54 protein-coding genes (2 of these 54 only partly in view) are annotated in these 57,183 nt (G+C 56.1%); 32 read left to right on the top strand and 22 right to left on the bottom strand.

All coding sequences use genetic code 11. The annotated features are described in order from the left end of the window. From metG to ACR0CW_RS03690, 3 genes are all read left to right on the top strand, one after another. Positions 1–1,674: the 3' portion of a methionine--tRNA ligase gene (gene metG, locus ACR0CW_RS03700; RefSeq protein WP_480786854.1), read on the top strand. Its footprint begins 45 nt before the window's first position; 1,674 of the gene's 1,719 nt are visible here — the last part of the coding sequence; its start codon lies off the left edge, out of view; it ends in the stop codon at positions 1,672–1,674. A 269-nt stretch (positions 1,675–1,943) separates the two neighbouring features. Continuing rightward, entirely contained in the window at positions 1,944–3,122 is a 1,179-nt protein-coding gene (locus tag ACR0CW_RS03695; protein ID WP_480786853.1) for an efflux RND transporter periplasmic adaptor subunit, read from the top strand. A gap of 3 nt (positions 3,123–3,125) precedes the next feature. Further along, positions 3,126–6,263 carry an efflux RND transporter permease subunit gene (locus tag ACR0CW_RS03690; protein WP_480786852.1) on the top strand — a complete coding sequence of 1,046 codons (3,138 nt, stop codon included), beginning with the start codon at positions 3,126–3,128 and terminating at the stop codon, positions 6,261–6,263. 66 nt (positions 6,264–6,329) lie between these two features. Here ACR0CW_RS03690 and glpD read toward each other — a convergent pair whose 3' ends face one another. After that, complete coding sequence (gene glpD, locus ACR0CW_RS03685; RefSeq protein WP_480786851.1) at positions 6,330–7,925, bottom strand: glycerol-3-phosphate dehydrogenase; 1,596 nt, start codon at positions 7,923–7,925, stop codon at positions 6,330–6,332. Between the two features lie 253 nt (positions 7,926–8,178). Between glpD and ACR0CW_RS03680 the strand changes: the two genes are divergently transcribed. From ACR0CW_RS03680 to ACR0CW_RS03655, 6 genes are all read left to right on the top strand, one after another. Beyond that, on the top strand, positions 8,179–8,940 hold the full coding sequence (locus tag ACR0CW_RS03680) for a DeoR/GlpR family DNA-binding transcription regulator (protein ID WP_480786850.1): 762 nt from the start codon (positions 8,179–8,181) through the stop codon (positions 8,938–8,940). Positions 8,941–9,056: 116 nt separating this feature from the next. Beyond that, the gene (locus tag ACR0CW_RS03675) at positions 9,057–9,212 is read left to right on the top strand and encodes a DUF5993 family protein (RefSeq protein WP_302478280.1); all 156 of its coding nucleotides are present in this window, start codon (positions 9,057–9,059) and stop codon (positions 9,210–9,212) included. A 15-nt stretch (positions 9,213–9,227) separates the two neighbouring features. Next, positions 9,228–9,794 (top strand): disulfide bond formation protein B, encoded by a 567-nt coding sequence (locus tag ACR0CW_RS03670; protein ID WP_480786849.1) that lies wholly within the window; start codon positions 9,228–9,230, stop codon positions 9,792–9,794. A 35-nt stretch (positions 9,795–9,829) separates the two neighbouring features. Next, positions 9,830–10,192 (top strand): DUF3302 domain-containing protein, encoded by a 363-nt coding sequence (locus ACR0CW_RS03665; RefSeq protein WP_480786848.1) that lies wholly within the window; start codon positions 9,830–9,832, stop codon positions 10,190–10,192. A gap of 21 nt (positions 10,193–10,213) precedes the next feature. Then, positions 10,214–11,359, top strand: a complete 1,146-nt coding sequence (locus ACR0CW_RS03660; protein ID WP_170332928.1) for an HlyD family secretion protein — start codon at positions 10,214–10,216, stop codon at positions 11,357–11,359. An 11-nt stretch (positions 11,360–11,370) separates the two neighbouring features. Next, positions 11,371–12,948, top strand: a complete 1,578-nt coding sequence (locus ACR0CW_RS03655; protein ID WP_155138606.1) for an efflux transporter outer membrane subunit — start codon at positions 11,371–11,373, stop codon at positions 12,946–12,948. Positions 12,949–12,952: 4 nt separating this feature from the next. Here the strand turns inward: ACR0CW_RS03655 and mprF are convergent, their stop codons facing one another. Beyond that, a complete protein-coding gene (gene mprF / locus ACR0CW_RS03650; protein ID WP_480786847.1) occupies positions 12,953–15,562 on the bottom strand; it encodes a bifunctional lysylphosphatidylglycerol flippase/synthetase MprF in 2,610 nt (869 codons plus the stop codon). Between the two features lie 157 nt (positions 15,563–15,719). Continuing rightward, complete coding sequence (locus tag ACR0CW_RS03645; protein WP_155138610.1) at positions 15,720–16,148, bottom strand: Lrp/AsnC family transcriptional regulator; 429 nt, start codon at positions 16,146–16,148, stop codon at positions 15,720–15,722. An 86-nt stretch (positions 16,149–16,234) separates the two neighbouring features. On the opposite strand from ACR0CW_RS03645, the gene rocF reads away from it, so the two are divergent. Genes rocF through ACR0CW_RS03630 form a run of 3 tightly spaced genes read left to right on the top strand, consistent with a single transcriptional unit; the run spans position 16,235 to position 19,125 of the window. Then, positions 16,235–17,155, top strand: coding sequence for an arginase (gene rocF / locus ACR0CW_RS03640; protein ID WP_480786846.1), 921 nt, complete (start codon positions 16,235–16,237; stop codon positions 17,153–17,155). Further along, the gene (ctlX, locus tag ACR0CW_RS03635; protein ID WP_480786845.1) at positions 17,155–18,075 is read left to right on the top strand and encodes a citrulline utilization hydrolase CtlX; all 921 of its coding nucleotides are present in this window, start codon (positions 17,155–17,157) and stop codon (positions 18,073–18,075) included. The genes rocF and ctlX overlap by 1 nt, the downstream gene beginning before the upstream one ends. Before the next feature lie 6 nt (positions 18,076–18,081). After that, positions 18,082–19,125: an ornithine cyclodeaminase gene (locus ACR0CW_RS03630; protein WP_170332922.1), complete on the top strand. Its 1,044-nt coding sequence runs from the start codon at positions 18,082–18,084 to the stop codon at positions 19,123–19,125. Between the two features lie 50 nt (positions 19,126–19,175). Here the strand turns inward: ACR0CW_RS03630 and ACR0CW_RS03625 are convergent, their stop codons facing one another. The 3 genes from ACR0CW_RS03625 to dctP are packed head-to-tail and all read right to left on the bottom strand — an operon-like array spanning position 19,176 to position 22,288. Next, positions 19,176–20,579 carry a TRAP transporter large permease gene (locus ACR0CW_RS03625; RefSeq protein WP_480786844.1) on the bottom strand — a complete coding sequence of 468 codons (1,404 nt, stop codon included), beginning with the start codon at positions 20,577–20,579 and terminating at the stop codon, positions 19,176–19,178. A 3-nt stretch (positions 20,580–20,582) separates the two neighbouring features. Continuing rightward, complete coding sequence (locus tag ACR0CW_RS03620; RefSeq protein ID WP_480786843.1) at positions 20,583–21,212, bottom strand: TRAP transporter small permease; 630 nt, start codon at positions 21,210–21,212, stop codon at positions 20,583–20,585. Positions 21,213–21,271: 59 nt separating this feature from the next. After that, a complete protein-coding gene (gene dctP, locus ACR0CW_RS03615) occupies positions 21,272–22,288 on the bottom strand; it encodes a TRAP transporter substrate-binding protein DctP (RefSeq protein WP_155138622.1) in 1,017 nt (338 codons plus the stop codon). A 429-nt stretch (positions 22,289–22,717) separates the two neighbouring features. Between dctP and acs the strand changes: the two genes are divergently transcribed. The 8 genes from acs to ACR0CW_RS03575 all read left to right on the top strand — a co-directional run bounded on the left by acs (position 22,718) and on the right by ACR0CW_RS03575 (position 32,145). After that, complete coding sequence (gene acs / locus ACR0CW_RS03610; RefSeq protein WP_480786842.1) at positions 22,718–24,682, top strand: acetate--CoA ligase; 1,965 nt, start codon at positions 22,718–22,720, stop codon at positions 24,680–24,682. Positions 24,683–24,689: 7 nt separating this feature from the next. Continuing rightward, positions 24,690–25,373, top strand: a complete 684-nt coding sequence (locus ACR0CW_RS03605; RefSeq protein ID WP_480786928.1) for an adenylate kinase — start codon at positions 24,690–24,692, stop codon at positions 25,371–25,373. A 183-nt stretch (positions 25,374–25,556) separates the two neighbouring features. Next, on the top strand, positions 25,557–25,841 hold the full coding sequence (locus ACR0CW_RS03600) for a DUF4212 domain-containing protein (RefSeq protein ID WP_155138626.1): 285 nt from the start codon (positions 25,557–25,559) through the stop codon (positions 25,839–25,841). Positions 25,842–25,846: 5 nt separating this feature from the next. After that, complete coding sequence (locus tag ACR0CW_RS03595; RefSeq protein ID WP_480738700.1) at positions 25,847–27,631, top strand: sodium:solute symporter family protein; 1,785 nt, start codon at positions 25,847–25,849, stop codon at positions 27,629–27,631. Between the two features lie 106 nt (positions 27,632–27,737). Then, positions 27,738–29,561: a DUF294 nucleotidyltransferase-like domain-containing protein gene (locus ACR0CW_RS03590; protein WP_480786841.1), complete on the top strand. Its 1,824-nt coding sequence runs from the start codon at positions 27,738–27,740 to the stop codon at positions 29,559–29,561. A gap of 61 nt (positions 29,562–29,622) precedes the next feature. Then, a complete protein-coding gene (locus tag ACR0CW_RS03585) occupies positions 29,623–30,141 on the top strand; it encodes a hypothetical protein (RefSeq protein ID WP_480786840.1) in 519 nt (172 codons plus the stop codon). A gap of 2 nt (positions 30,142–30,143) precedes the next feature. Then, a complete protein-coding gene (locus ACR0CW_RS03580; protein ID WP_480786839.1) occupies positions 30,144–31,556 on the top strand; it encodes a 3'-5' exonuclease in 1,413 nt (470 codons plus the stop codon). Positions 31,557–31,644: 88 nt separating this feature from the next. After that, entirely contained in the window at positions 31,645–32,145 is a 501-nt protein-coding gene (locus ACR0CW_RS03575) for a flavin reductase family protein (protein ID WP_170332909.1), read from the top strand. Here ACR0CW_RS03575 and ACR0CW_RS03570 read toward each other — a convergent pair whose 3' ends face one another. From ACR0CW_RS03570 to ACR0CW_RS03555, 4 genes are read right to left on the bottom strand one after another with little or no spacing between them, the layout of a single operon-like run. Further along, positions 32,146–32,625 (bottom strand): DUF6505 family protein, encoded by a 480-nt coding sequence (locus tag ACR0CW_RS03570; RefSeq protein WP_480786838.1) that lies wholly within the window; start codon positions 32,623–32,625, stop codon positions 32,146–32,148. Then, positions 32,622–33,320, bottom strand: coding sequence for a biotin/lipoate--protein ligase family protein (locus ACR0CW_RS03565; RefSeq protein WP_480786837.1), 699 nt, complete (start codon positions 33,318–33,320; stop codon positions 32,622–32,624). Before ACR0CW_RS03565 ends, ACR0CW_RS03570 begins: the two co-directional genes overlap by 4 nt. Continuing rightward, positions 33,317–34,378, bottom strand: coding sequence for an Mrp/NBP35 family ATP-binding protein (locus ACR0CW_RS03560; protein ID WP_155143548.1), 1,062 nt, complete (start codon positions 34,376–34,378; stop codon positions 33,317–33,319). The genes ACR0CW_RS03565 and ACR0CW_RS03560 overlap by 4 nt, the downstream gene beginning before the upstream one ends. Further along, complete coding sequence (locus tag ACR0CW_RS03555; protein ID WP_155143546.1) at positions 34,375–34,572, bottom strand: DUF6494 family protein; 198 nt, start codon at positions 34,570–34,572, stop codon at positions 34,375–34,377. Before ACR0CW_RS03555 ends, ACR0CW_RS03560 begins: the two co-directional genes overlap by 4 nt. Before the next feature lie 64 nt (positions 34,573–34,636). Here ACR0CW_RS03555 and ACR0CW_RS03550 point away from each other — a divergent pair, with 64 nt between their 5' ends. Beyond that, positions 34,637–35,365 carry a c-type cytochrome gene (locus ACR0CW_RS03550; RefSeq protein ID WP_480786836.1) on the top strand — a complete coding sequence of 243 codons (729 nt, stop codon included), beginning with the start codon at positions 34,637–34,639 and terminating at the stop codon, positions 35,363–35,365. On the opposite strand, the gene ACR0CW_RS03545 is transcribed toward ACR0CW_RS03550, so the two are convergent. Then, the gene (locus tag ACR0CW_RS03545; protein ID WP_480786835.1) at positions 35,359–37,314 is read right to left on the bottom strand and encodes a 4Fe-4S binding protein; all 1,956 of its coding nucleotides are present in this window, start codon (positions 37,312–37,314) and stop codon (positions 35,359–35,361) included. The two genes, ACR0CW_RS03550 and ACR0CW_RS03545, sit on opposite strands and share 7 nt — an antisense overlap. A 261-nt stretch (positions 37,315–37,575) precedes the next feature. On the opposite strand from ACR0CW_RS03545, the gene ACR0CW_RS03540 reads away from it, so the two are divergent. The 10 genes from ACR0CW_RS03540 (at position 37,576) to ACR0CW_RS03495 (ending at position 46,732) form a co-directional block, all read left to right on the top strand. Continuing rightward, a complete protein-coding gene (locus tag ACR0CW_RS03540; RefSeq protein WP_480738727.1) occupies positions 37,576–38,130 on the top strand; it encodes a DUF3305 domain-containing protein in 555 nt (184 codons plus the stop codon). Next, the gene (locus tag ACR0CW_RS03535; protein ID WP_480786834.1) at positions 38,127–38,702 is read left to right on the top strand and encodes a DUF3306 domain-containing protein; all 576 of its coding nucleotides are present in this window, start codon (positions 38,127–38,129) and stop codon (positions 38,700–38,702) included. The genes ACR0CW_RS03540 and ACR0CW_RS03535 overlap by 4 nt, the downstream gene beginning before the upstream one ends. Positions 38,703–38,706: 4 nt before the next feature. Continuing rightward, on the top strand, positions 38,707–39,318 hold the full coding sequence (locus tag ACR0CW_RS03530; protein ID WP_155143540.1) for a TorD/DmsD family molecular chaperone: 612 nt from the start codon (positions 38,707–38,709) through the stop codon (positions 39,316–39,318). Between the two features lie 61 nt (positions 39,319–39,379). Continuing rightward, entirely contained in the window at positions 39,380–39,568 is a 189-nt protein-coding gene (locus tag ACR0CW_RS03525) for a ubiquinol-cytochrome c reductase iron-sulfur subunit N-terminal domain-containing protein (RefSeq protein WP_480786833.1), read from the top strand. A 103-nt stretch (positions 39,569–39,671) separates the two neighbouring features. Continuing rightward, a complete protein-coding gene (locus ACR0CW_RS03520; RefSeq protein WP_170332889.1) occupies positions 39,672–42,566 on the top strand; it encodes a formate dehydrogenase subunit alpha in 2,895 nt (964 codons plus the stop codon). 10 nt (positions 42,567–42,576) lie between these two features. Continuing rightward, entirely contained in the window at positions 42,577–43,170 is a 594-nt protein-coding gene (gene fdh3B / locus ACR0CW_RS03515; protein ID WP_155143534.1) for a formate dehydrogenase FDH3 subunit beta, read from the top strand. A 75-nt stretch (positions 43,171–43,245) separates the two neighbouring features. Next, positions 43,246–44,457, top strand: a complete 1,212-nt coding sequence (locus ACR0CW_RS03510; RefSeq protein ID WP_480786927.1) for a formate dehydrogenase subunit gamma — start codon at positions 43,246–43,248, stop codon at positions 44,455–44,457. After that, positions 44,458–45,720 carry a c-type cytochrome gene (locus ACR0CW_RS03505; protein WP_480786832.1) on the top strand — a complete coding sequence of 421 codons (1,263 nt, stop codon included), beginning with the start codon at positions 44,458–44,460 and terminating at the stop codon, positions 45,718–45,720. Positions 45,721–45,733: 13 nt separating this feature from the next. Beyond that, entirely contained in the window at positions 45,734–45,859 is a 126-nt protein-coding gene (locus ACR0CW_RS03500; RefSeq protein ID WP_302478279.1) for a hypothetical protein, read from the top strand. After that, positions 45,860–46,732, top strand: a complete 873-nt coding sequence (locus tag ACR0CW_RS03495) for a substrate-binding domain-containing protein (protein WP_480786831.1) — start codon at positions 45,860–45,862, stop codon at positions 46,730–46,732. It abuts the gene before it with no gap. Positions 46,733–46,778: 46 nt separating this feature from the next. Here the strand turns inward: ACR0CW_RS03495 and ACR0CW_RS03490 are convergent, their stop codons facing one another. The 10 genes from ACR0CW_RS03490 to ACR0CW_RS03445 all read right to left on the bottom strand — a co-directional run bounded on the left by ACR0CW_RS03490 (position 46,779) and on the right by ACR0CW_RS03445 (position 56,090). Then, positions 46,779–47,594 carry an ABC transporter substrate-binding protein gene (locus tag ACR0CW_RS03490; RefSeq protein WP_480786830.1) on the bottom strand — a complete coding sequence of 272 codons (816 nt, stop codon included), beginning with the start codon at positions 47,592–47,594 and terminating at the stop codon, positions 46,779–46,781. A 22-nt stretch (positions 47,595–47,616) separates the two neighbouring features. Continuing rightward, positions 47,617–48,351 carry an ATP-binding cassette domain-containing protein gene (locus ACR0CW_RS03485; protein ID WP_480786829.1) on the bottom strand — a complete coding sequence of 245 codons (735 nt, stop codon included), beginning with the start codon at positions 48,349–48,351 and terminating at the stop codon, positions 47,617–47,619. Beyond that, the gene (locus ACR0CW_RS03480; RefSeq protein WP_480786828.1) at positions 48,344–49,057 is read right to left on the bottom strand and encodes an ABC transporter permease; all 714 of its coding nucleotides are present in this window, start codon (positions 49,055–49,057) and stop codon (positions 48,344–48,346) included. The genes ACR0CW_RS03485 and ACR0CW_RS03480 overlap by 8 nt, the downstream gene beginning before the upstream one ends. Positions 49,058–49,216: 159 nt before the next feature. Then, positions 49,217–50,206, bottom strand: a complete 990-nt coding sequence (locus ACR0CW_RS03475) for an ABC transporter substrate-binding protein (protein ID WP_155143520.1) — start codon at positions 50,204–50,206, stop codon at positions 49,217–49,219. A 62-nt stretch (positions 50,207–50,268) separates the two neighbouring features. After that, positions 50,269–51,114, bottom strand: a complete 846-nt coding sequence (locus ACR0CW_RS03470; protein WP_170332875.1) for an ABC transporter permease — start codon at positions 51,112–51,114, stop codon at positions 50,269–50,271. Next, entirely contained in the window at positions 51,111–52,028 is a 918-nt protein-coding gene (locus tag ACR0CW_RS03465; RefSeq protein WP_170332873.1) for an ABC transporter permease, read from the bottom strand. The genes ACR0CW_RS03470 and ACR0CW_RS03465 overlap by 4 nt, the downstream gene beginning before the upstream one ends. Next, a complete protein-coding gene (locus tag ACR0CW_RS03460) occupies positions 52,025–52,456 on the bottom strand; it encodes a GNAT family N-acetyltransferase (protein ID WP_170332871.1) in 432 nt (143 codons plus the stop codon). Before ACR0CW_RS03460 ends, ACR0CW_RS03465 begins: the two co-directional genes overlap by 4 nt. Then, complete coding sequence (locus tag ACR0CW_RS03455) at positions 52,456–53,253, bottom strand: ABC transporter ATP-binding protein (RefSeq protein ID WP_155143511.1); 798 nt, start codon at positions 53,251–53,253, stop codon at positions 52,456–52,458. Before ACR0CW_RS03455 ends, ACR0CW_RS03460 begins: the two co-directional genes overlap by 1 nt. Positions 53,254–53,308: 55 nt before the next feature. Then, the gene (gene hydA, locus ACR0CW_RS03450; RefSeq protein WP_480786827.1) at positions 53,309–54,763 is read right to left on the bottom strand and encodes a dihydropyrimidinase; all 1,455 of its coding nucleotides are present in this window, start codon (positions 54,761–54,763) and stop codon (positions 53,309–53,311) included. A gap of 76 nt (positions 54,764–54,839) precedes the next feature. Beyond that, positions 54,840–56,090 carry a Zn-dependent hydrolase gene (locus ACR0CW_RS03445; protein WP_480786826.1) on the bottom strand — a complete coding sequence of 417 codons (1,251 nt, stop codon included), beginning with the start codon at positions 56,088–56,090 and terminating at the stop codon, positions 54,840–54,842. A 171-nt stretch (positions 56,091–56,261) separates the two neighbouring features. On the opposite strand from ACR0CW_RS03445, the gene ACR0CW_RS03440 reads away from it, so the two are divergent. Further along, positions 56,262–56,870 (top strand): TetR family transcriptional regulator C-terminal domain-containing protein, encoded by a 609-nt coding sequence (locus tag ACR0CW_RS03440; RefSeq protein WP_480786825.1) that lies wholly within the window; start codon positions 56,262–56,264, stop codon positions 56,868–56,870. 58 nt (positions 56,871–56,928) lie between these two features. Here the strand turns inward: ACR0CW_RS03440 and preA are convergent, their stop codons facing one another. Further along, positions 56,929–57,183, bottom strand: the 3' portion of a protein-coding gene (gene preA, locus ACR0CW_RS03435; RefSeq protein WP_155143503.1) for an NAD-dependent dihydropyrimidine dehydrogenase subunit PreA. Its footprint extends 1,050 nt past the window's final position; the window shows 255 of its 1,305 coding nt (coding positions 1,051–1,305); its start codon lies off the right edge, out of view — the gene reads right to left on this strand; the stop codon is at positions 56,929–56,931.

Below are 57,183 nucleotides of genomic sequence, written 5' to 3'. Positions count from 1 at the left end.
ATCAAACACCTCGGCAACCTGATCGGCTCGCAGTTGCCTGCTGATCTGTACGCACGTTACCAACGTGGCCGGGGGAACGAGGTCATGTTCCTTTGTGCTACCGACGAACACGGCACCCCAGCTGAACTTGCGGCTGCGAAAGCGGGCAAGCCTGTCGCAGAATATTGTGCCGAGATGTATGGCATTCAGGCGGACATCGCCAATCGCTTTGGCCTGAGCTTCGATCACTTCGGTCGTTCATCCAGCGATCAGAACAAGAAGCTGACACAGCATTTCGCGGGCAAGCTGGACGACGCAGGACTGATCCGCGAAGTCACCGAGAAACAGGTCTATTCCAACGCCGACGGCCGCTTTCTGCCTGACCGTTATATCGAGGGCACCTGCCCCAATTGCGGTTATGACCGCGCACGCGGTGACCAGTGCGAGAACTGCACTAAGCAGCTGGACCCGACCGACCTGATCGAGCCGCGTTCAGCCATTTCAGGTTCGACCGATCTGGAAGTGCGCGAAACCAAACATCTGTATCTGCGTCAATCCGCAATGAAGGATCAGCTGGACGCGTGGATCGACAGCAAGAGCGATTGGCCGATCCTGACCACCTCGATCGCCAAGAAATGGCTGCATGACGGTGACGGCCTGCAGGATCGTGGGATTACCCGCGATCTGGACTGGGGTGTTCCAGTTAAGAAAGGCGATCAGGATTGGCCCGGAATGGAAGGCAAAGTCTTCTACGTCTGGTTCGACGCCCCCATCGAATACATCGCTTGCGCCAAGGAATGGGCCGACGCCAATGGCAAAACTGACGCCGATTGGGAACGCTGGTGGCGGACCGACAAAGGTGCAGATGACGTGCGCTATGTCCAGTTTATGGGCAAAGACAACGTGCCCTTCCACACTCTGAGCTTCCCGGCCACCATTCTGGGATCGGGCGAGCCGTGGAAGTTGGTCGATCACCTCAAATCGTTCAACTACCTGAACTATGACGGCGGCCAGTTCTCGACCTCGCAGGGTCGTGGCGTTTTCATGGATCAGGCGCTGGAGATTCTGCCCGCCGATTACTGGCGCTGGTGGCTGCTGAGCCATGCCCCCGAGAGCAGCGACAGCGAGTTCAACTGGGAGAACTTCCAACAGTCGGTGAACAAGGATCTTGCGGACGTTCTGGGCAACTTCGTCAGCCGGATCACCAAGTTCTGCCGGTCGAAGTTCGGTGAAGCTGTCCCTGAGGGTGGTGCTTATGGCGAGCGTGAGCAAGCCCTGATCGACGAACTGACCAAACGCGTCCGCGCCTACGAGGGGCATATGGAAGCGATGGAGGTCCGTAAATCGGCGCAGGAACTGCGGGCAATCTGGGTCGCGGGCAATGAATACCTTCAGGCCGCTGCGCCGTGGTCGACCTTCAAGGAAGATCCGGAACAGGCCGCTGCGCAAGTGCGCCTGGGCCTGAACCTGATCCGCCTTTACGCAGTACTGAGCGCACCGTTCATTCCCGAAACCTCGGCCCGAATGCTAAGCGCGATGAATACCCTGGACACCAGTTGGCCGGACGATGTTGCCGCCGCACTGTCCGCCCTGCCCGCCGGCCACGAGTTTGCTGTGCCGGATGTGCTGTTCGCCAAAATTACCGATGAGCAGCGTGAGGAATGGCAAAGCCGATTTGCCGGTCAGCGCAGCTAAGTTCGGACCAGATTAAATGCAAAGAATGGGGGTCGTTCAGACCCCCATTCTTTCGTTCAAGGGTATGGCACAGACGTCAATGCCTCGTGTCGGCACAAGCTTAAGTCTGCCAAGCTGCGGGGAAATCTGCGCAATCTCTTGTACAACTACAAATTCAAATGCTTGAGATATGACTGCAAAACAGCCATCCTGCCTAAGAATTCCGTCGACTCGGCTCTTCGATAACTCCGCTTCGACGCAACGATTGTAGTTTGAACGAGGCAATTGCCATGTCCCTTGCATTGAAGCATTCAACTTCCTCTCATAACGGCGCGATCACGACATTGTTCAGACGCGCCGCAGTACTTTCCTGCATCGGACTGGCGCAACCGGTTTTGGCGCAAGACCAAAGCGAGGCTCCTCCCCCCAAAGTTTCAATTGCAGCAGCTTACTCTGAGGAGATTACCGACGAAGCCGTTTTCATCGGACGTGCAGAGGCTATCGACAAGGTCGACATCGTTGCCCGTGTAAGCGGCTTTTTGGAAAGCCAGAATGTCGATGACGGCGCTTTGGTCAAAGAAGGCGATCTGCTTTTTACGATCGAACCCGATCTGTACGAGGCCAACCTTGAGGCGCGCAAAGCAGATCTGGACCGCGCCGAAGCAAATCTGGAACTGGCCAAAGTCGATCTTGCCCGAAAAGAAGAACTCTACAAGCGAGACGCGACCCCGGAATCCGAGCGTGACATCGCGCGCGCCAACGAACTTGTTGCCGAGGCCGAGGTCAAAGCAGCAAATGCTGCCATCCAGCAAGCTCAGCTGGATCTGAGCTATACGGAAATTCACGCGCCATTCGATGGACGCATTGGTCGGGTAGCGACCAGTGTTGGTGATGTGGTCGGCCCTACTAATCCACCTCTGGTCAATCTGGTCAGCGAAGCCCCGATTTATGTGAATTTCTCACTGAACGAAAAGCAGTTCACGTCGGTTCTTGAGCAATACGGAGAGAGCGCGGCTTCGCTGGCGGAAAGCAACAAGAGTCCCAACGTTCATGTGACATTGCCCAACGGTACCGAACTGGACGAAACGGGCCGTATTGTTTTTGTCGACAACCGCATCGACCCGCTGACCGGCGCAATTACTGTGCGGGCTGAGTTTGACAACGCGCAGCGCTTGATCATCGACGGAGCTTTCCTGAGCGTTGGTATCGAAGCGCTGGAGCCGACACTGCAAGTCCTTATTCCTCAAGCCGCTCTGCAGCGTGATCAGCGGGGTGAATTCGTGCTGGTCGTCAATGATAAGCAGATGGTTGAACAGCGCTATATCACCACTGGCGACACAGTGGGCTCTGCCGTAATTGTTGCCGATGGCCTGCGTGAGGGCGAAAGCGTAATCGTCGAAGGGCTACAGCGCGTACGTCCAGGCGTAGCGGTGGACGCGGTCGTCGCTTCTGAGCAGCCGGGAGAGTAATTGATGTTCTCTGCCCTGTTTATCAGCCGGCCTAAGCTGGCGCTTGTTATCTCACTTGTCCTGACAATCATGGGCGGCATCGGCTATTTGGTACTGCCCGTCGCCCAATTCCCTGACATCACCCCGCCTGTGGTAAGTGTAACAACCACCTATACCGGGGCGAACGCTGAAACCGTTGAAAACACGGTCGCCGCGCCGATTGAGGCGCAGGTCAACGGTGTGGACGACATGATTTACATGACGTCTACCTCGTCAGACAACGGTTCCTACTCTCTGAACATCACGTTCGAAGTAGGCACCGACCCTGATATCGCCTCGGTGAACGTGCAGAACCGTGTGGCGCAAGCCATGTCGTCCCTGCCCAGCGAAGTGACTGCTTCAGGCGTTGTGACGCAAAAGGCGTCGACCAACATGCTGTTGCTGGTCACACTGACATCGCCGAACGGTACCTATGACAGTGTATTCCTGTCGAACTATGCGTCCATCAACCTGAAGGATGCGCTGGCGCGTGTTCAGGGCGTTGGTAAAGCGGATGTTCTGACCAATCTGGAATACGCCATGCGGATCTGGATGGACCCGGACAAGATGGCGGCCCTATCGATCACACCTGGGGACGTCATCAACGCTATTCGGGAGCAGAATATCGAAGTGTCTGCAGGTTCCATTGGCGCTCCTCCGGTACCTGAAGGACAGACATTCCAGTACACGATCAAGACCAAAGGGCGTCTGACATCTGCGACCGAGTTTGGTGACATCGTGATCAGGACAGGTGACGCTGGCTCAATCGTACGTGTCCGAGACATCGCCAGAGTCGAGCTTGGTGCCGAGTATTATGCAGCCTCTGGATATTTCGAAAGTGTTCCTGCCACAGTCATCGGCATTTATCAGGCCCCCGGCGCCAATGCACTTGCAGTGTCCGACCGCGTTCAGGCCGAGTTGGAGCGTCTGTCTCGCGCCTTCCCAACTGACGTTGAGTACAAGGTCCCGTTCAATACCACGGACTTTGTCGAGCAATCGTTGAATGACGTTGTCACAACCCTGATCCTGACGTTCATTCTGGTGATTTCGGTCGTGTTTGTGTTTTTGGGCAGTTGGCGCGCGACCATCATTCCCGCGGTTGCGATCCCGGTATCACTGATCGGTACATTTGCATTCCTGCTGCTGTTTGGAATGTCGCTCAATACGATCTCATTGTTCGCTCTGGTTCTGGCCATCGGTATCGTGGTGGACGACGCCATTGTTGTGGTCGAAAACGTTGAACGCATCATTGCGGATGAAGGTCTGCCACCGGCCGAAGCAACTCGTAAGGCAATGGGCCAAATTACCGGGCCTGTGATCGCGACCACGCTGGTTTTGCTGGCTGTGTTCGTGCCTGTTACCTTCATGCCCGGCATTTCAGGACGGCTTTATTCGCAGTTCGCCGTCACGATTTCGACCGCGGTTGTGATCTCTTCGATTAACGCGCTGACCCTTTCACCCGCCTTGTGCGGACTGGTTCTACAGGCACGGTCCGGCCCTCCCAAAGGGCTGTTGGCTGTGTTCGAAGGCTTCATCGGGTCAATGCGTAGCGGTTATGTGGCCATCGTCCGAAAATTGCTGATCATACCCGTCGTCTCGCTGGGGATCATTGCGGCCTTCGCATTCGGCGGCGTGACCATCATGTCCAATACGTCCAGCGGCTTCCTCCCGCTTGAGGACAACGGTTATCTGTTCGTCGACATCCAGTTGCCGGATGCTGCCACACTGGAACGAACCGAGTTGGTTTCGGCACGGGTTGATGAGCAGATCCAACAGATTCCGGGCGTTTCGAGTACCGTTTTGATCAACGGTTTCTCATTGCTGAACGGGACCATCACCAATGGTGCGGCGATCTTTGTTAACCTTGAAAACTGGGATGATCGGCAGGAGGAAGATCTAAGTGCCGATGCCATCCTTGGTAAGGTTCTGGCAATTGCCAACGGAGAGTCCGCAGCTTCCATTGTCGCGTTCAACCCGCCCCCGATTCAGGGTCTCGGTATGTCTGCTGGCGTTGAAATGGAGGTTCAGCAAACCGGTGGTGGTACGCCTCAGGATCTTGCCTCAGCCGTTGGTTCCTTCGTTTATGCGGCGAACCAGCGTCCAGAGATCGGTCAGGCCTATACGACCTTCCGCGCAAACGTTCCGCAGCTGTTCGTTGATCTGGATCGTGAGAAAGCAAAGACGCTTCAGGTGTCCGTGGCTGAGATCTTTCAGACTATGCAGGCGCAACTGGGTTCCTATTACGTCAATGACTTCAACCTGTTTGGCCGCGTCTATCGCGTGATGATACAGGCGGAAGGCTCTTATCGCGACAATGTCGAGGATATCTCAAACCTCTATGTACGTTCGACAAAAGGCGAGATGGTTCCTCTTGGGACTTTGATCGATGTTGAGAATGTACTGGGTCCGGTTCTGCTGAAACGGCACAACCTGTTCCGTTCTGCGACGGTAACCGCCGTTCCAGCAGAAGGGTTGTCGACAGGCGACGCGATCAGCGTAATGACGGAAGAGTCTGCAACCGCCCTGCCCCCCGGATATGCCTTTGAGTGGACCGGGACCGCTCAGCAGCAGCTGGCATCGGGTGGTCTGGTTGTTGTGATCCTCGGGTTGGCGATCCTGTTCGGGTATCTGTTCCTTGTCGGCCAATACGAAAGCTGGACCATGCCGGTGTCGATCCTGCTATCGGTGATCGTGGCCCTGTTCGGGGCTGTTTCAGCGGTTGCGATCGTCGGAAGTGACATCAACCTCTATACGCAGATCGGTATGATCATGCTTGTGGGACTTGCGTCCAAGAACGGGATTCTGATCGTCGAGTTCGCGATGGAGCAACGCGCTCATGGCCTCTCCATCAAAGACGCCGCGGCCGAGGCTGCTCATCAGCGTTTCCGTGCGGTTATGATGACGGCTTTATCTTTCCTGCTGGGCGTTGTTCCGCTGCTGGCTGCCAGTGGCGCGGGTGCCGCCAGCCAAAAGGCCATCGGTGTGGCCGTATTCGGCGGCATGCTGGCTGCAACGTTGTTTGGTGTCATTCTTGTCCCCGTACTTTATGCAGTGATGCAGGGGATGCGCGAATGGCTGAAAGGCAGCAACAAGGGCTCTGGTCCTTCCGAAGAAGCCGCTTAAAGCGCAGGAGTAGAACGCCAAACGCCCCGCGAAATTCGCGGGGCGTTTTCTTTTGTCTGGCTCAGCTTACTGGGCAGCTGCAACGGCATTGATGTGATGCTCGCCCATCCATGCCTGAATTCTTGCTATCTTTTCTTGGCTCAACCGCAAACCCAGCTTGTTGCGCCGCCAGACGACATCGTCTGCTGTCCGCGCATATTCCTTGTCCATAAGCCATTCCAGCTCGCGAGCGGTAAGCGTCGCGCCAAAATCTTCACCCAAATCCCCGACAGTTTGCGCGTTACCCAAAACTGACCGCGCCTCAGTGCCATAAGCACGGATCAATCGGTTCGCCCAGAATTGGTCAAGAAAGCCGTAGTCAGTTAGAAGGTCATTCGTCAGCTGCGCGACACCATCAACGGGAAAGTCGCCGCCCGGCAGAGAAACGCCTGCCGTCCAAGGGCCGGGCAAGTTAGGGAAATGTTCGGCTATTTTCTCGAGCGCACTTTCAGCTAGGCGGCGATAGGTCGTGATCTTACCACCGAACACGTTTAGCACCGGCGCCCCGCCAGCAGAATCTACCTTCAGCGTATAATCGCGGGTGGCCGCTGTCGCGCTATGCGCCCCGTCGTCATACAGCGGGCGAACACCAGAATAGGTCCACACGATATCTTCGCGTGTAACAGGGCGCTCAAAGTACTTTGTTGCAAAGGCACACAAATAGTCCTGTTCTGCTTCGGTGCAAACCGGTGGTTCAGAGGGGTTTTCGTGATCCTGATCGGTCGTGCCAATAAGGGTGAAATCCTGCTCATACGGGATTGCAAAGATTATGCGGCCATCCTCACCCTGAAAGAAATAGCACTTGTCGTGATCGAACAGCTTATGGGTCACGATATGGCTGCCACGAACCAACCGAACACCCTCGCGCGAATTCACGCGAATTTTGGACTGGATGATATCGCCGACCCAAGGGCCACCCGCGTTGATCAGCATCCGGGCACGAACCAAGCGTGTATCGCCGCTGTCCTTATCAAGAATGGTCACATGCCAAAGATCATCGACGCGCTCAGCGGATTGTACTTCGGTACGCACGAGGATCTCTGCGCCGCGAGCTTCTGCATCCCGTGCATTCAGTATGACCAACCGTGAATCCTCGATCCAGCAATCGGAGTATTCATAAGCAGTTTCAAACTTGTTCTGCAGCGGAGCGCCTTCGGGTTCTTTCCGCAGATCAAGTGATTTGGTGCCTGGTAATATTTTTCTACCGCCAAGATGGTCGTAAAGAAACAGTCCCAAACGGATCAACCAAGCCGGGCGCCGACCATGCATCCAAGGCATAACGGTGCTCAACAGTCGCGAAGTCGGCGTATGCGAGTCAAACCGCATGTCATCGTGGTAGGGCAGAACGAACCGCATTGGCCAGCTGATATGGGGCATTGCGCGCAACAGAGTTTCCCGCTCAATCAATGCCTCACGAACAAGCCGAAACTCGAAATATTCGAGGTAACGAAGACCACCGTGAAACAACTTGGTTGATGCCGAAGACGTTGCTGACGCCAGATCGTTCATCTCGGCCAATGTGACCGACAATCCGCGACCAGCTGCATCGCGTGCGATCCCGCATCCGTTGATCCCACCGCCGATAATAAAAAGGTCGGTAATTCGGGTATCTGGCTGTTCCATGGAACTCGATTCTTCTGTTGAGAGAGGTCGAGAGCATTAACCTTACAGACCTTCGTATCGTCAACTTATATTTTCGCTTTTATTCGTTTTCATGAGTGCAAGCATCAGATCGAAAATACCTGAACGAGCTTTGAGATTAGCATCTGGATTGATCAAGGCCATCAAATCGCTCGCTGTAGTGACGAAACAAATCATTGAATTCTTCTGAGAAAAGAACAAAAACGAACAGGTGAATGTTTCACCGGAGCCCTACATGTCCCTTTCCTTTCGCCAGTCCGACATTCTGGAAATCGCCAAGCAACACGGACGCGTCGCGGTCGAAGAGCTGGCGGATATGTTTGGCGTAACTGTTCAGACCATCCGCCGTGATCTTTCAGAGCTTTCAGAGGCCGGCAAACTGGATCGGGTTCACGGAGGCGCGGTCCTGCGATCCGGTGTCTCGAATATTGGGTACGAAGATCGTCGCGAACTGAACGAAGATGCCAAATCGCGGATTGCAGCGAAATGTGCAGCCGATATCCCGGATGGCGCTTCGATCTTCATGAACATTGGCACGTCGACCGAAGCCGTCGCGAAGCAGTTGCTGAACCATAAAAACCTGATGGTCGTGACGAACAATATGAACGTCGCCAACATACTGGTCGCCAACCCTGATTGTCAGATCGTTGTAGCGGGCGGGGTGCTAAGAAGATCTGATGGAGGTTTGATGGGAAACCTAACCGTTTCCACAATCAAACAGTTCAAATTCGACTATGCCATTATTGGATGCTCAGCACTTGATGCTGAGGGTGATCTGCTGGATTTCGATTTTCAGGAGGTCCATGTCAGCCAAACCATCATTGCCCAGGCGCGGCAGACCTGCCTTGTGGCGGACAACTCCAAATTTCACCGCGCCGCGCCCGCGCGCATCGGATCGCTTTCTGAAGTCAGCGCATTCTACACCGATCTTCCGCTATCGACCGAACTGACAAGCCAATGCGGTGAGTGGAAGACGCGTCTGGTTCTTTGCGAATAGCTCCTTGAAACTTCTCATTTAGCGCGAGTACCCGAACGCCTTTCTTGCCAGATGGCGGCGCAACTGACAGTATCAAACCATATTGCAATCGTTGCACGGGAGGGAGGGACCGGGCCATGATAGCGCTTTTGTTTGCGTTACTTACAGCCGTTATGGGGCTGAACTACTTTGGAAGAACCGGAATAGCCAATACCATATTCTTTATCACGCTGGCGTTGAGTGTGTACTGGCTGAAGTACCACGCCACCAGCCAACTTACCATTCAGTTGTAAGCGAGGGACAAGACCATGACACCTGAACTGTCCCGCACACTGAACGCGCTTGGAACACTAGCCGTAAGCCTGGTCCTTGCGCTGGCTTACTTTTATCAGCTCAAGCTCTATGAACTGCCCTGCCCCCTGTGCTTGCTACAGCGGGTTGGTTTTGTTGCGGTGGGCGTCGGCCTCGGCCTCAATCTGCTTTATGGGGCCCGGGCTCGGCACTATGCACTTATGCTGTTGGGTGCACTGTTCGGAGTGAGCGTTGCCGTTCGCCAAATCCTTTTGCACATCGTCCCGGGAACCGGACACTATGGATCTCCCGTTTTGGGGCTGCACTATTACACTTGGGCTGCAATCTGCTTTTTTCTGATCCTGCTCGGCACCTCGATCATGCTGATGTTCGAGAAGCAATATGAAAACGGATCAACAGAACAGCGCTTTGGCGGTAGCACACTGGCAAAAGTCGCATTCTTTATCATGCTGGGTTTAGCTGCTTTGAATGCGGTCTCCACACTGATCGAATGTGGCCCAACAGTTTGCGCTGACCCGCCGACCAGCTACAAACTCATTGACGAACTGGGCAACAACAATTGAGGATGGTTTCAACCTTCCCACAAGGAGGCACGTAGATGGGACTATTGGGGCAGCCGCTGGGCTACTATGACTACCTGACTTTCGTGGCGCTGATCCTGCTTCTGGCAGCCGTCATGGCGCTGTTTCTATTCCTCATGGGATTGCCGGGGCGGATCGCTATCAAACGCAATCATCCTCATGCTGAGGCCGTCAAGATCATGGGATGGATGGGCTTTCTGGCCGTTGTTCCGTGGGTGCACGCCTTTATGTGGGCTTTCCATGATGGGGTCACTGTTGATCTGAGGCGTATGCCGGATGATGAGCGCGACGCAATTCGGGATGAAATCAAACGCTTAGGCGGCAAAGTAAGGCCTGAGTACCGGGATCGTCTCGACACCGACGACACAGAGCAGAGCTAAGGCCAGAGGAAACAAAACAACATGTTCATGGCCCTCGGCATCACGCTGTTCTACATAATTTTTGTCTGGTTCATTTTCTTCAAGGCACAATGGCTGAAATTCAACATCACCTGGGGTGTTGTTTCATTCTGGGTAGGTGCGCATTTGCTGTTGATCTTTCTGGTGGCACTGCGCTTCTTTCAGCCCTTCTCTGCCGACAGCCACGTAGTTCGCTCGACCATCCAGATCGTCCCGAGACTGACGCAGCCAACCCTTTTGACCGAAGTTCTGGTGGAGCCAAACACATGGGTCACCAAGGGAGAACCGCTGTATCGCTTTGACGATACCGTGTTCTCTTTGGCAGTAGACAATGCCAAAGCCCAGTTGGTAGCCGCCGAACAGAACGCCAAAATTCTGGAACAAGATGTGATTGCGGCGACTGAGTCTATCGAACGTGCCAATGCGCAACTCGCCTATGCCCTGACTCAAAAGGCAAGGTATGAAAATCTGGTCCCCGCTGGTGGTGCGCGACAGGATGAGCTTGATCGTTGGAATGAGCAGGTCGCCGAGGATCAGGCACAGGTAAAAGAGGCCGAAGCCAATCTGGAAAAAGCGAACCTCGCACTGGCTTCACAGATCGATGGTGTAAACACCGGGATCATTCAGGCACAGACTCAGCTGGAAGAAGCTGAATATTTCCTAGAAAATACAACGATATACGCCCCTGAGAACGGGATGATCGTATCGCAACAGGCCCGACCCGGTCTCGTTGTAGGCGAAATTCGTTTGGGTGCTATCGCCAGTTTCGTAACTGAAGACGAGCCCTATATTCTTGCCACCTTCCGTCAGCAAAACTTGAAATTCGTGGAACCCGGCCAACCGGTTGAAGTCGCACTGGACCTTTATCCCGGTGAGATTCTGAACGGCAAGGTCGAGGCGATCTGGTGGGCCACCAGACAGGGTCAATATCTGCCATCTGGCCGCCTGCCAGGCTTTGAACTCCCCAAGCTACCCGGACGCATTGCGGTACAGATTACGGTCGACGTGCCTGAGGGCCACACTTTCCCGGCAGGTGGCCACGCGGCGGTCGCGATCTACACCGGTCGCGGTCAAAGCTTTGAGTTTCTGCGCCGTATCAACATGCGGCTTTACTCATTCGCCAACTTCATCCGACCACTGGATATCTGAGGATGCGCACTATGAAATGGCCCAATTCCAAGAAGCATCTGTTTGGAAGGCTTATGGGAACGGCCCTATGTGCGTCGATCTTTGTTGCTTGTGCCCCTGTTGGTCCGAATTTTGTCCGCCCCAACTCACCTGTGGTAAAACAGTGGATCGAAGTAAACAGCCCAAGCGCTAGCCAGAGCAGCGGCCTGACATCTCGCAGCGCGCCCGTTGTGAAGTGGTGGGAGACATTCAACGATCCAACGCTAAACAAGCTGATTGCCGAGGCTTACGCTCAGAACCTGACACTGCAAGTGGCAGGCGCTCGCGTGCTTCAGGCCCGCGCTCAATTGGGCATCGCGTTTGGAGAGCTATACCCTCAATCCCAAGCGATCGGCGGATCACTGCAACGCCGCCAGATAAGTGACAACCTTGGACCGGTTTCGGACATCAGGCAGATCATCCCGCTGGACACAGAATTCTCGACCTCACAAGTCGGCTTTGACGCACAGTGGGAGCTTGATGTTTGGGGCGCACAGCGACGCGGTGTTCAGGCGGCCCGGTCCAATCTGGCCTTGCAGGTTGCCAACTATGACGATGCGCTCGTTACCCTTACCGGGGACGTCGCTGCGCTGTACATCAATATCCGCGCTTTGCAGGAGTCACTCGCGATCGCACGCGAGAACATAAAGTTGCAGCAGGAATCCGCAGATCTCACACAACTCCGCTTCAACAACGGTGTTACGACCGAATTGGACGTGCAGGAATCAACCGCCCTGCTGAACAACACCAAAGCCTTGGTGCCGACGATTGAAAGCGACCTGCAGCAAGCCAAGAACGCGCTTGCGGTGCTACTTGGCGCAACTCCGTCGCGCATGACGAACCTGCTGGGTAACTACGGCCGCATTCCAACCGCACGATCTAACGTCGCTGTCGGCGTTCCCGCTGAACTACTGCGCAGGAGACCGGACGTCAGAGCGGCTGAGTTGGCCGCAGCGACCCAATCCGCACAGGTTGGTATCGCGATGGCAGATCTCTATCCGCAATTCATATTGTCTGGCTCTGTTGGCCTTCAGGCTTCGGGTGGTCGCGACCTGTTCAGCTCGAACAGCAACACGGGTCTGGCAAGTGCCGGGGTGGTCTGGAACGTGCTGAACTACGGGCGCATACAGAACAACGTCCGGGCACAGGACGCCGCCTATCAGGCGTTGATCGCAAACTACCAGAACACGGTTCTAACCGCCTACTCCGAGGTGGAAAGCGCGATGGTCGCCTATGCTGAGGCGCGTAAGCAGGTGACGTTCTATCAACGCAGTGTCGATGCATCCCGCAAGGCGGCCGCCATCGCCGTCGACCAGTATCGTGACGGCATCGCCAGCTATTCCAGAATTCTGAATACGCAAACCGCCCTGCTGCGTTCTCAGGCCAATCTGATTGAGGCAAGGCAACAGGTTTCTGCCAACCTGGTTGCCGTTTACAAGGGACTGGGTGGCGGCTGGCAAATCCGGCAAAATCAGGAGTTTCTGCCTGAGACCGTGCTTGCCGAAATGGCTTACCGTACGGATTGGGGCGACCTGCTAGAGGAAACGCCAACACGCGCCAGCCTGAACTGAAGGCTTACTTCGTCAGCCCCCGCAGACCACCCGAGATCAGAATGTTCACCTCGTAAAGGATACGCGGTGCAGCCAGCCCCCCGGGGCTGGCTAGATAGTTCGGGCTCCACTCCGGTTCGAATTTCTGTTTGAATGAGCGCAATCCTTCAAAGTGATAGAATTGCTCGCCATGCTCATAGACGAACCCGCCAATCCGGTTCCAAAGTGAAGCCAACTGCCGATTTTCAATGCCCGAAAAAGGCGCTGCGCCAAGCGAGAACCAGTGGAAACCCTGCTCGGATCCCCAGACCATCATTTCCGCAAACAGAGCATCCATAACAAAGCTGGGGCTGTCGGGCTCATACCGCATGAGATCCAGCGACAATTCTGACTTGTTTCCACCCTGAAACAGATTGGCAAATGCAACGATCTTTCCCGTTTCGCCATTCTTCAAAATCGCATGATCAAAGTAAGACAGGTATTCCTCGTCAAAGCCGCCAAGGGCAAAGCCTTTTTCCTCACCAGATTTACCGGCAAGCCAGTCATCGGAAATCTGACGCAGTTCCGGAAGTATTGGGGCCAATTTCTCTTTCGGAACGATCTCGAATACATACCCCTCTCGCTCGGCACGGTTCTTGGCCTGCCGAAAACGCTTGCGCGGCTTTCCGTCCAGAGAGAAATCCTCAAGAGGAACGCGGGCAACCTCTCCGATCTTCAGGATCGAAAGCCCCAAATCCAGAAACGTGGGCAGATACTTGGTCGACACACTATAAAATGCGCAGAGCTTTCCTTCGCGATCCGCCATCTCGCGCAACTGCCAGATCAGTTGTTGACCAGCATGCTCTTCACCAACTGGTTCACCTTTACTGATCAGGGCGTTGCCCGTATCGGCGTAAGCGATGAATGCAGTTTCATCGGGGGAGATCAGGAATTGCTTGTCACCGGTCAGGGAAATCTGCGCCTCGGTGTCTTCGCTTTCCATCACAAGGCGTTCAACTACCTCGGGAATTTCAGTGCGCTTTACCTGAGGGATTTCGCGCCCGAATAACGAGTTCACGGCAACGACACCCAATATCACCGCAACAACGAGACTGGATCGCAGGAACCGTGACGCATCACCATTCCAGGCAAATTCCCACCACAAAGCGTTCTGGTACTCAACGTGTTTATAGGCAAACAAGCCGACCCAAAAGATCACAGCCAGCAACGCGATGACACTGACAAGCCAGGGTATGTTCAGACGAAAGATTGATGCTCCGCTAACCCTGTAGAACGCCCCCTTGAACAACGCGAGCAGCGCGATTGTACCCAACATGCTGAGCGCTTCGTGTGTGTCCAATCCCTTTGCAAGCGAAGCAAAAAAACCGGCCAGCATCAGGATCATGGCAACGATCCAAGCCCGGTACAGCTTGCGGAACAATCCTCGGGACACAAGGATCAACAACACGCCGACCGCACTGCCCACCAAATGCGAGGCTTCGACAAAGGACAGCGGCAGAAACTCTCGCAACGCACCCAGACTCTGCGAACTGGCTGGCAAGGCGCCGGATACAAGCAGGATCACACCAGCAACTGCAGCAATACCTGCTGCTACCATCGGTACAATTGGCCGGATCACCCGGTAGACCCATGTTGCAGCCCCACCGATCCTATGGCGTTGGGTCAATGCTGATGCGACTGCGATGGATACGCTTGCGATACCAAATGGCAGAAACGTGTAAACCACCCGATAGAGCAGCAACGCAGCAATCACATCCGACCGCCCTGATGCGCCCAATCCGGCAATCAACGTCGCCTCGAACACCCCCAGACCACCCGGTGCGTGGCTTAATATGCCGACCGCGATAGCCGCGATATAAATTGTAAAAAAGTACGGGTAGCCGACACCAAGATCATCGGGCATCAGCACATAAAGTGCCATGGATGCTCCGAACAGGTCACCAACGGCGGCGACAGTCAGCAAACCAGCCAGACGCCCTCCGGGAAGATTGAAACCAACCCCAGCGAAAGCAAGCCGGCGACCGCCGCTCGAAAGCCAGATAAAAAGCGAAACCAGACCGATAAGCATGGCGACACCGATCGAGGTTTCGGTGATCTCACTGATCGGCATCACCTTCGAGATACCGTCTGGATGGGTAGTCAACAGAATACCCAGTATCAGAACCAATCCCATCCAGAATGCGACCCATGAAGTGGCAATCACTCCGGCCACGCGACCCAGATCCAGCCCCAGAGATGCGTATATGCGATACCGAATGGCGGTTCCTGTTATGTATGAAAAGCCGAGGCAGTTCGAAACCGCATAGCCGCTAGCCCCCGCCATTCCGGCGACCGGCAGCGGCACCTTTCCTTCAGCGACGCTCTGAACCGCGAAAACATCGTAAAATGAAAGTGACAAAAAGCTGAAAGCTGTCCAGCAAAAGGCAAAGAACAACAGACGCCATGAGGTGCCTGCAATGTCGGCTTTGACATCCGCCCACTTCACATGCGCAGACAGATCATGCAGCACCGTCAGTGCGAGAAGCGTGATCAACAGTGGAATTGCCAGCCTGACCCAAGGTTTCTCCAGCAACTCGGTAATGCGTTCTACCCAACGCACCGCTCGCGATTCTTCGCCTGTCTCTTGTATGGACATATTGAGCTTCCCTGCCCTGCTGCCGCATTTGGACCAATGGATCTCGCAGCAGAAAATATGCCCTGAAATCAAATCGGCCGGTTACCGAACTTTGGCACAATTTCGTTGATCTTCAAAGCACTGCACGCCAGGAAGGACAGGAACTGAGAAGCAGAGGTCAATAACGGCCCTTGCGGGTCGACAGCAGCAGATTGGTTTCTGAACGCGTAATCCCTTCCATCCGGCGTATCTGGAACAGAACCTCATCCAGTTCAGCCAGCGTATCTGCCCAAATTTCCGCAATCAGGTCCCAGCTGCCATTGGTCGTGTGTACTGCCCGCACCTGCCGCATGGCTGCTATTCTGGCCATAATTCTTTCGGTTCCGCGCCCTTCGATCTCAAGCATCATGAGACCGCGCACCGGGCTTTCCGCAACATCGCGGCGGGTCAGCACTGTAAAGCCAACGATCTCGCCCGATTGCTTCAATCGTTGAAGCCTGCTGCGCACCGTGGTCCGCGTCACACCCAGCAGTTCGGCCAGTTCAGATAACGAGGCACGGGCATCCCGATGCAGAGCGCTGAGCAATCGACTATCCAAATCGTCCATATGTGCTTTCCAATTTGCATGAGAGGGTTTCATTTTGAACATTTTGCTATCTTCCTGCAACCCATGCTGAGCCGGTAAATGAACGTATGGATAAAAAGAACGTCATTCTGATCGGCGCTCCGATGGACGCCGGCAAACAGCGTCAGGGCTGCCGGATGGGTCCCGACGCCTATCGCGTCGCAGGTATCGAAGCAGCGTTGGCAACTTTGGGCCACACCGTCACAGATCTAGGCGATACACGACCTGATGTCGTCGATATGCCCGAGCATTCACATCTGTTTGCTCTGCCTGAGTGTGTGGGTTGGACGCAGGCCCTGAGCCGTGCCGCAGAGGAAGCAGCAACGCAAGGCCTCCCAATTTTCATGGGCGGGGATCATGCGCTATCGATGGGCACCGTTACTGGTATGGCCGCTCATGCCCAAAAGATCGATCGCCCTCTGTTCGTTTTGTGGCTGGATGCCCATAGTGACTTTCACACGCCGAACAGCACCGGCAGCGGAAACCTGCACGGAACGCCCGTCGCCTATTTCACGGGACAACCCGGCTTTGATGCGTTTCCCAAAGTTGCCGCGCACGTCCCTACGGACCGCGTCGGCATGATTGGCCTGCGTTCAGTGGACCCGGAAGAGCGCGCAGCACTGGAAAAAGACAGTGCAATGCTGGCTGACATGCGCACCATCGACGAACACGGGATCAAGGCCCCGCTGCTGGCATTCCTTGACAAGGTCCGCGCCGCCAACGGCATTTTGCATGTTTCGCTGGACGTGGACTTTCTGGATCCTGCCATCGCACCTGCCGTTGGCACGACGGTCCCCGGTGGCGCAACCGAGCGCGAAGCACATCTGGTCATGGAATTGCTGCACGAAAGTGGGCTGGTCTGCTCGCTGGATCTGGTCGAGTTGAACCCATTTCTGGATGAGCGCGGCCGTACCGCCAAGCTGATGGTCGATTTGGCTGCATCGTTGCTTGGCCGTCGCATCTTTGACCGCCCGACACGGAGTTTCTGATGCTATCACTTCAGGCACCCCCCGCTGTTGTGATGATCCGTCCACATGCGTTTACCTCGAATCCCGAAACGCATGGCGACAATGCCTTTCAAACACTGTCCAATCGCTCAGTCGAAGCGACCTCAATGGCTGCACGGGATGAACATGATCGCGCTGTTGAGCAATTGCGTTCGGCCGGCGTCACGGTTCACGTCTTTGATGACGAAGGTCAGGACAATACGCCGGACAGCGTGTTTCCGAATAACTGGTTTTCGACCCATCATGGCGGGCATGTAGCAATCTATCCGATGTTCGTCCCTTCACGCAGGCGCGAACGGCGGATGGATGTGATCGAGCTGCTCAAACAGGAGTACCGCGTTCAGGACGTGATTGACTATTCGGGTTTGGAACAAGATGACCTTGCACTGGAAGGCACTGGTGCGATGGTGCTCGACCATGTGGGACGCATTGCTTATACGGTCAAATCCAATCGCGCAGACCCGGTCCTGCTTGAACGCTTTTGCACGCATTTCAACTATGAACCGATCGCATTCGAAGCACGTGACGTTGATGGTCGTGACGTTTATCACACCAATGTTCTCATGGGCATTGGAACGCATTATGCCCTGATTTGTCTGGATATGATTGCAGACACCGAACGCCGCCAGACTGTTCGCAACCGGCTGGAGGAATCCGGGCGAACAGTGATCGATCTCAGCCACAAACAGATTGCGGAATTCGCGGGAAACGCAATCGAGCTCTCGGGACGCGATGGATTGGTCCTTGCGCTTTCCAGCCGCGCGCTTGCAGCGCTCAGACCCGAACAGATTCAAACAATCGAAGCGAGCGCGACGCCGCTGCCGCTCTCGGTTCCCACAATTGAAACAGCAGGTGGATCGGTGCGGTGTATGATCGCCGGCATCCACCTTTCGCGCCGATAGGAGTGCATGATGCAACCATCAGACAAGGCCCTTGTGCCCTTCGTTTCCGTCGACAACATGATGCAGCTTGTGCACCACATCGGTGTTGAGCGTGTGATCACCGAAATTGCGGCTCAGATCGAATCCGATTTCAAACGTTGGGAAAGCTTTGACAAAACGCCCCGCATTCCGGCGCATTCACCCCATGGCGTGATCGAGCTGATGCCCACCTCGGATGGCGAGGCCTACGGGTTCAAATACGTCAACGGCCACCCCAAGAACACCTCGGAAGGGCTGCAAACCGTCACAGCGTTTGGACTTCTGGCGGATGTCTACACCGGCTACCCTACGCTGCTGACCGAAATGACCATCCTGACTGCTTTGCGGACAGCGGCGACATCGGCACTTGTTGGCAGCTATCTCGCACCGAAGGGCGCAACTACGATGGCGATGATCGGCAATGGGGCTCAGTCAGAGTTCCAGTGCCTCGCATTCAAGGCAATGTGCGGAATCGATACGGTTCGACTGTATGACATCGACGCCAACGCCACGGCCAAATGCGCGGCCAACTTGCAAGGCAAAGGGCTCACGGTTGTCCCGTGTAAAACGGCTGAAGAGGCAATCGAAGGCGCCCAGATCATCACCACCTGCACCGCTGACAAGAAATATGCCACGATCCTGACGGACAACATGGTCGGACCCGGCGTCCACATCAATGCCATTGGTGGCGACTGCCCGGGCAAGACCGAACTGCACAGCGACATTCTGCTGCGATCCGAAATCTTTGTGGAATATCCTGAACAAACACGGATTGAAGGTGAAATTCAGGCACTTGATGACGATCACCCGGTGACTGAAATGTGGCAAGTAATGACGGGTCAGGCCAAAGGGCGAACCGATGATCGACAGATCACATTGTTCGACAGTGTAGGCTTCGCGATCGAAGATTTTTCGGCGCTGCGCTATATCAAAACTGCCATTGAAGGCACTGAATTCTTTGAGCCTTTGGATATGCTTGCAGACCCTGACGATCCACGTGACCTGTATGGAATGTTGATGCGGGCAAAATAAGAACCCGCACATTCAGGCAACTCGCCCCGGCCATTGGCCGGGGCTTTTTTCTACCCTGCAAGGGATGGCAAGTACAAAACGATACCCGGGAATGCGACCAGCAGCGCGATGGTAACTGCGTCAGCCACAAAGAACGGTGTGACACCCTTGAAGACATCCTGAACGCTCAGATCCGGACGTACACCTGCAACCACAAAACAGTTCAGGCCAATGGGTGGCGTGATCAGACAGAACTCTGCCATTTTCACCACCAAGATGCCGAACCAGATCGCACACATGGGGCCAGACATACCAAAGGTACTTTCGGCAGCACTCACTGCTTCACCACCGTTCAGAGCCATCACAGCCGGATACACCACAGGCAGCGTCAGCAGCAGCATTCCGATGGCATCCATGAACATACCCAGCACCGCATAAGCCAGCAGGATGCAAATCAGGATCAGCATCGGTGACATTTCGAGCGAGGTTATCCAATCCGAGAACGCTCCCGGCAGGTCTGCAAACCCCAGAAACCGAACATAGATCAGAACGCCCCAGATGATGGCAAAGATCATCGCCGTCAGCTTTGCAGTCTCTAGCAGCGCTGATTTGAACTCGGTCCAACGCATGCCATGAAACAGCGCAAAGCAGAACACGATAAAGGCTCCGATGGCTCCACCTTCCGTTGGTGTACCCCATGCGTCTTCACCGAACGGGTTATAGACAAAGCAGATGATGATCAGAACCACCGCAACGATCGGCAACGCACCTGGTAATGACGAGAAACGCTGTTTCCATGTGAACCCTCTGACTGGCGGACCCACGGATTTAAAGACCAGTGCGATGCCAACGATCAGCAACCCATAGATCAGCGCCGAGAAGGCGCCGGGAATAAACCCTGCGAGCAGCAGCATACCTACGTTCTGTTCTACAATGATCGCATAGATCACAAGGATCGCTGAAGGAGGAATCAGCGACGCCAACGTACCCCCGGCAGCCACCACCCCTGCCGCAAAGCGTTTGTTGTAACCGACGTCCAACATTTCAGGGATTGCGATACGGGCGAACACCGCCGACGTAGCAACAGATGCGCCAGAAACGGCTGCAAAACCTGCCGTCGCAAATACTGTCGAAACCGCAAGCCCCCCCGGGACCCAGGCAATCCAGCGCTTGGCCGCCTCGAACAAAGCCCGGGTCAGCCCTGCGTAATAAGCGAGGTATCCGATCAGGATGAATGTCGGGATCAGGCTGAGCGTATGTGAGGCAACCTTAGAATGCGGCACCTGCCCTGCTGTCTTTACGGCAACGGTCAGCGCTTTTCCGAAACGATCCGGATCATAGCCAAACTTGGCCCAGAAAATCCAGACAAGCCCGACGAGCCCAGCCAGCCCCGCAGCAAAGGCAACGCGCATTCCAGTAACGACAAGAACCAACAGGCCGCCTGTAACCCACAGGCCAATTTCGATCGTGTCCATGTGTTAGTCCTGCCCTTCAAACTGCTCGGCTTCGGCAGCTGCCTGCGCCGCCGCGTCTTGTATCAACGGCACCGCAACCGGAGTTTCCAACCCCAGCAGAAAAGCACGCCCATATCCCCAGACTTGCAGAACCAAGCGAACACACAGCACCGAAAATGCTACGGGTGCCAATAGTTTGGCAGGCCAGATCGGGATGCCGATATCGATCGAGCTGTCGCGGCTCCACATTGGGGCACCAAAATCAAAAGACCGGTCAAAATGCGCCCAACTGCCCCAGACCAGAGCCAGCATGAGAACAAGGATCAACACGACTGACAACAGTTCGAACAACCACAGCGCCCGACCATGCAGACGAGAGATTACGATATCCATGCGAATATGCCCGCCGTCACGCTGAACGTAAGATATGCCGAGAAATGCAATCAGCGGCATCATCTGCTCGATCCAGTCCACATAACCCGGCAAGGGCACATTGACTGCGTTGCGCCCGCTGACAGAAATCACGGCCAGCAGCATCAATCCAAACACCGCCAGCCCGCTGATAAGGGCAAGAAACTTCTCAATCCCAAGCAAATGACGATCAAGACGGCTGAGCAGACTGCCGTCTTCCAATACCGTGGCCTGTCCTGCCATCCGGTAATCCCCTGTTTCTGAAAGTGACCGGGCGCCTTCTGGCGCCCGGGTTTTGTCGATCAGTTACCGCTGCGTTGCTGCTGCAACGTCGTCTGTACCAGATCATAGAGATCCTGCGCAGGCAGGCCCTGAGCGGACATGTCGGCAATCCACTGTTCGCGGATTGGGTCTGCTGCCTTGGCGCGGAAATCGGCAATTACAGCGTCGTCGATCATGACTTTCTGAACGCCTTTTTCATCAAGCACACCGTCCCATTTCTCGAGCAACGAGCCATAGTTTGCCAGATAATGGTCGATGGCTTCGTCAATCGAGCTGTCCAGCGCTTCACGATGTTCCGGCGACAGCGCTTCGTATGCTTCGATATTCACAACCACCGGGCAGTTCACCGTTCCGGGGTTCAGGTTGGCGGTCCACCAATCTGCTTCGTTGATGGTTCCGAACGACAAATGTGCGTGCTGTGCAAACGCCACGGTGTCAACAACACCGGATTCCATTGCGTTGTAGGCTTCGGTTGCAGGTACGGATGTCGGCACACCCCCTACTGCTTCGAACGCCTGACCCAGTCCACCGGTTGCGCGGACACGCATACCATCGAACTCTGCCAGTTCATCCCTTGGATCACCGGTTCCGACCAGATTGTACTGCGGCATCGGCGAGGTCATGATGATGCGCGCGTTCCACTGCGCCATCTCATCCTTTACAGCCGGATGATCATATACTGCGTGGCTGACAGCCACTTCTTCGTCCAGCGTGTTTACACCCAGGAACGGAAGCTCAAGCACAGTAATGGCACGGTTCTTGTCGCGGTGATATCCAGCACAGAACTGAGCCATCTCAAACGCACCGATTTCAATGCCGTCCAGATTCTCTTTCGGCTTTGAGAGGCCGCCATAGCTGACGTTGATCGTGAAATCGCCGCCGGTCTTTTCACTCACCAGTTCTGCAAGCTTTTCAACATGTTCGGTGAATGCGCGGCGCTTACCCCAGACTGAGGCGTTCCATTCTGTTGCGACGGCTTCTGACGCGAACGCAACACCCAAAGCGGCAACAGCAGCGCCGCTCAACATCTTTTTCATAGTGATTTCTCCCATTGCTGCACCCCCTTGCCGGGGCGCTTAGGCCCAAAGCTAGCGCCAACATCGGTATGTGCCAACCCCCGGGTGACATTCCTGATCAAGGGTGAACGGAACCGTCATACGCTAACAACCAAAAGATGAGTCCAGAATGACTTTTACTGAATATCGAGAGGCCGATTGCAACCTTAGAAATCCGTTACAGCCAAGTCATTATTTTCATTGTATTTCCACAAATCATACGAAATTATATTTACAGATTTTCAAGGTTTGATGAAACTAATTTACAAACTAATCCTGAGATATCTGTAATTTATTTCATTGTTTTCAGCTCTCCGTATTATTGCCACCAGGGAGGATATGGGTCGACATTGCCGGTTCAGCAGGCAAAATCGGCCCAGTTCAATATAGTCCAGAGGGAGGAGCCTCAGAATGACAACCGCTGCCCAGGCAGATGCCACGACCTTTCCGCCGTCCGCCGACACTGTAGCCCGCGCGCATGTCAACGCTGAAAAATACAACGAGATGTATGCGGCCTCCATCAACGACCCTGTGGCATTCTGGGATGAGCAGGGCAAGCGGGTGGACTGGATCAAGCCCTACACGCAGGTCAAGGATGTCAGCTATGACTTCGGCTCTGTTGGAATCAACTGGTATGCGGACGGGACGCTGAACGTTTCCGCCAACTGCCTGGATCGACATCTGAAAACCCGCGGTGATCAGACAGCAATCATCTGGGAGCCGGATGATCCAAATGACGAAGCGCAGCACATCACATATGCCGAGCTGCACCGTCGCACCTGCCGGATGGCCAACATTCTGGAATCGATGGGTGTACGCAAAGGCGACCGGGTCGTTATCTATCTGCCGATGATCCCCGAGGCGGCCTATGCCATGCTGGCATGCGCCCGGATCGGCGCAATCCATTCGATTGTTTTTGCTGGATTTTCCCCCGACGCTCTGGCTGCCCGGATCAATGGCTGTGACGCCAAGGTTGTCATCACCGCAGACGAAGCCCCTCGTGGTGGTCGTAAAACCCCGCTGAAATCCAATGCAGATGCAGCGCTGCTGCACTGCAAGGACACCGTCAAATGTCTGGTTGTAAAACGCACGGGTGGCCAGACCACCTGGATCGACGGTCGCGACTACGACTACAACGAAATGGCGCTTGAGGCGGATGACTACTGCGCGCCAGCTGAGATGAGCGCCGAAGACCCGCTGTTCATCCTTTACACCTCAGGCTCGACCGGTCAGCCAAAGGGCGTTGTACATACCACCGGTGGTTACCTCGTTTACGCTTCGCTGACCCACGAGATTACCTTCGACTATCATGACGGCGACATCTACTGGTGTACCGCGGATGTTGGCTGGGTCACCGGCCACAGCTACATCGTCTATGGCCCTCTGGCGAACGGAGCGACGACGCTGATGTTCGAGGGTGTACCGACCTATCCGGACGCGAGCCGGTTCTGGCAGGTCTGTGAAAAGCACAAGGTCAACCAGTTCTACACCGCCCCGACGGCTATCCGCGCCCTAATGGGGCAAGGCAACGAATTCGTCGAGAAATGCGACCTGAGCGATCTCAAAGTACTGGGCACGGTGGGTGAACCAATCAACCCCGAGGCATGGAACTGGTACAATGAAGTTGTCGGCAAAGGGAATTGCCCGATCGTTGATACATGGTGGCAGACGGAAACTGGTGGTCACCTGATGACCCCCCTGCCCGGTGCCCACGCGATGAAGCCTGGCTCGGCAATGAAACCTTTCTTTGGCATTGTCCCGGTGGTTCTGGACCCTCAGTCCGGCGTCGAGATCAACGGCAATGGCGTCGAAGGTGTTTTGTGTATCAAAGACAGCTGGCCCGGCCAGATGCGCACCGTTTGGGGTGATCACGAGCGGTTCGAGAAGACATATTTCTCGGACTACAAAGGCTACTATTTCACCGGTGACGGCTGCCGCCGTGACGAGGATGGTGATTACTGGATCACTGGCCGTGTTGACGACGTGATCAACGTCTCGGGTCACCGCATGGGCACGGCCGAGGTCGAAAGCGCTCTGGTTGCACATGCCGCTGTGGCCGAGGCCGCTGTGGTTGGCTACCCACATGAAATCAAGGGACAAGGTATCTACTGCTACGTCACTTTGATGAATGATCGTGAACCTTCGGATGAGTTGCTGAAAGAGCTGCGCACCTGGGTACGGACCGAGATCGGCCCGATTGCGTCACCAGACGTGATCCAGTGGGCCCCTGGCCTGCCCAAGACCCGTTCCGGCAAGATCATGCGCCGTATCCTGCGCAAGATTGCCGAGAACGACTTTGGCTCGCTAGGTGACACCTCGACCCTGGCCGATCCTTCGGTGGTCGAAGATCTGATTGAAAACCGTGCGAACAAGTGAGGATGTGATGGACGCTGCCACGATCACCACACCCGCTGTTCTGATCCTTCTCGGCCCTCCGGGCGCCGGGAAGGGTACACAGGCGCGGATGCTTGAAGACAAGTTCGGTCTGGTGCAACTCAGCACCGGCGACCTACTGCGCGCCGCTGTTGCGGCCGGGACAGAGGCTGGCAAAACTGCGAAGGCGGTAATGGAGGCCGGTGATCTGGTCAGTGACGAGATCGTCATCGCTATTCTGCGGGATCGCCTGGCTGAACCGGACTGTGCCAAGGGCGTCATTCTGGACGGTTTCCCACGCACCACGGTTCAGGCCGAGGCACTGGACGGGCTGCTGGCGGAAACCGGGCAGAAGATCAACGCAGCGATCAGCCTTGAGGTTGAAGACGCTGAAATGGTGAAACGCATCTCAGGTCGTTACACCTGCGCCGGATGTGGCGAAGGATACCACGACACGTTCAAAGCTCCGGCGGTCGAAGGTGAATGTGACAAGTGTGGCAGCACCGAATTTAACCGCCGCGCTGATGACAGCGCCGAGACAGTTGCATCGCGTCTGGCGGCCTATCACGCGCAGACCGCGCCGCTGATTACTTACTACCAAGATCATGGGGTTCTGAAAGGCCTGAACGCCATGGGCAATATCAACGACATCGCAGGCAATCTGGAAAGGATCGTCAACGACGCGATGAACTAAGGGAAGTCGGCCCGCCCTGAACAAGGGCCGAATTCCTAAAGAATACTTCAATGGACCCGCCTTGGCGGACCGGAGAAGTCTTGCCTGATGCCACGCGGGTATTCGGCATATCGAAAAGCGGCCCTGCGCGCTGGAGGAAATGGACAAAGGGTCGCCCAAGGAGGAAGCAAGGAGGAACCCGCAATGGCGGATCAATCAACAAACTCCGCGCAGACTGCCGAGTCCGATAAGGGCTATTGGCAGGCCAACCTGCGCCTTATCGTCATCAGCCTGATCATCTGGGCGCTGGTGTCATTTGGATTCGGCATCCTGCTGCGTCCGCTGCTGTCAGGTATCCCCGTAGGCGGCACTGATCTGGGCTTTTGGTTCGCCCAGCAGGGATCGATTCTGGTCTTTCTGGTGCTGATCTTCAACTACGCCTGGCGCATGAACAAGCTGGACGCTGAATACGGCGTGGACGAGGAGTAAGCGGAATGGACCAGTTTACAATCAACCTGCTGTTTGTGGGCGCGTCCTTTGCGCTATACATCGGCATCGCGATCTGGGCCCGCGCGGGTTCCACATCGGAATTCTACGCCGCCGGGCGCGGCGTTCACCCGGTCACCAACGGCATGGCGACAGCGGCGGACTGGATGTCTGCGGCCTCGTTCATCTCGATGGCTGGCCTCATCGCCTTTACCGGCTATGACAACAGCTCGTTCCTGATGGGCTGGACCGGTGGCTACGTTCTGCTGGCACTGCTGCTTGCCCCTTACCTGCGTAAGTTTGGCAAATTCACGGTATCAGAGTTCATTGGCGACCGTTTTTACAGTCAGACCGCGCGCATCGTTGCGGTAATCTGCCTGATCGTAGCTTCCGTGACCTACGTGATCGGCCAGATGACCGGCGTTGGCGTGGCCTTTGGCCGCTTCCTCGAAGTGTCAAACACCACAGGGTTGTTGATTGGTGCAGGCGTTGTGTTTGCCTACGCGGTGTTTGGCGGGATGAAGGGCGTGACCTATACTCAGGTCGCTCAGTACTGCGTACTGATCACCGCCTATACTATCCCGGCCATTTTCATCTCGTTGCAGCTGACAGGTAATCCAATTCCTGCTCTGGGTCTGTTCGGTGATACTGCCGGCGGTGAGCCACTGCTGACCAAACTGGACGCCATCGTGACCGAGCTGGGCTTCAACGACTACACTGCCCATCATTCGAATACGCTGAACATGGTGTTGTTTACGCTGTCGCTGATGATCGGTACCGCCGGTCTGCCGCACGTAATCATGCGCTTCTTCACCGTACCGAAAGTATCTGACGCACGTTGGTCCGCTGGCTGGGCGCTGGTCTTCATCGCGCTGCTGTATCTGACCGCACCTGCGGTTGGCGCAATGGCTCGTCTGAACATCACCGACATGATGTGGCCCAATGGTGGCATTGATGGCGGTGCTGTGAAGGTCGAACAGATCGACAATGACGCGCGTTATGACTGGATGGCCACGTGGAAGAAAACCGGCCTGCTGGACTGGGAAGACAAGAACGGTGACGGCAAGATCCAGTACTACAACGACAAGAATGCCGACATGCAGGCGCTTGCCGAAGAAAAAGGCTGGGTCGGTAACGAGCTGACTAAGTTCAACCGCGATATCCTGGTTCTGGCCAACCCCGAAATTGCCAACCTGCCGGGTTGGGTGATCGGTCTGGTTGCTGCTGGTGGTCTTGCGGCCGCTCTGTCGACCGCCGCGGGCCTGCTGCTGGCGATTTCGTCGGCTGTGTCCCACGACCTGATCAAGGGTGCGATCAATCCGCAGATCTCGGAAAAAGGCGAGCTTCTGTCGGCACGTATCGCAATGGCTGTGGCCATCGTTGTCGCAACCTATCTGGGTCTGAACCCACCGGGCTTTGCGGCGCAGACGGTTGCCTTGGCCTTTGGTCTGGCGGCTGCCTCGATCTTCCCGGCACTGATGATGGGGATCTTCTCGACCCGCATCAACAACACCGGTGCCGTGGCAGGTATGCTGGCCGGTCTGACCGTCACCCTGGTCTACATCTTCCTGCACAAGGGCTGGCTGTTCATTCCGGGCACCAACTCGTTCACCGATGCTGACCCGCTGCTGGGTCCGATCAAGTCGACCTCGTTCGGCGCAATCGGTGCAATGGTCAACTTCGGCGTCGCCTATGTGGTTTCCGGCATGACCAAGGAGACCCCGCAGGAGATCAAAGATATGGTCGAAAGCATCCGCATTCCCCGTGGTGCGGGCGCAGCTCAGGACCATTGAGCATGATGCGGCCTCTGGCTACTTTCCAAGGGCCGCGTCTTTCGACTGACTATTCCCGCCCGGCATTCCACCGGGCGGGATTTTTCCAGAATACCGGAGAAATCTGATGCCCCTGTCCCATGAACAGATCACCCGGTTCCTGAAATCCGTTCATCCCTATGACGCCCTGCCCGCCCCTGTGCTCGAGCAGGTCGCAAAACAGATCGAGGTCTGGGAGGTTGATGAGGATTCAGAAGTTTACGATCTGGGCCATACATTGCCCGGCGTATTCGTCATCTATGAAGGTCAGGTTGAAATCACGGATGAGAATGGTGCCATCGTGTCCCATCTCGGTCTTCGTAATTCTTTCGGTGAGCGGGGCCTGCTCAAAAACGGTAAGGCCGCCACCAAGGCGCGGGCGCATGCCCCTTCCATTCTGATTGTCCTGCCTCCGGCTCTGGTGCGCGAGTTGATTGACGGGCATGACGTCGTTTCCAAATTCTTCAACCGCAGCCGGGGTGAGCGGGCTGGTCCGCAAAGTCTGGCCACCAGTTCGGTCGACATTCTGATGGCTTCGGATCCGACGACCTGCCCCCCTTCCACCCCAGTTCAGCACGCTGCACGGACGATGCGGGACAAGGGGATATCCTCACTTTGCGTGACCGACGACGACAACCTGCTGGGCATCGCAACCCTGCGCGATATTTCGGGAAAGTACGTCGCAGATGCGATGGCGCCAGATACGCCAATCTCGGCGATCATGACGCGCAACCCGATCACGCTGTCCCCCACAGATATCGGCTCTGACGTGCTTCACGTCATGATGGAACGCGGCATCGGCCATATTCCCATCACCGACCATGGCCGGCTTGTGGGCATAGTGACTCAGACAGATCTTACACATTATCAAGCTGTAAGTTCGGCCGAGCTTGTACGCAGGATAGCGCAGGCAAATTCAGCTGAAGAAATGGCGTCGGTCACAGCCGAAATACCCCAGCTGCTGGTGCAATTGGTGGCCGGTGGAAACCGGCATGAGATTGTGACCCGCCTCATCACCGATATTGCCGACACGGTGACGCGCCGACTACTCGCCTTGGCGGAACAGAAGATGGGCCCACCGCCGGTGCCGTATCTGTGGCTGGCCTGCGGCTCTCAGGGTCGACAGGAACAGACAGGCGTATCGGACCAGGACAACTGCATGATACTGGATGACGGCGTGTCCGATGCCGACATGACCTACTTCCACGCTCTGGCAAAATTTGTTTCCGATGGATTGGACCAGTGCGGGTATTTCTATTGCCCCGGGGACATGATGGCGACGAACCCGCGCTGGTGTCAGCCTGCCCGTGTCTGGCGCGATTATTTTAGCGGTTGGATCAACAAGCCAAACCCCGAGGCGCAGATGCTGGCATCCGTTATGTTCGACCTGCGCCCCATCGGAGGTGCGTTCGAGCTGTTCTCGGACCTCCAAGCTGATACGCTTGCCAAAGCCAACGCCAATTCGATCTTTGTGGCCCATATGATATCCAACTCGCTAAAGCACACACCACCGCTGAGCTTGTTGCGCGGTTTTGCGACAATACGTTCGGGCGAGCATCGCAATACTCTGGATCTGAAACACAACGGCGTTGTGCCGGTGGTCGATCTCGCCCGCATCTACAGCCTGCAAGGGCAACTGACCCAAGCGAACACACGTGCCCGCCTGAAAGCTGCCGAAAGCGCGGGTGTGCTCAGCGCATCGGGTGCTCGGGATTTGCTGGATGCGTATGATCTGATTGCTGAAACGCGGCTTGAAAATCAGGTAAGGCTGGTCAAATCCGGTGAAAAGCCAGACAACTACATGCCGCCCTCAGCCTTGTCCGACTTTGAGCGAAGTCATCTACGCGATGCATTTGTCGTGGTAAAAACGATGCAATCAGCGGTTGGGCATGGCAAGGGTATGTTGGGCTGACCTGCGGACGGCCAAATCGGGAAACTGAAGGCGCGGTTAGCCGGAAATACGGAGAAGCAGAATGTTTCTGGAATTGGTAGGCACAATCTTCGCAGGGCTCGCCTTTGCAGGTATCGTCATGGTGTTGAACAAGGTGACGGGTGGCCGCCTGCCCCGTTGGGCCGCGCCGGTTGCCGCCGGCGTGGGTATGATCAGCATGACGGTCGCCAGCGAATACTCCTGGTACAAGCGCACAAAGGACACCCTGCCCGAAGGTTTAGCAGTAATCCAGGAGGTTGAAAGCCGCGCTTTCTATCGCCCCTGGACTTACGCTGTCCCCTTCATTGATCGCTTTGCGGCTATCGACACAGTATCGGTTCGCACCCATGAGCAAGTGCCTGACGAGCGGTTGGTTGACCTGTACCTTTTCGGTCGCTGGGCCCCCGTATCCAAAGTGCCTGTGGCTGTAGACTGCGCAGAAAACCGTCGGGCCAATCTGGCAGACGGGGCCGATTTCGCCGATGATGGACGCCTTCTGAATGCCGACTGGATCAAAGTGCCATCCGATGATCCAATCATTGAGGCCACCTGCGGGGTTTGATCATGCTGACCCGTCTGAGCCTACGTCTGAGGATATTTCTGTTCTTTTGCCTGCTGGCTTTTGGCGGTCTTGTCATCAGTTCCGTTGCCTTGTGGATCAGCTATGCACGTGCTGGTGACCCTGATCTTGCCAACGCTTATATATTTGCGGAGATCCTGATCGCCTTCGGCCTGCTGGCGCTGATTGCAGGCGTCTGGCTGTTGTTTGACGACAATGTTGCCAAACCAATTGAGCGGCTATCAGCCGAGCTTCGTGCACGTGCGCATGCCGGGGTCAGCAGCGATCTGGATCTTCAGGCCGCTCGCTATCTGGGGGATCTGGCCCCTGCCGCTGCCGGGCTTGCCGAGCAATTGGCAGAAAACGCGATGCAAACGGCCGAAGCTGTCGCTGCCGAAACCGCGCATCTGGCCTTTGAAAAAAAGCGGCTGACAGACCTGTTGTCTGAAATCCCCGTTGCCATGCTGCTGGCCAGTCCGAAACATCAGATCGTGCTTTATGATGCACAGGCCGCCGGTGTTCTGGCTCAGATTGCGCACCCCCGCCTGAACGCATCTCTCTTTGACTACCTTGAACGAAAACCGCTTACGGATGCGTATGCCAAGCTCATCAAAACCGGGTTGGATGTTTACTGCACCCTGACCAGTGCGGATGGAATGCAGACCTATACCGTGCGCATGAAGCCCTTGGGCGATGCACCGGGATACATGCTGATTTTCGAAGACAGCGTCGCGCGTATACCACCCGAAGCCGCGCGCCCACTTATCTACGACTTTGATCTGCTCGAAACGCCCAGTGATGAGGCGTTTGAAAACCGCGCCTTGTCAGATTTGTGCTTTGTGGTGTTCGACACTGAAACCACCGGATTGTTGCCCCATAAGGACGAAATTGTTCAGATCGGCGCAGTTCGTGTGGTCAAAGGAAAGATCGTCGAGGGTGAGCAATTGAATACTCTGGTTGACCCGGGAATTCCGATCCCGGCTGCCTCGACCAAAGTCCATAAAGTCAGTGACCAAATGGTTCAGGGTGCCCCCGATATCGCACAGGCTGGTCGCATGTTTCACCACTTTGCACGCGATGCCGTTATCGTTGCTCACAACGCACCCTTTGACATGGCGTTTCTACACCGCCATTCGAAGAGGATGGATGTCGAGTGGTCTCATCCAATTCTGGATACTGTGTTGCTGTCGGCAGTGGTGTTCGGGGCCAGCGAAACACATACACTTGATGCGGTTTGTGAGCGGCTGGGTATCACGATTCCAGAGACCCTTCGGCATACGGCTTTGGGAGATGCGGTCGCCACGGCTGAAGCCTTGGTAAAGATGCTACCCATCCTGAATGCACGCGGAATGACCACGTTTGGCGATGTCATCAAGGAAACCCGCAAACATGGGCGATTGCTGGAAGATCTGAACTGATTGGAATTCCTTCAATCCGGATACAGCTTTTCATGGACAATCCCTGCGCAGCGTGGCACCTGAGGCGCGGCTACTGAATGAGCGCGCGATGACCGAGAAAACCTTTACCCCCGGCCCGGATGAAAGCCTTGCGTTTCGTGAGGCCCTGGGGTGTTTTGGCACCGGTGTGACAGTGGTCACAACCAATGCCGCCAACGGCCCTATCGCGATCACCGTAAACTCATTCGCTTCGGTGTCGCTTGATCCACCATTGGTGCTTTGGTGTTTGGCCAAAGATTCCAACCGGTTCGATGCGTTCAGCACGTGCCAGCACTATTCCATTCACGTCATGGCGCAAGAACAACAGGATCAAGCGTTGAAATTCGCCCGCAATGGGCTGGATTTCTCACACGCTGATTGGGAAAGCGATCATGCCGGACGACCCAGGTTAGCTGATTGTCTCGCCCGTTTTGACTGTAGCCTGCACGATTGCCATGAAGCCGGCGATCATTTGATCCTTGTAGGCCGTGTCGAGACCGTAATGCATCGGTCGGGCAAAGGCCTGATCTTCAAGCGCGGGCAATTTGGCGGGTTTGCCGATCTGATCTGATTACTCGTCCAGCGAGCCGTGAATAGCCAACGCTTCCAGCTGAGTTTCCTGCGGCGTGATCACACGGAATGCTTCGTGAACCCCTGCCCCGGTCAGCTCGCGCGCGACAGTCAGCAGCGTGTTGGGCGCATGATCTTCGCACATCTCCGACATATGGTCGATTTCGACCTGTGCCACTTCGATAGCCGCTTCAAGTGATGGAGCGCCGTAGAGACGAACAAAATGCTCAGCGAGGCTCTGTTTGAGCTGCTCTACTTCGGCAGGTTCTATCTGAGTGACCGCCACGAAAGTCACACGTCCAAATGTCTCAAGCCCCAACCACCCATTGGCAAAAGCCTGTCGTGCCTTGCCCTCCAGATCGCCTTCGCCCCAGTTTGAAAACTCAAATCCCCCGGATATGCACCACTCACCGGTTCTTGCCGGAGAGTGAAAGACATTCATGTCGCTTTCATCGAAGTGAATTGCACGGGCCAGTTTCATCGGGTGGTCTCCAACAATTGCGTCAGCGGGCGCAGATGCGTTTCGGCACCATCACGGATCAGCATTCCAAACCGCTCATCCGTGCCGAGAAACACACCCTGATCTCCTAACGGCTCACCTACCCCGCGCAGCAAGCCCATCCATTCACCGTGCAAGGGGGCATTCCCCTCGTCCTGCCAGCGATTGAGCCATGTCAGCATATGTCGTGACCAGCTTTCGACAAGCTGTGTCGGCGAAACATCTGCACAGCCTTCGTCATAAAGCGCGGTAACATCCGGATTATCACCGGGTGCATCGCCGGTTTGCAGCAAGGCAAGCTCCCATCCAACCACCAGCCAATCCGGTATGGCACTTGTATCAGTAGTCGAGGCAGCGGTTTGAAACTGACCACATTTCGCACCGTTCACACAGATTAGTCCGTCCCACCCAAGATGCACCGCCACCTCAGGCGGGGCCAACGCGCCCAGCGCGTTCTGGAAACCAACCGCACATAGCGGAAGCATTGCCATCGCGTCCTGCAGCGATACCTCGGGCGCGAAAACGATCGCCACGCGCAAACGGTCTGCCTGAATGTTATAGACTACGCAGCCGGCATCGCAGCCCAGCGCCGCCATGGCTTGAGCACGTTCAAACGGGTCTTCCCCACCCTGCACAGGATGGCCCGTCAGCAAGGGGGGAAAGACCGGTTCGCTCATGCGTTGCCTTTGGCAATCAGGTCACGAGCGATACGCCGGAACGCCTCTGCCTGAGGACTGTCAGGTTTGCTGACCACGATGGGCGCACCCCCATCAGCCGCCACCCGGATATCCAGATGCAACGGAATCTCACCAAGCAAAGGCACATCCAATGCTGCCGCTTCGTTAGCAACCCCACCATGACCAAACACATGTTCCTCGTGCCCGCAGTTCGAGCAAATGTGGGTGGACATGTTTTCGATCATTCCGACAATCGGCGTCTTGAGCTGCCTGAACATGTCGATTCCCTTGCGCGCATCAATCAGCGCAACATCCTGAGGTGTCGACACGACGATGGCACCGTCCACCTTGAACTTCTGGCTCAGGGTCAGCTGCACATCACCTGTTCCGGGTGGAAGGTCGACGATCAGCACATCCAGCGCGCCCCATTGCACCTGACTCATCATCTGCTGCAAGGCCCCCATCAGCATCGGTCCACGCCAGACAACCGCCTGTCCTTCGTTCGTCATCAGCCCCATCGACATCATTGTGACGCCGTGATTACGCAGAGGCAGGATTGTCTTTCCGTCGGGGCTGGCAGGACGACCTGAAACACCCAGCATTCGAGGTTGTGACGGGCCGTAAACATCCGCGTCCAGCAATCCAACCCGACGGCCTTCGGCAGCCAGTGCACAGGCCAGGTTCGCCGACACGGTCGATTTACCCACGCCGCCTTTGCCCGAAGCGACAGCGATGATCCGGTCCACGCCCGGCACGGCCTGAGGGCCGGTCTGCGAGGGTTTAGGTTTGGGTTTCAGATCTGGTGGCGCCTTATCCGAATGCGCTGTCAGCATTGCAGACACTTTGGACACGCCTTCGACCATCTGCGCAGCTTTTTCTGCGGTGGCCCGTACCGGCTCCATCTTGTCTGCCTGCTTCGGATCAATCTCCAGAACGAAACGCACAGTGTCGTTTTCAACATTCAGCGCACGTACGATACCGGCGCTGACAATGTCCTGACCGGAAACCGGGTCCGTGATCTTTTTCAGGTTCGCGAGAACCGCGTCGCGAATGCTCATGCGTCGCCGTCCTTGATCTGACCTGTCACCACATGCTCGACCTCCAGCCCATCGATGGTCAGAACCATCTTGGCCTCAAAACTCTTGCCCGCGGGGCTTCCCGCCTTACGCAAGCCTTCCTCGATCGCCTGCTGGCTGGTCACACCAACCTGCTTGAGGAATTTGCGCATCGACATATTGTAATCGCCGCTCATCGCATGGGTCTCCGTCTAATTCAGTTCATTTGACGCATTTACCCGATCACCGTTAGGTTGGGCCATGCGCTGTGTGTTGTTGTGCCTGAGCCTGACGCTCTACGCCAGTCCCTCTTGGTCGCAGGAGGAACTTGGCCTTGCAGCGCCGGATGAGGTACAGCAATCCGGTCTCCTCAAACATATTCTCCCACGCTTCTCACTCAAGACCGGGATCCGTGTTGTTGCGGTAGAAACCGGCGAAATGGAGCTGGCGGTCGGCCCCCCGGGTGATCCGGTGTTTGAACGCGACGCTATCATCTACCACCTGCGTATCGAAGACGACGCACGACAACTTAGGTTTCGCGACTGGCTGCTTTCGGACATCGGTAAACGGACCGTTGAGAGTTTTGCCCCAGCAGATGGGGGGGCCTTCAGTGCGAGTTTCGAGATTGCCGCCATGGAAGAGCAGATCGAGATCGACGGCGATGCCGCTCTTGGAGAAGAGCTGTCTCTGACCCATTGCGGGCGCTGTCATGTCATAGGCCCTCAGAACCGTATGAATGGATTGGGCTCGACCCCGTCCTTTGCGGTCTTGCGCGCGATGCCAGACTGGCCCGAACGGTTCGAGGCGTTCTATGTGCTGAACCCGCATCCCGCCTTTACTCAGATCGAAGGCATTACGCCTCCGTTTGATCCCCGGCGCCCATCGCCCATCTTCCCTCTGGCAATCACCCAAGAAGAGCTTGAAGCCATTCTTGCCTTTGTCGCCGTTGTGTCCGCTGCTGATCTGGGCGCACCCCTGCAACTTCAGTGATCCCTGCGCTTACTGAAATAGTCGTCCGTGGTCACAACCTTTGGTTTGGGATTTGATGTGAATGGGTTGTCCTGACTGTGGAATTGCGCCTGAACCCGGCAGTCATCGCACATCTGGATCATTCTAGCCTGCTCGGATGTCGCAAACCTTGGATGCGTACCCGAAAGCTTCTCCATGATCCGTTCAACCGTGGACTTTACACCAAACAAAGCCCCGCACTCGACGCAGGCAAAGGGTTCTTCCTCGTTCAGCACCTTCTGAGATAGCGCCTCGTCGCTCAGGTTAAGTTGTGGCACCAGCGTGATCGCATTTTCCGGACAGATGGTCCGACACAACCCGCATTGCAGGCAAGCATCCTCCTGAAAATTGAGCTGTGGCATATCGGGATTATCGATCAGAGCCCCTGACGGGCAGAGCGAAACACAACTAAGACAAAGGGTACAGGCATCTGTGTCGACGGCGATTGCGCCATACGGAGCGTTTTCTGGCAGTGTCAGCGGCTCCGCAGCTTCGGGGTTCAACGCCTGCGCCGCAAGGCGAGAGATTTGACGACGATTACCCAAAGGCAATACGGCGTCCTGCAACGGCGCTGGCACATTCTGCGTATAGAGAAGCTCCGTCAGGGCATCCGGATCCGCCTCATCAATCAGACCAAGACCTTCCTGCCCCCCTATAGCCTGTGCAAGAATAAGCTCGCGCTCCAAAGCATCTCGTTCCGTTTTGGGTGACATCAGTACATCGACCCGCGCAAAGCCATGGGCGAGCCCGGCCAGCATCTCGGCATGTCCAAACCCGGAAACCACTCCCAATTCCAGAGGAATGACATCAGCGGGCAGCCCGCGCCCAAAACGAGCAGCCATGCGGATCATCTGAGCGCCATGACCATCATGCACCAGAAGCCTAGGCGCCTGCCCACCCGCCCGGCGATAGGTTCGGGCCAGAATGTGCATCCTTGAGAGCAGAGCAGAAACTGGCGGATCTTCATACGTAATCGCTGTTGACGGACAAAGCGCTGCACATTCCCCGCAGCCCGCACAGATCATCGGATCAATTTCAACATGCTCTCCTGCAGGTGTGATTGCTCCGGTTGGACAGATATCCAGACAATTCGAACATCCTACCTGTTCGGCTCGCGAATGGGCGCACAGAGTCTCTTCGACACGAACATAGAGAGGCTTTTCAAAAGTCCCGACCAATTGGGCCGCATCGAATGCCAAAGCCGCGATCGCGACCGCATCTCGCGGATCAGCCCGCAGATATCCCTCTCGCTTGTCGGGCGCAGTAACCAGGGGCATGCCACCTGTTAGATCAACAACAATATCACAACCCGAAACGGCACCATCACGTGATCCGCTCCACCCAAATCCACCGCGACCGCCAGGCTCAAGCTGCTGCAGATTGTCTATACGCAGGCTAAACCCGCCCAGTGCACCACTGAGTGATTTGATCTGCCCTCGCACAACATCATAATCCCGGCTCATTGGTTCGGCGTCGTCTGTGGTAAGAACGGTTACTGCAAGCACAACAGATAGGCGCTGAGCCAGATCAAACGCCACATCGCCAGACCCGATAATGCAACATGTGCCCTCACTGACAACATCCACGCTGGGCGTTACCGGTTGGGGCAGCATTGCTTCGGCCGCCAGCGCTGCGATCTTTGGAGAGGCATCTTGCCCCTCTTCCGACCAACCAGCGCGATCTCGCAAATCGACGAACCCAGGCTGGTTCACCCCCAGTTCATCCGCTAGCTCGGAAAAGACCGAGGCCTCCTGCTGGCAGGCAATGACAATGCCATCCTCATGTTGCATGAACTCAGCAGCGGCTCCGATCTCACGCGTACAAAGCGCAGTGTGAACCTTCGAGCATTCCAAACCGCACGTTGAAGATATCAGCTCAGAATTCAGCGCCTGAGTTCCTGCGCAATCGCAAAGCAAGAGTTTTGCGGCCATATCCTCCCCCGGGGTCTTCTTTCCGTCCTCTTGCACCTTAGGCTAAATCACGTCGGCGGCAATGCGAGGCAGTCCTCAAAACGAAAAAACATGCATTATTTTTCACATTTTGATTTCACCGCAACTTTTCATAGGAAAAAATACGAATAAACAGTTGGTGATTACGACATTTTCATATCACTCTGGGCTTGGCAGACGACTGAGTTATGTACCATAGTACATCACGGGGAAGGCAGGGGAGAGCCTTCCGGGGAGGAGCCAGTGGCGAAGGCCGCAAGCCAGATTGAAATGCCTGTTGGCGTCGTTGTGCGCAAAACACCCGGAGTGACCCGCTGGGCGCAATGGAGTTGGCGCGCCGTGGCGGCGTTGCCGGGCGCAGGCCCGGCGGATTGGGTCGAGCTGCGTCGCGAAGGTGATGCCGTCGAATACCACGCCGCCACCCTTCCACTTACCCTTTGGCCGGATGAGACAGAAGCCTATCTGACCAATCTGGCAGACGGACAGCCATCTATCTATCTCGTGCTACGCGACGAACTTGAAGGTGATCGCCCCTTGAACGCTGTTCTCATCACCGCGTCTCCTTTCGAAGGACAAGACTACGCCGATACCGGCGAAGAGATTGTTGAGAAGATCCCCATGACTGACGGCCTGATCGCCTGGGTGCGCGACTTCGCACAATTGCACCGGCGGGATGAAGAGTTTGTCAAACGCCGCCGGGACAAGAAGCGCGTCGATCTTGTTGAAGACGGGCGCGGAGATGCCCGCATTCGACAGGACTCGGATGTCTATCGCGCCCCACGGAGGATCGTGCAATGACCGAAGCCCGCGATTTCTGGTCCCGCCGCAAGGCGGCCGTACTGGCAGAGGCCGATGAAGAACGCGAGGCGATCGAAGCCAAAGCCGTAGCTGATCAGCAGGCCGAGTTAGAAGCCAAGCCCGATCATGAAATCCTGGCCGAATTCAACCTGCCCGATCCCGATCAATTGAAGCCCGGCGATGATGTGTCCGGCTTTATGGAACAGGCCATACCGGATCGCCTGCGCCGTCGCGCATTGCGACGTCTTTGGCGGCTCAACCCCGTACTGGCCAACGTAGATGGCCTAGTGGACTACGGCGAGGACTACACGGACGCGGCCTGTGTGATCGAGAATATTCAGACCGCCTATCAGGTCGGCAAAGGGATGTTAGCGCATATCGAAGCGCTCGCCGCAGACGAGACCGAAGATGAGGCTTTGCCCGCCGAAGATTTGGAAGAAGCACCCGAAGCGATTGCTGACGAAATCGAGGATGTCGCCGAGGTTGTAGCACTGGCACCTGAGACGGAAGAGCCGGAGGAGATGGAAATGCCCCCTGCTCCACGTCGCATGAAGTTCGAGTTCGAAGGATGACTAAATGACCGCAGGCAATGCGCATAATCTGGATGTCTCAGCCGAGGATCGACTACGCGCGGATTTCTACAATTTTCTGGGGCTTCTTTTGGCTGCTCCACCCGATCAGATGCTGTTGGATCAAATGGCTGGCTTGTCCGGGGACGAAACTGATCTGGGACAGGCCATTCAGGCCATGGCACGGGTCGCGAAAGTGACAAAACCGGCAGCTGCGGAAAGAGAGTTCAACACTCTGTTCATCGGATTGGGTCGCGGTGAACTTTTACCCTATGCAAGTTTTTATCTGACGGGGTTCCTGAACGAAAAGCCATTGGCGCAACTGCGAAATGACATGGCCGTACGCGGAATTACACGGGCGAAGAACGTCTTTGAGCCCGAGGATAACATCGCCTCGTTGATGGAGATGATGGCGGGTATGATCGTGGGCCGCTTTGGCGCGCCCGCCCCGCTGGATGAGCAAAAGAACTTCTGGAACAAGCATATCGGCCCTTGGGCCGCACATTTCTACTCGGATTTGGAAGCAGCCGAGAACTCGGTTCTCTACGCCTCGGTCGGCACTGCCGGACGGGTCTTTATGGAGATCGAGCGCGAGGCATTCCGAATGACGGCAGCGTGATCCGTTGCCACTCGCCAGCATCCTGACGGGTGCTAGATCGCAAATGGGAAAGGAGGATCCCATGAGCAAGACCAAGGAAACCGGCGCAACCCGCCGAGACTTCCTGAAACTGGCCGGAACTGCAGCACCTGCTGCGGTGGCCGCAGCCAGCCTGAGCGGTGAAGCAGACGCAGCCGAACTGCCTGTGGATGAAACCCGCATTCAGGACACCGCGCATACGCGCGCATACCTCGACAGCGCCCGGTTCTGATCCGGACGAAGTCTCTCCGACTGACGGTTGCGATTGGCCCTGACGTCGGCACCAGCAGTACCAAGCCAGCCATGGCTTACATGGCCAGCAAGGGAGGAAAGAAATGCTTAGGAAAAAGACCAACGGGGTTGCGAGACGCCCCCAGCGGACAAGTATCCTGTCCCAGGTCGGCGAGAAAACCGTCGATCGCCGCGCGTTCCTGCGCGGATCGGGCCTGACGATCGGCGGACTTGCCGCGATCAGCGCCACGGGTGGAACCGTGACGCCAGCCAGCGCCCAAACAGCGGCCAACCAAGCCGTTGAGAATATCAAATCCATATGCACCCACTGCTCAGTCGGCTGTACAGTCGTCGCCGAAGTGCAGAACGGCGTCTGGATCGGGCAGGAACCCGGTTGGGACAGCCCGTTCAATCTGGGTGCACACTGCGCCAAGGGGGCCTCGGTTCGCGAGCACGCCCATGGCGAACGTCGCCTGAAGTATCCGATGAAAAAGGAAGGCGGCGAGTGGAAGCGCATCAGCTGGGAAGAGGCGATCAACGAGATCGGCGACGGCATGATGAGCATCCGCGAAGAATCCGGGCCGGACAGTGTGTATTGGCTGGGATCGGCCAAGCATAACAACGAACAGGCCTATCTGTTCCGCAAGTTCGCCGCCTACTGGGGCACGAACAACGTGGATCATCAGGCCCGTATCTGCCACTCGACCACTGTTGCGGGTGTTGCGAATACATGGGGCTACGGCGCCATGACCAATTCGTACAACGACATCCACAACTCCAAGGCCATCTTCATCATCGGCGGCAACCCGGCCGAGGCGCACCCCGTCTCGCTATTGCACGTTCTGCGCGCGAAAGAGCAGAACAACGCGCCGTTGATCGTGTGCGACCCGCGCTTTACACGCACTGCGGCCCACGCAGATGAGTATGTCCGTTTCCGTCCCGGAACAGACGTCGCTCTGATCTGGGGTATGTTGTGGCACATCTTCGACAACGGATGGGAAGACAAAGAGTTCATCCGAACCCGTGTCTGGGGCATGGACCAGATCCGCGAAGAGGTCGCAAACTGGACACCAGAAGAAACTGAGCGTGTGACTGGCGTTCCGGGCTCACAACTGAAGCGTGTTGCCCGCACCATGGTCAACAATCGTCCCGGCACCGTGATCTGGTGCATGGGTGGTACACAACACACCAATGGTAACAACAACACCCGCGCCTACTGCGTGCTTCAGCTTGCGCTTGGTAACATGGGCACTTCGGGTGGTGGCACCAACATCTTCCGCGGCCATGACAACGTACAGGGCGCGACGGATCTTGGCGTTCTGTCCCACACCCTGCCCGGCTACTATGGCCTGTCCGCAGGCGCATGGGGCCACTGGGCACGTGTCTGGGGAGAAGAACCGGAATGGCTGGCCGGCCAATTTGCCACGATCAAGGACAAGGAAGGCAAGGACAAGCCGTTACAGAATGAACGCGGCATCCCGGTTTCCCGTTGGATCGACGGTGTTCTGGAAGACCCGGCGAACATGGATCAGGACAACAACGTCCGTGCCATGGTTTTGTGGGGGCATGCTCCGAACTCGCAGACTCGCGGGCCGGAAATGAAAACGGCGATGGAGAAGCTGGACATGCTGGTCGTGATCGACCCGTATCCCACCGTCTCGGCCGTTCTGCATGACCGCACCGATGGCGTCTATCTATTGCCAGCCTGTACGCAGTTCGAAACCCGTGGTTCTGTCACGGCATCAAACCGCTCGCTGCAATGGCGGGACCGTGTTGTCGAGCCGCTGTTCGAAAGCCTGCCGGACGAGGTCATCATGGCCAAGTTCGCCAACAAGTTTGGCTGGGCAGATCGGTTCTTCCGCAATATCGAGATGGAAGACCCTGAGACCCCGAATGTTGAAAGCATTACGCGTGAGTTCAACTCGGGCCTCTGGACCATCGGCTATACCGGTCAGTCGCCGGAACGTCTGAAAAGCCATATGGCCAACCAGCACACGTTCGACAGAACCACGCTGCAAGCCATCGGTGGACCAAACGACGGCGAATATTACGGTTTGCCCTGGCCATGCTGGGGAACGCCGGAAATGGGTCATACGGGGACACCAAACCTCTATGATATGTCCAAACCGGTGGCCGAAGGCGGCCTGACCTTCCGTGCCCGTTTCGGTGTGGAACGTGAAGGCGACAACCTGCTGGCCGAAGGGGTCTACAGCGTTGGGTCGGAGATTCAGGATGGCTATCCCGAATTTACGATGCAGATGCTGATGGATCTAGGCTGGGATGGTGATCTGACGGCAGAAGAGCGCGCTGCGATCGATGCCGTCGCCGGACCCAAGACCAACTGGAAAACCGACCTGTCTGGCGGTATCCAGCGGGTCGCGATCGCCCATGGCTGTGCGCCCTTCGGGAACGCCAAAGCCCGTGCGGTTGTCTGGACCTTCCCGGATCCGATCCCACTGCATCGCGAGCCGCTCTATACGAACCGGCGCGATCTGGTGGAGGACTATCCGACCTACGAGGACCGGCACGCTTATCGCCTGCCCACCCTGTATGCATCGATCCAGAAGAACGACTTTTCAAAGGATTACCCGATAATCCTGACATCTGGTCGTCTGGTCGAGTATGAGGGCGGTGGCGAGGAAACCCGGTCCAATCCATGGTTGGCCGAGCTTCAGCAGGATATGTTCGTCGAGATCAATCCACGCGATGCCAACAACCTTGGTATTCGCGACGGAAGCCAGGTCTGGGTCGAAGGTCCGGAAGGCGGCAAGGTCAAAGTGATGGCGATGCTGACTGAGAGGGTCGGTGCCGGCGTGGCCTTTATGCCATTCCATTTCGGCGGCCATTTCCAGGGCGAAGACCTGAGGGAGAAATACCCCAAAGGCGCTGATCCCTATGTGCTGGGCGAAAGCTCCAACACCGCTCAGACCTATGGCTATGATTCAGTGACCCAGATGCAGGAGACCAAAGCGACTCTCTGCAAGATCTGGGCAGCGTAAGGAGGACAAAATGGCTAGAGCGAAGTTTCTCTGCGACGCTGAACGCTGCATCGAATGCAATGCCTGCGTAACCGCGTGCAAGAATGAGCACGAGGTACCCTGGGGCATCAACCGCCGCAGGGTGGTGACGATCAATGACGGCAAACCGGGCGAACGCTCGATCTCGGTGGCCTGCATGCATTGCTCGGATGCGCCTTGCATGGCGGTGTGCCCGGTCGACTGCTTCTATCAGAACGAAGAAGGCGTCGTCCTGCACTCCAAGGACCTGTGCATCGGTTGTGGCTATTGCTTCTATGCGTGCCCCTTTGGCGCGCCACAATACCCACAGGCAGGCAACTTCGGATCACGCGGCAAGATGGACAAATGTACCTTCTGCGCGGGCGGTCCCGAAGAAAACAACTCGACTGCAGAGTTTGCCAAATACGGACGCAACCGGATCGCCGAGGGCAAACTGCCCATCTGCGCCGAGATGTGTTCGACCAAGGCCCTGCTTGCCGGTGACGGCGATGTGGTCTCGGCCATCTACCGCGAGCGCGTTGTTGCGCGCGGGTTTGGCTCGGGCGCATGGGGTTGGGGCACAGCCTACGATCAGAAAGACGGCTGACACCCCCGTGACCAAATGAACATGGATGATCCGCGACAGCGGGTCATCCACTCAGGAATTTTGACCGAGGTTCAGATGTTCCGCTTACTTATTGTTTTTCTGTTCACAATCGGAATGACGCAGTTCGCTGCCGCGCAATCGGACACCACCGAAGAGAGCGCACAGACCACAGACGAACGCAGCGAAACCGGCGGTGCGACGACGCTTGAAGACATAATGGCACGTCAGCGTGGCGAGAGTGTTGATGACTCGTATCGCGCGGACAACACCGGCCAGGCCAACGCAGAAGGCCTGTTCGGGCAGTTGGGAACGCGCGGGGTTGCTTCTGACAGTGACGTTTATCGTGCGCTGCGCTACGGCTCAGCCGATGTGACCGTGTCATCCCGCGGCCCTGCGGCAAGCGTTCTCATTCAGGATGGCGGCATGTGGTGGCTGAATTTTCGAACCGGGCCGCTGCGCGAATACGGAACATATATTCTGGGCGGCATGCTTATCCTGCTGCTGCTATTCTTCCTCATCCGAGGCAAGATCAGGATAGACGGTGAAAAGACCGGTAGAACGGTTACCAGGTTCACAGGATTTGAACGGTTCGGGCATTGGTTGTTCGCTGGATCGTTCCTGATCCTCGGACTTACGGGCCTATTGACGTTGTACGGCCGCGATTTCCTCATTCCCCTGTTTGGAAAGGAAGGGTTTGCGACAATCGCCCAAGGGTGCAAGTGGCTGCATAACAACCTCGCTTGGGCCTTCATGCTGGGGCTGATCATTGTCACCGTGAATTGGATTTCGCATAACCTGCCCAGCCGAGTCGATCTGAAATGGCTCGCCGCTGGTGGTGGTTTGTTCACGAAAGGCAGCCATCCCCCAGCCAAGAAATTTAATGCGGGTCAAAAAATCATCTTCTGGCTTTGCATCCTGCTGGGCGTATCAATCAGCCTGTCCGGTCTGTCTCTGCTGTTCCCGTTTGAGATGCCGCTGTTTGCCAAGACCTTCTCGATCGCAAACGCGACTGGGATCCCGCAAATGCTGGGCTTGAACCTGCCGGCGCAAATGTCCCCACAGGAGGAAATGCAATACGCGCAGGTTTGGCACGTCATGGTCGCCTATGCCTTCATCGCGATCATCCTGGCTCACATCTATCTGGGCTCGGTCGGCATGGAGGGCGCATTCGACGCCATGGGCACCGGCGAAGTAGAAGAACAATGGGCGCGCGAGCATCACTCGCTGTGGCTGGAAGAGGTACAGGCGAAAGAGGCCAGCGAGGGAGCGGCCTCTCCTGCTGAATAGATGCGTCGACTGGTTCTGGCGCTAAGCCTTCTGCCTCTGACCGCAGAGGCAGAGTTCTTTACGCTAAAAGGCCACGGTGGTCCCATCATGGGAATCGCAACCGCACCTGACGGGCGAATTGCAACGGCGAGTTTCGACAATTCCGTCGGATTGTGGTCCGAGGGTCAGCCGGTTTGGCTGGACGGGCACGAGGCGGCGGTAAACAGCGTCGCATTCAATGGCACAGCAATTTATTCAGCAGGCGACGATTTCACTTTGCGGCGCTGGCCCGGCGGAGAAATCGTGGGACAGCACAAAGGAAAGATCGTCGGACTTGCTGCCTCGAAAACGCATGTGGCCACAGCAAGCTGGGACGGCACAATCGGCATCTGGCCGGTGAATGGCACAGACACAAAGATGCTTGGTCCAACTGGCAGCGGCGTGAATGCAGTCGCGTTTTCTGCCGACGGTAAAACCCTGTACTCGGCGGGAATGGACGGCTCTCTGCGCGTTTGGGATGTCGATACAGGTCAGGAAACGCTCCGTTTGATAGAACATGGGTTCGGAATCAACGAACTGGTCCTGAATGAACAAGACGGGTGGATCGCCTACGGCGCAGTCGATGGAGTGACACGCATTTACAACCTGACCACTGGTGAAGAGCGTGATTTTACGCTGGAGCGCCGCCCAATCCTTGCACTTACCCTCAGCCCGGACCGGCGGCTGCTGGCAGTTGGTGATGGTGAGGGTTACATCATGGTCATCGATACGGACGAATGGCGTATTGTCCACGATTTCAGGGCCACTTTGCGCGGTCCGGTTTGGGCGCTGGCCTTCTCAACGGACGGTCAAAACATCCACGCCGGAGGCATTGACGAAGCCATGTATAGCTGGCCAGTTTCTTCACTGGGCGATCATGAGCAGATGGCCGGGGTTGAACCGGCATTTTTGAAGAATCCCGAAAAAATAGACAATGGCGAACGCCAGTTCGCACGCAAATGTTCGATCTGTCACAGCCTGACACCTGACGGCCAAAGGCGCGCGGGGCCGACCCTGCACGGTGTGTTTGGGCGCAAGGCAGGAACACTCGAAGGATATTTGTACTCGGAGACGCTGCAAGACTCTGATATCATTTGGAATGACGAGACCATAAATGCTCTTTTCGATCAGGGGCCGGACCATTACATTCCGGGGTCCAAGATGCCGATGCAACGGATTGCTGAGCCTCGGGACCGAACTGACCTGATCGCCTTTCTGCGCCGCGCAACGGCACCGAAAGACTGAGCCGGAGGAGAATATGAAAGCCTTTCTTGCCGCCGTCGCGACGATGGTTGTCATAACTGCTGCTGCGCCATTCACGCTGGATCGGCTGGGGCCATCTGCCGCCGAAGCTGGCAGCGGCTCGGCAGTGCGTCTCGACTGAATGTCCGAATACCTGACCACCAAAGAACTGGCCGATCTGCTGCGCATCGGTGAGCGCAAGGCCTATGACCTGGCCTCATCCGGCGAAATCCCCTGCGTTCGTGCCATGGGTAAACTTCTGTTCCCAAGGGCCGAGGTCATTGCTTGGCTCAACGCGTCGCGTTCTGGTCCTCAAGTCGCAGAACCGCCCCTGCCCCCAATTGTCGCCGGTAGCCATGATCCGCTGCTCGATTGGGCCTTGCGCGAAAGCGGTTCTGGATTGGCCACGTATTATGACGGATCGTTCGACGGCCTCACGCGTCTTGCTGACCGCAGTGCCCAAGCAGCCGTACTGCACATCCACGAGTCCGAGGGGTTCAACACCCATTCGATCCGGGACAAGATGGGAGAAGCCCCTGTTATCCTGTTTGAGATTGCCCAACGTCAGCGTGGATTATTGCTTTCTCCCGGTACCGAGGGCATTTCGAGCTTTTCAGATCTGAAGGGACGACGGGTGGTCCTGCGGCAAAGCAGCGCCGCGAGCCAACGACTATTCGAAACGCAGCTGTCAGCCCATGATCTGGCACTGGATGATCTGATCACCCTGCCCGTCTGCGCCCGCACCGAAGAAGAGCTGGCTATCGCCTTACGTGAAAACAAAGCCGAAGCTGGCTTTGGTCTCGCCGCTCTGGCTGGCCTCTACAGTCTGGAGGTTGTACCTACGCATTCCGAACGCTTGGATCTTGCCATCTGGCGACGAGCGTACTTTGATCCCCCCGTGCAAAACCTGCTGGCATTCCTGCAATCTGAAAGGTTCGCTGCACGAGCTTCTGAACTGGGCGGGTATGACCTGTCACATCTGGGGCGAATTCATCACAATGGGGCCAGCGGCTAGCTCCGCTCAGACAACATGCCCAACGCCCTGGACATATGCTGCGTATTTACTTGGCGTTGGGGAAAAACAGCTGCTCTCCGTCAATCACATAAGAAGCGATCGCAGCCTGACCATCTGGCCCGATCAACCAATCGATAAATCGCTGAGCGGCATTTGCACGGACACCAGCGTGCTTTTCCGGGTTCACAAGGATCACGCCGTATTGGTTGAACAAACGGGGGTCACCTTCGACAAGAACCTCAAGATTACCACGATTGCCAAAAGACAGCCATGTTGCCCGATCCGTGAGGGTATAAGCCCCCATCCCACTTGCAACATTCAGCGTCGCGCCCATGCCTGAACCGGTCTCACGGTACCACGTTCCCGACGCATCCGTTGGATCGACATCAGCAGCGCCCCAATGGGCCAACTCAGCCTTATGAGTACCACTGTCATCTCCACGCGATGTGAATGGCGCTTCAGCCTCGGCAATGGCCGTAAGTGCGGTCAATATGTCTGATCCGCCCTTGACCTTCGCCGGATCCGATTTCGGCCCAACCAGAATGAAATCGTTGTACATGACATCAAAACGTTCGACGCCCCAGCCGTCGGCGACGAACTGCTCCTCGTCAGGTTTCGAGTGGACCAACAGGACGTCGCCATCACCGTTGATTGCATTCCGAATCGCCTGCCCGGTTCCAACCGCCACAATACGAACATCGATCCCGGTTTCCGCCTCAAACCACGGCAAGATGTAATCAAACAGCCCCGAATTCTGGGTCGAGGTTGTAGATTGCACCACTATGAACGGCTCTTCTGCCATCGCAGGGCCAGCCGCCACACCAAGCGCTATCAATGCTGCCCGAATGAAGTTTCGGATCATCACAATCTCCGTTTGTCTTTTTTCAGACGACTAATCCACCTGCAAGATAGCGACGCGACGCGTCACTTTCAGGTGCATCCAGCACCTTTTTCGCAGCTCCGTGTTCGACAATCTGACCACCCTGCATCATCACGATATCGGCTGCAAGCCGACGTGCCTGCCCGATATCGTGCGTAACCATCACGATGCGAACACCTCGTGATGACGCCCTCAGGATCATACGTTCGATCATCTGGGTTGCACCGGGATCAAGCGCGCTGGTGGGTTCATCAAGGAACAGGGTTTCCGGTTCTGAGGCCAGAGCGCGCAGGATCGCAAGCCTTTGCGCCTCGCCCCCTGAAAGTGAACGTGCTGACTGACGCGCTTTGTCTTCCAACCCACCTTCAGCCAGCAACTCAGTGATCCGCTGTTTACGCAGAACGCGGTTCAGCCCCTGTCTTTTCAGCACAAAATCCAGATTGGCCGATACAGACCGCCGCAACAGAACAGGGTTCTGAAACACCATGGCCTGATTTGCCTTTTGCTCAGCACCCAAAGGCAGGCCATCTTGAGTAACCTCTCCTCTGTCAGGCGAAATCAGACCATGCAGGCATCTTAACAGCAGGCTCTTTCCTGATCCGTTTGGCCCAAGAATAAGCGTCGGCCCCGGCCCATCGAGCCTGAGACTAGACACGTCAAGCAGTACCTTGCCTTTGCGCGAGATATGCAAATCTCTGACATCCAGTGCAGAAGGCATTTCAGGCAACAAATCACGCATGACGCAACCCCTCCTGCTCTGCCCGTAGTGTAAGCGCACTCACCATAGCGTTTACCGCTATTGCGATACCAATCAGGATCGCACCCAGCGCCAGAGCCAGTGCCAGATTTCCCTTTGAGGTTTCGAGGGCAATCGTCGTCGTCATCACCCGTGTGACGTGATTGATATTGCCGCCAACGATGATTACTGCACCGACCTCGGCAATTGCGCGTCCAAAACCGGCCAGAAGCGCCGTCACCAGCGCCAAACGCGCATCCCACAAAAGAACCGGCACAGATGCAAGGCGCGACACGCCCAAGGACTGGAGCTGTTCCGAGTATTCCTCGGCCAGCATTTCGACCACTTGCCGCGTGAGGGCTGCAACGATCGGAATGACCAACACCATTTGCGCAATTATCATCGCCGTCGGCGTATACAGCAATTCCAGAACGCCCAGCGGACCGGAACGCGACAGCATCAGATACACCAACAGGCCGACCACAACAGGAGGAAACCCCATAAGCGCATTCATCAGGATGATCATCATCCGCCGCCCGGGGAACCGGGCAACTGCCAGAGCTGCACCAACAGGCATGCCAATGACGGCTGAAATCAGCACGGCCAGAACAGAAACTTTCAAAGACAGAAGCACAATCGCCCAGAGCTCTGAGTCTCCGGTGAAGATCAGAGATAGCGCATGACTGAATTCTGTTGCAAAGTTCTGCATACTCTACCAATTGACAGGTTGTGTCTCATGAAATGCGTTATATTACAGCAGAATACTAATTCTTTTACGGTACAAGTACAGACACAAACCCGACATCCGAAATTGAAAACGCGGCCCCTGTCGGAACCGCGCTCAATTTGTTGACTATGTCGCTGAAGTTTAGTTCAGCGCGGCATCGGTGATCTGATGCGTCCAGGCACCATCAGGCTGCTTGGTGATTACAGGGTCAGAACCACCTGCAAGCAACGTGCTTACCGTGCGCTCAAAATCCGCTGGGTCCAGCGCACCGTTCGATCCGGCGGTCAATTTGGCAATTTCGCCCATCATCCGCTTTTGATGCTCTTCAGTCTGGGCACCGGTTGCGTCATTTTCCAGCACGATCTCAGCCGCTTCATCCGGATGCTCTTCTGCGTATTTCCAGCCTTTCATCGAGGCGCGGACAAAGCGTTCCATCTTGTCCACGAAAGCCGCATCGCTGAGGTTTTCTTCCAGCACATACAGACCATCCTCAAGCGTCGCCACGCCTTGATCCTCGTACTTGAATGTCACCAACTCATCCGGGCTGACACCCGAGTCGATAACCTGCCAGTATTCGTTGTAGGTCATCGTGCTGATGCAATCAGCCTGACGCTGAAGCAACGGATCCACGTTAAAGCCCTGCTTCAAAACTTCTACACCGCTTTCGCTCTTGCCACCGGTGTCGATGCCCAGCTGGCTCATCCAGCTCATGAACGGGAATTCGTTGCCAAAGAACCAAACACCCAAGGTACGGTTTTTCAGATCTTCAGGAGATGAGATGCCCGCATCCTTCCAGCAGGTCAGCATCATGCCAGAGCTCTTGAAGGGTTGCGCGATATTGACAAGTGGCAGGCCCTTTTCACGCGCCGCCAGCGCCGCCGGCATCCATTCGACGGTCACATCAGCCCCACCGCCGGCAATCACCTGTGTCGGGGCGATATCCGGGCCACCGGGCAGAATGGTGACGTCCAGACCTTCTTCTTCGTAGAAACCTTTGTCCTTGGCGACGTAGTAACCTGCGAATTGCGCCTGAGTGACCCACTTCAATTGCAATGTCACGTCATCCGCAGCCAAAGCCGAACTGGCGGCCAGACTAAAGGCAGCAATCGCCCCGCTGAGTAGCTTATTCATCTTCATTTCTCCTAGTTGCTATTGTTGTCCCGTTTTTGGGATCTGTTGAATTATTCCTTTTCTTATCCCCGCTGCGACGGATGCCAGAAGGTCACCGCCTTTTCGATCATGGCCACCAGACCGTAAAATGCGGTCCCGGCCAACGCGGCCACAACGATTTCGGCCCACACCATATCCAGCGACAATTGCCCGACACTGGTCGAAATCCGAAAGCCCATGCCCAAGGTGGGTGAACCAAAGAACTCAGCCACGATAGCGCCGATCAGGGCAAGAGTAGTAGAAATCTTCAACCCGTTGAAGATAAAGGGCATCGCCGCTGGCAGACGCAGTTTCAGAAAGCTCTGCCAATACGTTGCTGCATAGGTCTCCATCAGGTCGCGCTGCATGGCGGTGGCTTCGCGCAAACCAGCGACAGTGTTGACCAGCATGGGAAAGAAGACCATCACCACAACCACTGCGGCTTTGGAGTGCCAGTCAAAACCGAACCACATCACCAGAATGGGGGCAGTCCCCACAATAGGGAGCGCGGCCACGAAATTGCCCACCGGCAACAAGCCAAGTCGCAGAAAATCCCACCGGTCGACGGCAATCGCCATCAGAAACGCAGCGCCGCATCCGATGATGTAACCGCTGAGCGCTCCTTTGATGATGGTTTGAACAAAGTCCGCCCAAAGCACCGGCAAGCTATCGGCGAAACGCACTGCGATCAGAGATGGGGCCGGGAGAATAACCAAAGGCACCTCCAATCCGCGCACCAGCAGCTCCCACACTCCGACTATGGTAAGGCCAAAGATCAACGGGGCAAGAAACTTCACCAAAGGCGTGTCAGCCTGCGGGCCGCTTGCGAGGCGGCTGTTCAGCCACCAACCAAACAACCAAAGGACGATTGCAAACAGCACCAACATCATTGCGCCATCCCCATCCGTTTCAGAACTGTTCGCTCTATCAAGCCCAGCAAACCAACAAGGCAGGCTGCCAGAATGGCGGCTGCAAACAGAGCGGACCAGATTTGTACGGTTTGCCCATAGTAGCTGCCGGCGAGCAGTCGAGCACCCAATCCGGCGACCGCGCCTGTTGGCAGTTCGCCCACGATTGCACCGACCAGCGAGGCGGCCACACCAATCTTAAGCGACGTGAAGAGATACGGCATGGATGCCGGAAGCCGCAGCTTCCAGAACCCTTGAGACCGGCTGGCATTGTAGGTGCGCAGCAGGTCCAACTGCATAGCATCCGGGCTGCGCAATCCCTTAACCATGCCGACCACAACCGGAAAGAAGCTCAGATAGGCCGAGATCACAGCCTTGGGAATGATCCCCTGAACGCCAACCGAATAGAGCACCACGATAATCATCGGAGCCAGCGCGATAATAGGTATGGTCTGGCTGACAATAGCCCAGGGCATAACGGACAAGTCCATGACCCGGCTATGTACGATCCCGACGGCAAGCAGAATGCCCAGCCCCGTACCAATAGCAAACCCAAGCATTGTGGCACTCAGAGTCACCCAGGCGTGATAAATCAAAGACCGTTTGGACGTGATTTTCTTTTCAACCGTCGTTTCCCACAGTTCAATCGCAACCTGATGAGGGGCCGGAAGACGGGGACGCTCCTGTTCCCAGGTCGCGGGAATGGCAAAACTGTTGCTAAGGGCCAGACCGATTTCGCTCATGTCCCGACGTTCTTTCGCAGATGGCGGTTGTACTTCTGCACCGGCGCGTTCCTGTTCCGTCAGCACCCCTTTGATGTTCATCGGAATACAGGCGACGTACCAGAACACGACGATGGCGGCCAACACAGTGAGTACGGCAAGTATCTGTTTCATGTCCGCCACTCCATCCGGATAACCGGCAAGGTTTCGGGCGGTGTGGGCGGCTCGGTTCCTGTCGCGACAAACCCCTCGCGCCGGTAAAATCTCTGCGCTGCGATATTCGGCTCATGTGCAGTCAGCCACAGGTAGTCCCGGCCCTTTTTAGCCTGATCCAACAACTGCTTACCGATACCCTCACCTGTTCGCAGGCAATAAAGCGCGCCAACTTTCAGTTCTTTGGGGTCAACCGACATGTAGCAATCGACGGGGTCACCAGAGACCCAGATTTCCCTTACCGGAAATGCTTCGCGGATCAGTTCCTCCAGTTTCTCCTCGGGCAATTCCTCTGGCATCCATTCGGTCTGAGCCATCCACGTCGCTATGATGCGCGCGCATGCCGGGACATCCCCGGTTGTTGCCCGTCTGATGTCATTCACCCCCATCAGACATCATCTCCATGCCCTGCCCGCAAACCTTCACGCACACGATGGGCGACCTCGATAAACTCAGGAGTGTCACGGATATCCAGCGGCCTCTCTTTCGGCAGCGGACTATCGATGACATCCGTTATACGGCCCGGACGAGGGCTCATGACGACGATCTTTGTGCTGAGATACACAGCCTCGGGGATCGAGTGCGTCACAAATCCAATGGTCTTTTCAGTGCGCGCCCAGAGCGCGAGGAGTTGTTCGTTCAGATGGTCCCGAACGATTTCGTCCAAGGCACCAAAGGGTTCGTCCATCAAAAGGATATCCGCATCAAACGCCAAAGCGCGCGCGATGCTGGCACGTTGCTGCATCCCGCCCGACAATTGCCACGGAAACTTTCCACCGAAACCTTTTAGATCAACAAGTTCCAAGACCTTGTTAACGCGATCCTCTTGTTCACTGGCCGAATATCCCATGATCTCGAGCGGCAGCTTTATGTTCCGCGCAATGGTTCGCCAGGGGTACAATCCTGCCGCCTGAAAAACATAGCCATACGCCCGGTTTCTGCGCGCCTCATCCGGCGTCATTCCGTTGACAGTCAGGCTGCCTCCGGTTGGTGTCTCAAGCGCGGCGATGCAGCGCAAAAAGGTGGTCTTGCCGCAGCCGGACGGACCGATAAAACTGACGAAGTCACCCTTGTCGATCGTCAGGTTTACGTCTTTAAGCGCATGAATCGGACCATCATTTGTCTGGAAGGTCAGATCCAGCTGCCTTGCCTCGATCACGGGCTGGGTAGTGCTTTCAGTGTTCATTCCATTGCCTTGAAAAGAGTTGGCTTTGGGCCGCCCTTCAGACGGCCCGCACGCATCAAACGCCGGTTGCCGGGATACCTGACCGTTCGACCGGCCGCGGCGCTGTCAGCTCTTTCCAGGTGCTCAGTGCCTTGTTTACATGGCTGTTTGGCTCACGCGCCACAAACTCACCATGACCTTCCTGAGTTCGGATGTCTCCATCGTGCACGGCCACCTGTCCGCGTGTCAGGGTAAAGCGAGGCAGGCCTTTGACCTCCTTGCCTTCGAACACGTTATAGTCAATCGCCGACTGCTGGCTCGACGCCTGGATCGTCTTCGACTTTTCAGGATCCCAAACCACAAGGTCAGCGTCCGCACCCACGAGAACCGAACCCTTTTTCGGGTAACAATTCAATATCTTGGCGATATTTGTTGAAGTTACCGCCACGAACTCGTTTGGCGTCAGGCGCCCTGTACCAACGCCATGTGTCCATAGCATTGGCATCCGGTCCTCCAAACCACCTGTCCCATTCGGGATCTTGGTAAAATCACCCACGCCATAGCGTTTCTGCTCGGTCGTAAAGGCGCAGTGGTCTGTGGCCACAACACTCAATGAGCCAGATTGCAGACCAGCCCACAGGCTGTCCTGATGCTGTTTGTTACGGAACGGAGGGCTCATGACCCGGCGCGCGGCGTGGTCCCAATCGTGATGGAAGTATTCGCTATCATCCAACGTCAGGTGCTGGATCAGAGGTTCGCCCCAGACCCGCTTACCCTGCATTCTGGCGCGACGGATGGCTTCGTGTGCCTCCTCGCAAGACGTATGAACGACATAAAGCGGTACACCCGCCATATCGGCGATCATGATGGCGCGATTGGTGGCCTCACCTTCAACCTGTGGCGGTCGGGAATAAGCGTGCGCCTCAGGGCCAGTATTGCCTTCGGCCAGCAGCTTGGCGCTGAGCTCGGCAACCACATCGCCGTTTTCGGCATGTACCATGGCCACACCTCCCAATTCGGCAAGTCGTTGGAATGACGCATAAAGTTCATCATCATTCACCATCAATGCGCCTTTGTAGGCCATGAAGTGCTTGAAGGTATTGATGCCGCGTTGTTCGATCACGGTCTTGATGTCATCGAACACCTGCTCACCCCACCAGGTCACAGCCATGTGGAACGAATAATCGCAGTTTGCGCGGGTCGACTTGTTGTCCCAACGCTTCAGAGCGTCCAACAGGCTTTCACCCGGGTTTGGCAGAGCGAAATCGACAACCATCGTGGTACCACCCGCTAGCGCGGCGCGCGTCCCACTTTCGAAATCATCGCTGGAATAGGTCCCCATGAAGGGCATCTCGAGATGCGTATGTGGATCGATCCCACCCGGCATCACATAGCATCCGGTCGCATCAAGCTCCTTGTCGCCTTTCAGATTGGGCCCGATCTCGGTGATGACACCACCTTCGACCTTAACATCAGCCTTATAGGTCAGATCAGCGGTTACGACGGTTCCGTTTTTGATCACAGTTGACATGCTATTCTCCCTGCGGGCGCTTTGCGCCTCTGTCTTGTTCGAATTCTGTTGGGTAGGTCTCTGTTACGCCTACCTATTATTCTACGATCTCAGCTGTCTCGACGACCGCATGGAGCAGGACATCTGCACCAGCAGCAGCCCAATCCTTGCTGATCTCTTCGGCCTCGTTATGACTCAGCCCGTCTACACATGGGCACATGACCATGGCTGTCGGCGCAACCCGGTTGATCCAGCACGCGTCATGGCCCGCACCCGAGATGATGTTCGTGTGCGAGTAACCCAGGCGCTCAGCCGCATCGCGCACGGCCGCCACACATTGTTCGTCAAATTTCACCGGATCAAATCCGCCAACTTTCTCGAACTCAATCTTCAGGCCCATCTCTTCGACAATATCTTCGGCCGCGACACGCAACCGGTTTTCCATGTCCTTGATGACCTCAAGTTCGGGCGAGCGGAAATCGACCGTAAATACGACCTTACCCGGGATCACATTGCGTGAGTTCGGATAAACATCGATATGCCCTGCCGCACCAACGGCATGCGGGGCGTGTGACCAGGCAATCTCGTCTACTTTTTCCAAAACCCGCGCCATGGCGAGCCCGGCGTTCTTGCGCATAGGCATCGGAGTTGAGCCGGTATGAGCATCCTTGCCGGTGATGGTGATCTGCGTCCAACTCAGGCCCTGCCCGTGCGTGACAACACCGATATCCTTTTCTTCGGCCTCGAGGATCGGCCCCTGCTCAATGTGCAGTTCAAAGAACGCGTGCATTTTGCGCGCACCGACTTCTTCGTCGCCGCGCCAACCGATCCGCTTCAGTTCATCTCCGAATTTCTTGCCTTCGGCATCTTCGCGATCATAGGCCCATTCCTGTGTGTGCATGCCTGCAAACACGCCCGAGGACAGCATCGCCGGGGCATAGCGCGTGCCTTCTTCATTCGTCCAATTGGTTGCGATGATCGGGTGTTTTGTTTTGATCCCCAGATCATTGAGCGTCCGAATGATCTCAAGACCACCAAGCACACCGAGAACACCGTCGTACTTTCCACCGGTGGGCTGTGTATCGAGATGCGAACCGACGTAGACCGGCAGCGCTTCGGGATCGGTTCCCTCGCGGTGGGCAAACATGTTGCCCATCTGGTCCAGCCCCATGGTACAGCCCGCATCCTCGCACCATTTCTGGAACAATGCGCGTCCTTCGGCATCTTCGTCCGTCAGTGTCTGACGGTTATTTCCCCCAGCAACTCCGGGACCGATTTTCGCCATCTCCATCAGACTATCCCATAGTCTGTCGCCATTGATCCTGAGATTCTGCGCCGGAGCCGCCATCTTGTTTTCCCCTGTTGCTTGCGATTTAGCTCGCTTTTGGTGTCTTGATTTGACCATCTGGTCAAACTCACGCTATCACGGGTTCGACATCAGTCAAGAAATTGCATGGCGCCGCCGCAAATTTCGGCATATTTGGTGCCCGCTTGGCGGAAAAAGAGACGACCAGGAAACATGCCCAAAGACCGTGCCCCGACCAGAATTCAGAAAAAGAACCGCGCCGCGATTCTCGAAGCCGCTCTGAACGTGTTTTCAGCGCATGGTTTTCGCGGAGCGACAGTTGACCAGATCGCAACCGAAGCCGGCCTCAGCAAACCAAATCTTCTGTATTATTTCCCGTCAAAAGAGGCGATCCATACCGCCCTGCTTTCGGGCTTGTTGGAGACGTGGCTAGCGCCTCTGCACGATCTGGATGAAAACGGCGACCCGCTGAAGGAAATCCTGTCCTACATTCATCGCAAGCTACAGATGAGCCGGGAACTGCCCCGCGAAAGTCGTCTGTTTGCCAACGAACTGGTGCAGGGTGCGCCCCGCATACATGACGCGCTGTCAAACGACCTGAAATCGCTTGTCGATGAAAAAACGCGAATTCTCACACATTGGATGGATCAAGGTAAAATCGCACGTGTCCACCCTCATCACCTGATTTTTTCGATCTGGGCGTTGACGCAGCACTATGCGGATTTTGATGTTCAGGTGCGCGCTATTCTCGGGAATGAAGACCCGTTCGAAGGTGCAGAACCCTTTATCGATACGCTTTATCGGAAACTGCTTACCCCATGAAAAAGGGCCGCAACGCGGCCCTCATCCAAATCCAATCATGACCTGTAAAAGCCACCGATTATTCTGCGGCTTTCGCCATCGGGTTGTTCGGGTGCGTGGTCCAGTTCGCATAGTCCGGCTGCACAACATTGCCGGTACGGGGATCAACCTCACCTGCATCCATCGGCACCATCGAAATACAGCCTTCGACCGGACAAACGTCGACGCAGAGGTTACAAGCGACGCATTCCTCGTCCTTCACCTCGAACACGCGGTCTGCGGACATTGAAATCGCCTGGTGGCTGGTGTCTTCACAAGCTGCATAGCAGCGACC

This window comes from Ruegeria sp. CH6, assembly GCF_056537005.1.
The sequence above is the reverse complement of the archived record's forward strand: the minus strand, read 5'-3'. Positions and strand labels throughout refer to the sequence as shown.

What these genes read in the sequence shown, in the direction of transcription:
- ACR0CW_RS03525 (WP_480786833.1), top strand. Translation starts at nt 39,380, where the DNA reads ATGAGCAAGACCAAGGAAACCGGCGCAACCCGCCGAGACTTCCTGAAA.
- ACR0CW_RS03680 (WP_480786850.1), top strand. Translation starts at nt 8,179, where the DNA reads ATGTCCCTTTCCTTTCGCCAGTCCGACATTCTGGAAATCGCCAAGCAA.
- ctlX (WP_480786845.1), top strand. Translation starts at nt 17,155, where the DNA reads ATGCTATCACTTCAGGCACCCCCCGCTGTTGTGATGATCCGTCCACAT.
- ACR0CW_RS03485 (WP_480786829.1), bottom strand. Translation starts at nt 48,351, where the DNA reads ATGCGTGATTTGTTGCCTGAAATGCCTTCTGCACTGGATGTCAGAGAT.
- ACR0CW_RS03605 (WP_480786928.1), top strand. Translation starts at nt 24,690, where the DNA reads ATGGACGCTGCCACGATCACCACACCCGCTGTTCTGATCCTTCTCGGC.
- ACR0CW_RS03575 (WP_170332909.1), top strand. Translation starts at nt 31,645, where the DNA reads ATGACCGAGAAAACCTTTACCCCCGGCCCGGATGAAAGCCTTGCGTTT.
- ACR0CW_RS03555 (WP_155143546.1), bottom strand. Translation starts at nt 34,572, where the DNA reads ATGAGCGGCGATTACAATATGTCGATGCGCAAATTCCTCAAGCAGGTT.
- ACR0CW_RS03465 (WP_170332873.1), bottom strand. Translation starts at nt 52,028, where the DNA reads ATGAAACAGATACTTGCCGTACTCACTGTGTTGGCCGCCATCGTCGTG.
- ACR0CW_RS03600 (WP_155138626.1), top strand. Translation starts at nt 25,557, where the DNA reads ATGGCGGATCAATCAACAAACTCCGCGCAGACTGCCGAGTCCGATAAG.
- ACR0CW_RS03620 (WP_480786843.1), bottom strand. Translation starts at nt 21,212, where the DNA reads ATGGCAGGACAGGCCACGGTATTGGAAGACGGCAGTCTGCTCAGCCGT.
- ACR0CW_RS03495 (WP_480786831.1), top strand. Translation starts at nt 45,860, where the DNA reads ATGTCCGAATACCTGACCACCAAAGAACTGGCCGATCTGCTGCGCATC.
- ACR0CW_RS03490 (WP_480786830.1), bottom strand. Translation starts at nt 47,594, where the DNA reads ATGATCCGAAACTTCATTCGGGCAGCATTGATAGCGCTTGGTGTGGCG.
- ACR0CW_RS03645 (WP_155138610.1), bottom strand. Translation starts at nt 16,148, where the DNA reads ATGGACGATTTGGATAGTCGATTGCTCAGCGCTCTGCATCGGGATGCC.
- ACR0CW_RS03470 (WP_170332875.1), bottom strand. Translation starts at nt 51,114, where the DNA reads ATGATGTTGGTGCTGTTTGCAATCGTCCTTTGGTTGTTTGGTTGGTGG.
- ACR0CW_RS03480 (WP_480786828.1), bottom strand. Translation starts at nt 49,057, where the DNA reads ATGCAGAACTTTGCAACAGAATTCAGTCATGCGCTATCTCTGATCTTC.
- ACR0CW_RS03565 (WP_480786837.1), bottom strand. Translation starts at nt 33,320, where the DNA reads ATGAGCGAACCGGTCTTTCCCCCCTTGCTGACGGGCCATCCTGTGCAG.
- ACR0CW_RS03535 (WP_480786834.1), top strand. Translation starts at nt 38,127, where the DNA reads ATGACCGAAGCCCGCGATTTCTGGTCCCGCCGCAAGGCGGCCGTACTG.
- acs (WP_480786842.1), top strand. Translation starts at nt 22,718, where the DNA reads ATGACAACCGCTGCCCAGGCAGATGCCACGACCTTTCCGCCGTCCGCC.
- glpD (WP_480786851.1), bottom strand. Translation starts at nt 7,925, where the DNA reads ATGGAACAGCCAGATACCCGAATTACCGACCTTTTTATTATCGGCGGT.
- ACR0CW_RS03475 (WP_155143520.1), bottom strand. Translation starts at nt 50,206, where the DNA reads ATGAATAAGCTACTCAGCGGGGCGATTGCTGCCTTTAGTCTGGCCGCC.
- ACR0CW_RS03670 (WP_480786849.1), top strand. Translation starts at nt 9,228, where the DNA reads ATGACACCTGAACTGTCCCGCACACTGAACGCGCTTGGAACACTAGCC.
- ACR0CW_RS03665 (WP_480786848.1), top strand. Translation starts at nt 9,830, where the DNA reads ATGGGACTATTGGGGCAGCCGCTGGGCTACTATGACTACCTGACTTTC.
- rocF (WP_480786846.1), top strand. Translation starts at nt 16,235, where the DNA reads ATGGATAAAAAGAACGTCATTCTGATCGGCGCTCCGATGGACGCCGGC.
- ACR0CW_RS03585 (WP_480786840.1), top strand. Translation starts at nt 29,623, where the DNA reads ATGTTTCTGGAATTGGTAGGCACAATCTTCGCAGGGCTCGCCTTTGCA.
- ACR0CW_RS03545 (WP_480786835.1), bottom strand. Translation starts at nt 37,314, where the DNA reads ATGGCCGCAAAACTCTTGCTTTGCGATTGCGCAGGAACTCAGGCGCTG.
- ACR0CW_RS03510 (WP_480786927.1), top strand. Translation starts at nt 43,246, where the DNA reads ATGTTCCGCTTACTTATTGTTTTTCTGTTCACAATCGGAATGACGCAG.
- ACR0CW_RS03580 (WP_480786839.1), top strand. Translation starts at nt 30,144, where the DNA reads ATGCTGACCCGTCTGAGCCTACGTCTGAGGATATTTCTGTTCTTTTGC.
- ACR0CW_RS03625 (WP_480786844.1), bottom strand. Translation starts at nt 20,579, where the DNA reads ATGGACACGATCGAAATTGGCCTGTGGGTTACAGGCGGCCTGTTGGTT.
- ACR0CW_RS03675 (WP_302478280.1), top strand. Translation starts at nt 9,057, where the DNA reads ATGATAGCGCTTTTGTTTGCGTTACTTACAGCCGTTATGGGGCTGAAC.
- ACR0CW_RS03505 (WP_480786832.1), top strand. Translation starts at nt 44,458, where the DNA reads ATGCGTCGACTGGTTCTGGCGCTAAGCCTTCTGCCTCTGACCGCAGAG.
- mprF (WP_480786847.1), bottom strand. Translation starts at nt 15,562, where the DNA reads ATGTCCATACAAGAGACAGGCGAAGAATCGCGAGCGGTGCGTTGGGTA.
- ACR0CW_RS03550 (WP_480786836.1), top strand. Translation starts at nt 34,637, where the DNA reads ATGCGCTGTGTGTTGTTGTGCCTGAGCCTGACGCTCTACGCCAGTCCC.
- ACR0CW_RS03655 (WP_155138606.1), top strand. Translation starts at nt 11,371, where the DNA reads ATGAAATGGCCCAATTCCAAGAAGCATCTGTTTGGAAGGCTTATGGGA.
- ACR0CW_RS03630 (WP_170332922.1), top strand. Translation starts at nt 18,082, where the DNA reads ATGATGCAACCATCAGACAAGGCCCTTGTGCCCTTCGTTTCCGTCGAC.
- ACR0CW_RS03500 (WP_302478279.1), top strand. Translation starts at nt 45,734, where the DNA reads ATGAAAGCCTTTCTTGCCGCCGTCGCGACGATGGTTGTCATAACTGCT.
- ACR0CW_RS03455 (WP_155143511.1), bottom strand. Translation starts at nt 53,253, where the DNA reads ATGAACACTGAAAGCACTACCCAGCCCGTGATCGAGGCAAGGCAGCTG.
- ACR0CW_RS03460 (WP_170332871.1), bottom strand. Translation starts at nt 52,456, where the DNA reads ATGGGGGTGAATGACATCAGACGGGCAACAACCGGGGATGTCCCGGCA.
- ACR0CW_RS03690 (WP_480786852.1), top strand. Translation starts at nt 3,126, where the DNA reads ATGTTCTCTGCCCTGTTTATCAGCCGGCCTAAGCTGGCGCTTGTTATC.
- ACR0CW_RS03570 (WP_480786838.1), bottom strand. Translation starts at nt 32,625, where the DNA reads ATGAAACTGGCCCGTGCAATTCACTTCGATGAAAGCGACATGAATGTC.
- fdh3B (WP_155143534.1), top strand. Translation starts at nt 42,577, where the DNA reads ATGGCTAGAGCGAAGTTTCTCTGCGACGCTGAACGCTGCATCGAATGC.
- ACR0CW_RS03520 (WP_170332889.1), top strand. Translation starts at nt 39,672, where the DNA reads ATGCTTAGGAAAAAGACCAACGGGGTTGCGAGACGCCCCCAGCGGACA.
- ACR0CW_RS03560 (WP_155143548.1), bottom strand. Translation starts at nt 34,378, where the DNA reads ATGAGCATTCGCGACGCGGTTCTCGCGAACCTGAAAAAGATCACGGAC.
- ACR0CW_RS03530 (WP_155143540.1), top strand. Translation starts at nt 38,707, where the DNA reads ATGACCGCAGGCAATGCGCATAATCTGGATGTCTCAGCCGAGGATCGA.
- ACR0CW_RS03590 (WP_480786841.1), top strand. Translation starts at nt 27,738, where the DNA reads ATGCCCCTGTCCCATGAACAGATCACCCGGTTCCTGAAATCCGTTCAT.
- dctP (WP_155138622.1), bottom strand. Translation starts at nt 22,288, where the DNA reads ATGAAAAAGATGTTGAGCGGCGCTGCTGTTGCCGCTTTGGGTGTTGCG.
- hydA (WP_480786827.1), bottom strand. Translation starts at nt 54,763, where the DNA reads ATGTCAACTGTGATCAAAAACGGAACCGTCGTAACCGCTGATCTGACC.
- ACR0CW_RS03445 (WP_480786826.1), bottom strand. Translation starts at nt 56,090, where the DNA reads ATGGCGGCTCCGGCGCAGAATCTCAGGATCAATGGCGACAGACTATGG.
- ACR0CW_RS03660 (WP_170332928.1), top strand. Translation starts at nt 10,214, where the DNA reads ATGTTCATGGCCCTCGGCATCACGCTGTTCTACATAATTTTTGTCTGG.
- ACR0CW_RS03440 (WP_480786825.1), top strand. Translation starts at nt 56,262, where the DNA reads ATGCCCAAAGACCGTGCCCCGACCAGAATTCAGAAAAAGAACCGCGCC.
- ACR0CW_RS03695 (WP_480786853.1), top strand. Translation starts at nt 1,944, where the DNA reads ATGTCCCTTGCATTGAAGCATTCAACTTCCTCTCATAACGGCGCGATC.
- ACR0CW_RS03595 (WP_480738700.1), top strand. Translation starts at nt 25,847, where the DNA reads ATGGACCAGTTTACAATCAACCTGCTGTTTGTGGGCGCGTCCTTTGCG.